Raw genomic sequence first — 46,630 nt, forward strand, 5'->3', positions numbered from 1 at the left:
CGATGATTGGTGGCGCTTCAGGGACTCGAACCCCGGACACGCGGATTATGATTCCGCTGCTCTAACCAGCTGAGCTAAAGCGCCATGAGGGATGCCATTTAAGCCGCAAGCGCCGATGCTGTCAATAGCCTGAGGGGCGACAGGACTCAGGCGGTGGGTCTTTGCTCCCGATGTGGGTGGCAGGTAGGCTCGCAATACTTGTGGACCTATGTGACTCGAAAAGCACAAAGCATCGCTACTCATACAGCGGCAATGGGATGCACCCAAATCGAGCGTCGGCGTTGGCGGCTGCTTCGTCACGGGGATTTCAGGCGAAAAAACGAACTTTTCCCGAGGCAAAAAGGGCCCGGAAAATTTCCGAGCCCTTGTGTGTGTGGTGGAGGCGGCGGGAATCGAACCCGCGTCCACAGGACCTAGACCACCGGATCTACATGCGTAGTCTGTCTTTTGTCTTTGACACCCCAGGGCTCCGACGGACAGGATCCCCAGGGTGCGAGCCCGCTTGTTTTAACGCTAGGTCAGCGGGCAGACCCAGCGCGATTCCGCGTTTGTCGACCCCCCGCAGGCCTTTCGGCCACCGCGTCCGCGGACGAACCCGGGCGGAGGGCTCACTGCTTAAGCAGCGAGGGCGTAATTGCTGTCGTTGGCAATTATAGCGTTGCGACCAGTTTTAAGAGCGAACCGCAGCTCTGCATGCACCGAAGGCTTCGCGACCTGTGTCGAAACCGATCGCCCCCTTTGAAACCCTGGACTCAAAACCATGAGACCCTCAGGTCTGATAAAAGTTTCGAGCTTCCGGACTCTGCATAGTACCCCCGCGGCACCGGAGGTGCAAAGCACGGTGCGGGGCTGCCATCACACCAAGAGCCGCCGGCGTAGCAGAACGATGGCCAAGGCATAGCCGACCACGGCATAGGCCGTCAGCACGGCCAGGTGCAGCGGTATCTGGGTCGGCCAGTGCCCCGTGAGCCAGGGGCGAAGCAGGGCGACGGCGTGGGTCAGGGGCAGGAATTGGGCGATGGTCTGGCCGACCGCGGGCAGGGTTTTGAGCGGATAGAACACCCCACAGAAAAGGAACATGGGGGTCACCACCAAGGTGAAGTAGTACATGAAGAAATCGTAGCTGCGGGACACGGCGGTGACGGCCAGAGCAATGGCGCCAAAAGCGAGCCCCGACAGGAGAATGACCAACAGGGCCCAAGGTACGCCCGCCCAGGTGATGGCCCCGAAGAAACTGGCCACCAGGATGATGGCCACGGCGCTGATGCTGCCCTTCAGAGCACACCAGAGCATCTCCCCTGCCAGGACATCGCTGACCTCCATGGGCGTTGCCAGGATGGCCGCGTAGGTCTTCTGTACGCTCATGCGGGTAAAAGCGGAGTATAGCCCTTCGAAGGTGGCGGTATTCATCACCGAGCTGGCCACGATGCCTGAGGCGATGAAGGTGATGTAGGGCATATCCTCTATCCGGCCGACGAAATGGCCCAGGCCATAGCCCAAGGCCAGCAGATAGAGCAGCGGGTCGCCAAAGTTACCCAGCAGGCTCGGCAGCCACAGCTTGCGCCATACCCGAAAGTTGCGGGCTACCAGAGCCCAGCAGGCCCAGCCGGGGAGGTAGCGGCGCCAGTAGCTCACCCGCGATCCCCCTCGCGCAGATCCCGGCCGGTAAGGCGCAGAAAGACGTCCTCCAGGTTGGCCGTGCGCAGCAAGAGACGCAGGTCGTCCCTTTGCGCGTAATGGCGTTGCACCGCACCCAGATCCTCACCGTAGAGCAACAGGGTATCGCCGACGCGTTCGCCCGCCGCTACCCGACCGCGATACCAGTCCTCTGGGTCCGGCCGTCCGCCATCGAGTCGACGTAGTTCGAGGACCATGGGCGGAATGTGGCGAGCGATGAGTTCCGCCGGTGGCGCCTCGTCCAGAATGCGGCCGTGGTCGATGATGCCGACCCGGTCGGCGAGGCGTTCTGCCTCATCCATATAGTGGGTGGTGAGCAGCAAGGTGACGCCCTGGCGCTTCAATTCGCGTAACTTCTGCCAGATGAGGTGGCGCGCCTGGGGGTCAAGACCGGTACTGGGCTCATCCAAAAGGATCAGGCGCGGCTCGTGGATGAGGGCGCGGGCGATGGTCAGCCGCCGCTTCATGCCACCCGACAGCGCGCCGATGGGTTTCTGGGCGTAGTCCGACAGTAGCATGAATTCGAGGAGTTCTGCCGTGCGCTGGCGGATGCTGGATCTTGGCAAGGAAAAATACCGGCCGTAGACCCAGAGGTTCTCGGCCACACTGAAGTCGGGGTCGAGATTGTCCTCTTGGGGCACCACGCCCAGGATATGCCGCCCGCCGTGGGGCAGGCTCTGCAGCGGCCGACCGGCGATGCGGATCTCGCCGCCGTCCAGTGGGGTGATGCCCTGGATGCCGCGGATGCAGGTGCTCTTGCCGGCACCATTGGGACCCACCAGAACGTAGCACTCGCCGGCGCGAATCCGAAGTCCGAAATTCTGCAGTACCGGCCGTCCGGAGTAGGCCTTGTACAGCCCCTCAGCCTCGAGAAAGTTCGAAGGCACAGTCGCGTCCGCTGCCGTCACCATCGGGATCGGTCTGGAAGCGCTCCAGAAGGGCCGCCTCGATGGTGGTCAGCCGAGCGTGGAAGAAATGGTCGGCGGGCAGGGAGATCCTCTCGGGCTCAACGGACAGGCCGTCCAGCCAGGACCAGACCGCGCCCGGCGGCACCAGCTCGTCCTCTTCCCCCTGGATGACCGTCCACCGACAGGTCGGTTCGGGCAGACCGGTAAAATCGAAGAGGTTGACGGGCGGCGCCACGGTGATGAGCTGCTGTATCCGCGGGTCCTGCGCCGCCCGGTAGGCGACGTAGGCGCCAAAGGAAAAACCCGCCAGCCAGATGGCAAAACCCGGCCGCCGCTGCGCGACCCAGTCGAGGACCGCCAGGCAGTCTTCCGTTTCGCCGCGTCCGTCGTCGTAGCGCCCGGCGCTCTCACCGACACCACGAAAGTTGAAACGTAGGGAGGGGATGCCCAGACGATTGCAGGACCGGCTCAGAAAATGCACCACCTTGTTGTTGAGGGTGCCGCCATAGAGTGGGTGCGGGTGCAGAATCACCGCCACCGCGCGACGGGTTTCCCGCTCGGGGCAGGCAGTCAGGCCCTCGAGGGGCCCCGCCGGCCCGGGTATGAACACCCGCTCGCCAACACATTCGAGCTGGAGCTCCTTACCGTCGTAGAGGTGGCTACGGTCGATGGGCAGCATCAGATACGCAGACGCTCTACGGGCTGACCATCGCGCAGGTGCGACTCGACGATCTCGATGAGGTCATCCTCGTCCACGTAGGTGTACCAGACGCCATCGGGGTAGACGACGGCGGTGGGACCCTCGCTGCAACGGCCAAGACAGCCACTACGGTTGACCCGGACCTGGCCGACACCATGGATACCCAGGGCCTTGGCGTGCCGCTTGGCGGCGTGGAAGGCACGGTCGGCGATACCGCTGTTGTTGCAGGCCTGTTCGCCGGACTCGCGGCGGTTGAGGCAGATGAAGAGATGGCGCTGGTAAAACGCTTCGGACACGGTCTTGACCCCTCTGGACGCTGCACCCATGATAACCCAATCTCCATGTCTCAGGCAGAGGTCCTCGCCATGCTCGCCGATCGGATCATCAGCAACGTCGACAACGCCCTGCGCACCCTGGCCGGACAGAGCCCCGGCAGTGGCCGCGCCAATCCTGCCAAGGACACGCGGGACGCCCTCCTGCGGCCCTGGCAGCGGCGGCGCGCGGGTCGCCTCATGCGCGTCAACCACACCGGCGAGGTCATGGCGCAGGCCCTCTACACCGGACAAGCGGCCGGTACCGGAGATCCGCAGCTACGCAGCGCGCTGCTGCAGGCGCGACGCGAGGAAGAGGATCACCTGCGTTGGTGCGAGGATCGTCTGCGCGAACTGCGCAGTCGCCCCAGCCTGCTCGGTCCGCTCTGGTACGGTGTTGGCTGGGGCATGGGCTTTGCGGCGGCGCGGCGCGGTCGCGGCAGCAACCTCGGTCTCGTGGTGGCCGTGGAACACCTGGTGGAGAAGCACCTGGATGAGCACCTGGCCGTTCTACCACCGGAGGACGAGCGCAGCCGCCATATCCTGGAGCAGATGCGCCAGGACGAGATCGCTCACGCGCACCAGGCCGAAACCCTGGGTGCGCAGGCCCTGCCTGTGTGGAGCGAATCGGCCCTGAAGGCGCTATCGAAGATCATGACCCGCGGCGCGCTGTGGGTCTGAACTCAGCCCGGATGGACATCCCGACCGGGCAAGGCGCGTAACTGGAGCTCGTTGCCGCCCGGCAGATGGATGCGGTAGCGACCGGCGCGCACGGCCTCGGCCATGCTGCCGATGGTCTGTTTGCCCAGGAGATCCACCACCTGGGCCTTGAGCGGCTTCCAGGCGTAGTGTACGGGGCAGGCGGTCTCGTCGGCACAGGCCTTGAGACCGAGCACACAGCCCTGACCGAAGGGCGCACCCTCCACCATCTCCACCACTTCCAGAATGTTCATCTGCTCGGCGCCGGGCCGCAGGACGAAACCGCCGCCACGGCCTTTGTAGGAGTCCAATACCCCGCGCTTGGCCAGAACCTGCAGGATTTTCGCGAGATACTGGCCGGGCACGCGCAGGTAGTCGGAAATATCGCGACTCAGGACCGGTTCACCCGAAGGCTGGGCGGCGAGATAGATGAGTGCCTGCAGAGCGTATTCGCTGGTTTTGCTCAGGAGCATGGGAGTCCTCCCGGAAAGCCGAGATCTGGCCCTAGCACTCCAGGCTCCGAATCTCGAAATCGTGCGTCATTTTCGCCGTTTTTCCCAGCATGATGCTGGCCGAGCAGTATTTCTCGGCGGACAGGCCGATGGCGTGCTCGACCCGGCGCGGATCGAGGTCGCGACCCGTCACGACGTAGTGCAGATGAATGGCCGTGAAGACCTTGGGGTCGCTGTCGGCACGCTCCGCCCGCAGCTGTACCACGCAGTCACGGATATCCTGTCGGGATTTCTGCAGGATCATGACGACGTCGATGCTGGAGCAGCCCCCCAGGCCCATGAGCAGCAGTTCCATGGGCCGCGGCCCAAGATTCTGGCCGCCGATGTCGGCAGCACCATCCATTACCAAGGCATGACCGCTGTCGGCATGGGCCAGGAAACTCATATGACCCGGACCAGACCATCGTACCTCTGCCTTCATGTCCTTGCTCCCTGAAATCCTCTATCCAAACCCTACCATATCACGGTCATCTTTCGGCAAACAGTTCGGCCAGGGCCTTTCCGGGGGCCTCCTCACGCATCAGCGCCTCCCCCACCAGGAAGGCGTGGATGCCGTAGCCGCGCAGAGTCGCCACGTCCTCCGGCGTGCGGATGCCGCTTTCGCTGATCACCAGGCGGTCCGGTGGAATCGCGGGTAGGAGATCGATACTGCGTTGGATGGAGGTAGTGAAACTGCGCAGGTCACGGTTGTTGACGCCCAGCAAGGGGCTGCGCAGGGCCAGAGCGCGCTGTAGCTCCTGGGCGTCGTGCACCTCCACCAGTACCGCCATGCCCAGATCCAGGGCCAGAGCCTCCAGTTCGCGCAGGGTCGCATCGGTGAGGGCGGCGACGATGAGCAGGATGGCATCGGCGCCGATGGCGCGCGCCTCCCAGACCTGGTAGGGGTCGATACAGAAATCCTTACGCAGCGCCGGTAGATCCGCGGCCGAACGCGCTGCCGTGAGGTAGCTGTCGTTACCCTGGAAAAAGCGCTCGTCGGTCAGCACCGAAAGGCAAGCGGCGCCGTGGGCGGCATAGTCGCGGGCGATCTCCACGGGATTGAAATCCGCTCGGATGACGCCGGCCGAGGGTGAGGCCTTCTTGATCTCGGCAATGACCGCCGCCTGTCCGGTCTCCAGACGCCGGCGCAGCGCCCCGACGAAATCCCGCGGCGGCGCGGCCAGTGCCGCGGCCGACTGCAGCTCGGCGAGGCCCAGACGCTGGCGTCGCGCTGCCACTTCCGTCGCCTTGTGTTGGAGAATCTCACGGAGGGTGTCCACCACGGCTCAACTCCTTGCAGTAAAGGAACGCAGACGTTCCCAGCGCTCCCGGGCAGCGCCGGAGACCAGAGCGGCGCGCGCCTGCGCCACGGCCGTAGGGAGATCATCGACCACATCGGCGGCGTAGAGTGCCGCGCCGGCATTGATGGCGACCACATCCTGACGCGCCCCCGGTTTGCCGGACAATACTTCGTGGAAGGCCTCCAGCGCCTCGCGGGTGTCCTGGATCTGGAGCAGTGTGAGCGGCGCCGGCTCGACGCCGAAGTCCGTAGGCTGCAGACGGTAGCGCCGGATGCTGCCATCTTCCCGCACCTCGGCCACCTCCGTGGGTCCGCTGATACTGATCTCGTCCAGGCCATCGTGCCCGTGCACCACGAGCACGTGGCGACCGCCCAGCTCCTTGGCGGCCTCGGCCACCGGCATCAACCAGCCTTCGGCAAAGACGCCCAAAACCTGATGGGGAGCGCCGGCGGGATTGCTCAGGGGTCCCATGAGATTGAAGAGGGAGCGAACACCCAGCTCGCGCCGCGGTCCTACGGCATGGCGCATGGCGCCGTGGTGACTGGGCGCAAAAAGGAAGCCGATGCCCACCGCATCGATGCAGGCGGCCACCTGTGCGGGGCTGAGATCCAGCCGCAGACCGGCTGCCTCCAGCACGTCGGCGCTGCCACTGCGACCGGATACGGCACGGTTGCCGTGCTTGGCCACCCGCGCCCCGGCAGCGGCGGCCACGATGGCGGCCAGGGTTGAGATATTGAAGGTATGGCGAGCGTCGCCACCGGTACCACAGGTGTCGACGAGATGTTCCGTGCCCACCTCCACCCGCAGCATGTGCGCACGCAGGGCGCGGGTGGCGCCGACCAGTTCCTCTACCCGTTCCCCTTTCATGCGCAGCGCCACCAGCAGGGCGCCGATCTGTGCCGGAGTCCAGTCACCGGACATCAGCGCGTCAAAGACACGCTGCGTCTCGGCACGGGACAGATCCTGGCGGGCGATGAGCCGTTCCAGCACCTCACGCGCCTGCATGGACGGCCTCGCGGATCTTGCAGAAGTGGTGCAGCAGTTCCTTACCGTGCTCGCTCAGGATGGACTCTGGATGAAACTGCACCCCCTCCACGGCAAAGCGCCGGTGGCGCAGGCCCATGATGAGGCCATCCTCGGTCCAGGCAGTAATCTCGAGCTCCTCCGGCAGGTCCTCCCGGGCGACGATCAGGGAGTGGTAACGCGTGGCCGTGAAGGGTGTGGGCAGACCGGCAAAGATGCCCTGCTCCGCGTGATGGATGGGCGATGTCTTGCCATGCACCACCTCCGGCGCGCGCACGACCCGTCCACCAAAGGCTTCGCCGATGGCCTGATGACCCAGGCAGACGCCGAGAATGGGCAGGCGTCCGGCAAAATGGCGAATCACCTCGAGGGAGATGCCGGCCTGTGCCGGTGTGCACGGTCCGGGGGAGATGCAGATACGCTCGGGCTGCATGGCCTCGATGTCGGCAAGGCTCAAGGCGTCGTTGCGCACCACCTCGAGGTCGGCACCCAGCTCGCCAAAGTACTGCACCAGGTTGTAGGTGAAGCTGTCGTAGTTGTCGATCATGAGGATCATCGCTGCACCCCCACTTCGGGATCGAGACCGTTCTCGGCAAGCTCCACGGCGCGGAACATGGCGCGGCGTTTGTTCATGGTCTCCTCCCACTCGCTCGCGGGCTGGGAATCGGCGACGATGCCGCCGCCGGCCTGGATGTGCAGCTCACCGTCCTGTACCACCCCGGTGCGGATGGCGATACAGGTATCGAGATTGCCATTGAAGCCCCAGTAGCCCACGGCGCCGGCGTAGACACCTCGGGATACCGGCTCCAGCTCGCGGATGATCTCCATGGCGCGGATCTTGGGTGCGCCAGAGACGGTGCCCGCTGGAAAGGCCGCGCGCAGGGCATCCATGGCATCGAGACCCGGACGCAGGCGGCCCGATACTTCCGAGACGATGTGCATCACGTGGGAGTAGCGCTCGATGCCGAAGGATTCGTCCAGATGCACCGTGCCCACCTCGGCAATCCGCCCGACATCGTTGCGGGCGAGGTCGATGAGCATGAGGTGCTCGGCGCGCTCCTTGGCATCGGCCAGCAGCTCACGCTCCAGGGCGAGATCGCGGTCCAGATCCGCACCGCGCGGGCGGGTGCCGGCGATGGGGCGCACCGTCACCCGACCGTCCTCCACCCGAACCAGGATCTCCGGCGAGGAGCCCACCAACTGCGTCTTGCCAAGATCCAGATAGAAGAGGTAGGGCGAGGGGTTGACGCCGCGCAGGGCACGGTAGAGATCCAGGGGATGAGCCTGCAGCGGGATGCTGAGGCGCTGCGAGGGCACCACCTGCATCACATCCCCCGCGGCAATGTAGTCACGGATCCGCTCGACGGCGGCCATGTACGCCTCGCGGCTGAAACTGGCGCGATAGTCCTCCTCGCGCACCCGTCCCTTGCGCGGCGGCGATGCCGGTGGTGCCGGCGCCCGTTCCCGAAGGGTCGCCGCCAGCTCCTCGACCCGAGCGCGGGCGCGCTCGTAACCATCCGGATGCCCCGGGTCGCCGTGGACAATGATGCGCAGGGTGCCGCGCAGGTTGTCGAAGACCAGCAGCTCTTCCGCCACCAGCAGCTGTATTTCCGGAAGATTCAGGGGATCAGGCAGGCGCGACGCGCGCCGCAGACGCGCTTCCATGAAGCGTACCGTATCGTAGCCGAAGTAGCCCACCAACCCGCCGGCGAAACGGCCAGCCACCTCCTCGCTTTGGGGTACGCGAAAGCGACCCTGATAGGCGCGGATCCAGTCCAGCGGGTCCTCGGGACGGTGGCTTTCGCTCAGCACCCCATCGACAAAGACCTGGACTTCGCCATCCCGCACTTCCAGGCGTTCGCGAGCGGGCAGACCGATGATGGAGTAACGGCCCCACTGCTCACCTCCCTGCACGGATTCGAAGAGGTAGGCGTAGGGCCCGTGGACGACCTTGAGGTAGGCCGACAGGGGCGTGTCGAGGTCTGCCAGGACCTCGCGGGCCAGGGGAATACGGTTGTAGCCTTGTTTGGCCAAGGCACGGAAATGGGCTTCAGAAATCACGGTGCATGCCTCACGATGGGAGATAGGGGAATACTGCCGGTCAGTGGCAGCGCCATCGTCCCATCGCGAAGTACCCTGTGGTTCCCAGGTGCACGTCAGACCTTCCCGAAATCCCGCGCCTGCGGTGCGTGCTCGAGAATATCCAACAACTCGAGGAGGTTGTCCAGCAGGGCGTCGGGCCGCAAGGCGGCCACCGGCTCATCGCCGTTGTAGCCGTAGGTCACACACGCTACGGGCATACCCGCAGCACGCGCCGCCTCGGTATCGTTGCGGGAATCCCCCACCAGCAGTGCCGCCGCGGGCGAAACATCGAAGTAGGCTGCGGCGTGGGTCAGTGGCAGCGGATCGGGCTTCTTGCGCGGCAGGCTGTCGCCCGAGAGCACGAGATCGAAGTGCGGGCGCAGACCCAGGGTGTCCAGCAGCGGCTCGGTAAAGGCGCCCGCCTTGTTGGTGATACACACGACATGCCGCCCCTGGTCCTTGAGCGCCCTCAGGGTCTCGGCAGCGCCCGGGTAGACGCGGCTGTGGTCGGTGAGGTGGGCCGCGTAGTAGGCGCCAAAATCCACCATGGCATCGTCCAGTTCAGCCTCCGTGGGCACCCGGGTGAGGCTCAGGGCGCGCCGCACCAACTCACGCACCCCGTTACCGATGAAACCGCGAATCACCGGCATCGCCGCCGGCTCCCGGCCGAGCTTGCGCAGCACGTGATTGGCAGCGGCGGCAAGATCGGGGGCGGTATCTACCAGGGTACCATCCAGATCCAGAAGTACGACGCGGGCAGGAAAAGCCCTGGATGCCGTCGCCATTCAGGCACTCTGCCCCAGCGCCGCACGGAAGGCGGCGATGGTGGCCCGGTAGTCCGGGGTGTTGTAGATGGCGCTGCCCGCCACGAAGACATCGGCGCCGGCATCGGCCACGCGGCGGACGTTGTCGACCTTCACACCACCGTCCACCTCCAGTTCGATGGCCTTGCCCGTGGCGTCGATGCGCTTTCGGATGGCCTCGATCTTGCGCAGACTATAGTCGATGAAGCTCTGCCCCCCGAAGCCCGGGTTCACACTCATGACCAACACCAGATCGATGCTCTCCAGGACATAGTCCAGCACCGACAGGGGAGTTGCTGGATTGAGGGAGACACCGGCCTTGCAGCCGAGACTCTTGATGAGCTGGATGCTGCGATCCAGGTGGATGGTCGCCTCTGGGTGCACCGTAATGATGTTGGCACCGGCCTTGGCGAACTCGGGAATGATGGCGTCCACAGGCGAGATCATCAGGTGGACATCCAAAGGCTTCTGGGTGTGGGGGCGGATGGCCTGTACCACTACCGGACCGATGGTCAGGTTGGGCACGAAATGATTGTCCATGACATCGACGTGGATGTAGTCCGCGCCGGCCTCGTCCACGGCCCGAACCTCCTCACCGAGACGGGCAAAATCCGCCGAGAGGATGGACGGGGAAATCTTGAAATGGGACATGCTCGCTCTCCCTGGAGACGAGGGGAGGGCACGGCCCTCCCGCGATGGAGACGGTACGCTCGCTCAGACGCCGGTGACGCGCGGGTCCAGCTCGCCCTTGCTGTAGCGCTTGACCATGGTATCCAGGGGGATTGCCTTGATCTTGCTCGCATGGCCGGCGGTGCCGAAAGCCTCGTAGCGCTGCTTGCAGATGTCGCGCATGGCGTCCAGAGAGGCCTGCAGGAACTTGCGCGGGTCAAAGTTCTTGGGATTGGTATACAGACTCTTGCGCACCGCACCCGTTGCTGCCAGACGCAGGTCGGTGTCGATGTTGACCTTGCGCACGCCGTGTTTGATGCCTTCCTGAATCTCCTCCACCGGCACACCGTAGGTCTCACCGATGTCCCCGCCAAACTCGTGGATGGTCTTCAGCCAGTCCTGAGGCACGGAGCTGGAGCCGTGCATGACCAGGTGGGTGTCGGGGATGCGGGCGTGGATCTCCTTGACCCGATCGATGCGCAGGACCTTGCCCGTGGGGGGCTGGGTAAACTTGTAGGCACCGTGGCTGGTGCCGATGGCGATGGCCAGGGCGTCCACCTTGGTCGCCTTGACGAACTGCGCTGCCTCTTCTGGATCCGTGAGCAGCTGGTCGTGGCTCAGGCAGCCCTCGGCACCGACGCCATCCTCCTCACCGGCCATACCCGTTTCCAGCGACCCCAGGCAGCCCAGCTCACCCTCGACGGTGACACCCACGGCGTGCGCCATCTCTACGACCTTGGCCGTGACGGTGACGTTGTAGTCATAGCTGGCAGGCGTCTTGGCGTCTTCCATCAGGGAGCCGTCCATCATCACGCTGGAGAAACCGGAGCGGATGGCCTGGATGCAGACGGCGGGACTGGCGCCGTGATCCTGGTGCAGAACCACGGGGATGTCGGGATATTCTTCGATGGCGGCCAGGATCAGGTGGCGCAGGAAGGGCTCGCCAGCGTACTTGCGCGCTCCCGCCGATGCCTGCAGGATCACTGGCGCGTCCGCCGCTGCCGCCGCCTCCATGATGGCCCGGACCTGCTCCAGATTGTTGACGTTGAAAGCTGGAATGCCATAGCCATGCTCGGCGGCATGATCCAGGAGTTGACGCATGGAAACGAGTGCCATAGTGCTTACCTCGATGCTGTGGTGGATTGGGAAATGAGTCTCATCTGTATGCTACCCAAGGGGCTTGACGGCCCGCAAGCCGTCCGCCCAGACGCCTCGGTCACGCACGCTGAGGCCCGCCAATGCGGACGATCTTCAGGGTGTTCGTGCCACCGGGCGCGCCGATGGGCTCACCGATGGTGATGAGAATGAGATCGCCCTCGCGCACTACCCCGCGTCGCCGCAGCTCATCCTCGGCCGCCCGCATCACTTGCGCAGGATCGTCGTGACGGCTCTGCGGAAAATTCACGGGGTGCACGCCGCGATAGAGGGTGACGCGCCGGCGCGTGTAGACCTGTGGCGTCAGGGCATAGATGGGTACACGCGGCTGGGCACGGGACAACCACAGAGCGGTGGATCCGCTCTCGGTGAAGGCGGCGATAGCGGCGATGGACGCCCTCTGGGTAGCCAGAATCGCCGCCGCCGCGATGGTCTCGTCCACCCGCTGCAGGGCCTGATCGGCTACCGGAAAAGCGGTCCCGCAGGGCATCTGCCGTTCCACCTCGAGACAGGTCCGCGCCATGGCGGCAACGGCCTCCACCGGGTAGGCGCCGCTGGCCGTCTCCGCCGACAGCATGACGGCATCCGTACCATCGAGAACGGCGTTGGCGACATCCGACACCTCCGCCCGGGTGGGGATGGGCTGGTGGATCATGGACTCCATCATCTGCGTCGCCGTGATGGTCACCCGCCCATACTTCTGGGCCAAGGCAATGATGCGCTTCTGTACCGGCGGTACCGCCGCATCCCCAATCTCCACCCCAAGGTCACCGCGAGCCACCATGACCACCTCGGAAACCGCCAGGATCTCCTCGATGGCCGCCACCGCTTCGGCGCGCTCGATCTTGGCCACCAACGCCCCGTGACCACCAGCCTCGCGGAAGAGGCGGCGCGCCTCATCCATGTCCGCCGCGCCGCGAGGAAAGGAAACCGCCAGGTAGTCGGCCTCCAGCTGCGCTGCCGTAAGGATATCGGCGCGGTCCTTGTCCGTCAGGGCCGGCGCCGTGAGCCCGCCACCGGCACGATTGATGCCTTTGCTGTTGGACAGTTCGCCGCCCTGCACCACCCGCGTATGGATCTCCGTCCCTTGGACCTTGTCGACCCAGAGCACGATCATGCCATCGTTGAGCAGCAGGGTGGCGCCGCGCTCGACATCGCTCACCAGTTGGGGATAGGTGATGCCGACCCTGCTCTGGTCCCCCAGGTTACAGGCGCTGTCCAGTATGAAGGAATCGCCTTCGCGCAGCTGGATCTTGCCCTCGGCAAACTTGCCGATGCGGATTTTGGGGCCCTGTAGGTCGGCAAGGACCCCCACCGCCCGCCCGTGGGCCCGGGCCCGCTCCCGCACCAGCTCAGCGCGGCGGACGTGATCCTCCGCCGTGCCGTGGGAAAAGTTGAGACGAACGACATCCACGCCCGCCTCGATCAGACGGTCGATGACCTCGACCTCCGAGCTGGCAGGGCCGAGAGTGGCAACGATCTTGGTTCGACGGATCAAGCATCAGCCTCGCGCGCGCTGTTCGAGCATGGCCACCGCCGGCAGGGTCTTGCCCTCGAGGAACTCGAGGAAAGCGCCTCCACCCGTACTGATGTAGGAGACCTTGTCTTGGATGTGGAACTTGTGGATGGCAGCGATGGTGTCGCCGCCACCGGCGATGGAGAAGGCGCTGCTCTCCGCAACGGCCTGGGCGATGGCCCGGGTACCCCCGGCAAAGGCGTCGAACTCGAACACGCCCACCGGCCCGTTCCAGACGATGGTTCCGGCTTTGCGCAGAATTTCACCCAGGGCCGCAGCACTGTCGGGGCCGATGTCAAGGATCATTTCGTCCTCACCAACGGCATCCACGGGGCAGGTCCGCGCCGCAGCAGTGGCCGAGAACTCCTTGGCCACCACGACGTCCGTCGGCAGGGGCACATCCCCGCCCTTGGCCTTGGCCGCTGCCATGATGGCCTTGGCCTCGTCCACGAGATCCGACTCGCAGAGGGATTTGCCGATGGGGTGGCCGGCGGCCAGCAGGAAGGTGTTGGCGATGCCACCGCCTACCACCAGTTGATCGACCTTTTCCGCCAGGGATTTCAGGATGGTCAGCTTGGTGGAGACCTTGGAGCCGGCGACGATGGCCACCAGCGGCCGCTTGGGATTCTGCAGCGCCTTGCCAAGGGCCTCCAGCTCGTTCACGAGGAGCGGGCCGGCGCAGGCCACGGGGGCGTAGAGACCCACCCCGTGGGTACTGGCCTGGGCGCGGTGCGCCGTGCCGAAGGCGTCCATGACAAAGATGTCGCACAGGGCCGCCATCTGCTTGGCCAGGGTTTCGTCGTCCTTGCCTTCGCCCGCATTGAAGCGGACGTTCTCCAGTACCACGATCTGGCCATCGCCCAGGGTCTTGAGGGCGGCGCCGCCGGCGCCCAGCCAGTCACGCACCAGGGCGACCTCGCGACCCAAAAGCTTGCCAAGGTGCGCGGCGACGGGGGCGAGGCTCGCCTTCTCGTCGTACACGCCTTCTTTCGGCCGCCCCAGGTGCGACATCACCATGACCTTGGCGCCCGCCGCCAGAGCGGCCCGCAGCGTCGGCAGGGCTGCCCGGATGCGGGTATCGTCGGCGATCTGCCCCGTCTCGTCCATGGGCACATTGAGATCTTCCCGAATCAGGACCCGTTTACCCTTGAGGTCCAGATCCGTCATGCGCAGCACGTTCATGAGCGACTCCTCAGCGCTTGACGCCCATCATGGCCAGGGCGGTATCGATCATGCGGTTGGAGAATCCCCACTCATTGTCGTACCAGGAGCAGACCTTCACCAGCTTGCCCTTGACCTTGGTCAGGGAGGACTCGTAGGTGGAGCTGGCCGGGTTGTGGTTGAAGTCGATGGACACCAGGGGCTTGTCGTTGTAACCGAAGACGCCCTTCAGGGCCCCTTCCGAAGCCGCCTTCATGGCCGCGTGGATGTCGGCCACGGACACCTCCCGCTCCACCAGGCAGGTGAGGTCGACGATGGAGACGTTGGTGGTGGGCACGCGGATGGCAAAACCGTCCAGCTTGCCTTCCAGCTCCGGCAACACGAGGCCGATGGCCTTGGCGGCTCCGGTGCTGGTGGGAATCATACTCATGCTCGCCGCACGGGCCCGCCGCAGATCGCTGTGGTAGACATCGATGATGCGCTGGTCGTTGGTCATGGAGTGGATGGTGTTCATGGTGCCGCCGACGATGGGCGTCAGATCGTTGAGGGTCTTCGCCAAGGGCGCCAGGCAGTTGGTGGTGCAGGAGCCATTGGAGACGATCTGGTGCTTGGCGGGGTCCAAGAGATGGTGATTGACGCCGTAGACCACGGTGAGATCCACCGGATCCTTGGCCGGGGCCGAGATCAGAACCTTCTTGGCACCGCCCTGGATGTGCAGCGAGGCCTTCTCACGGGTGGTGAAGATGCCGGTGCACTCCAGCACCACGTCCACCCCGAGGTCCCCCCACGGCAGCTTGCTGGGATCGCGCTCCGCCAGGACCTTTACCCGATCCTTGCCCACCAGCATCTCCTGTCCCTCGACGCTGACGGGGACGGGGAAGCGACCGTGTACCGAGTCGTATTGGGTCAGGTGGGCGTTGGTCTCCGGGCTGCCGAGGTCATTGATGGCGACGATCTCTACCTCGCCCTGTCGATCGGCTTCATAGACCGCCCGCAGGATGTTGCGACCGATCCGCCCGTAACCATTGATACCAATCCGCAATGCCATGTCTCACTCCTTGAAAAGCCTGACAATAGAAACCTGTTCCGAGATGGACGCGCCAGCGCGTCTCACAGCCCCTTGAAGGTGTCGACCACGTGATCGACGGTGAAGCCGAGCTTCTCGAAGATCACCGGTGCCGGCGCCGAGGCTCCGAAGCGGTCGATGCCGATGACGGCACCCTGAAGTCCCACGTACTTGTACCAGAGCGCCGTGGCACCGGCCTCGATGGCCAGCCGGCGGGTCACCTTGCTGGGCAGCACGGACTCGCGATAGCTGGCGTCCTGCGCATCGAAGAGCTCGACGCAGGGCATGGACACCACCCGCACCGCCACACCCTGCTCCGCCAGGCGCGCCTGCGCTGCCAGAGCGAGTTCCACCTCCGAGCCCGTGGCGATGAGGATACCCGCCGGGGCAGCACCCTCCGCGTCCTTGAGCACATACCCACCACGCCGCACAGCGGCGATGCTCGCGTCGCTGTGGGGCAAGGGGGCGAGATTCTGGCGGCTGAGGGCCAGCAGGCTCGGGGTGCGCTCCTGCTTCACCGCCGATTCCCAGGCAATGGCCGTCTCTACGGCATCGGCCGGACGCCATACGTGCAGATTGGGAATGAGGCGCAGGCTGCTGACCTGCTCCACCGGCTGGTGGGTAGGCCCGTCCTCACCCAGACCGATGGAGTCGTGGGTCATGATGTAGATCACGCGGATGCCCATGAGCGCCGACATGCGGATGGCATTGCGGGCATAGTCCGAGAAAATCAGGAAGGTGCCGCCGAAGGGCAGAAGCCCACCGTACAGGGCCACGCCGTTCATGATGGCGGCCATACCGAACTCACGCACGCCGTAGTGGATGTAATTACCCATGAGGCGGTGTTTGCCGATGTCCAGGGCTTCCTTCCAACGGGTGTTGTTGGAAGGCGTGAGATCAGCCGAACCACCGACGAATTCCGGCACGGCCTGGGCAACGGCTTGGATGCACTTGCCCGAAGCCACACGGGTCGCAATCTTGGGCGGGTCCTTGCGGAACTCGGCAATGAGGTGTTCGATGGCGCGATCGAACTCGGGACTGACCTTGCCTGCCCAACGCCGCTCCAACTCGGCGGCCTCTTTGGGGAAGAGCTCGCGGTACTTGGCAAAACGCTCCTTCCACTCGGCCTGGGCCTGCTCGCCCTTGGCGCGCGCATCAAAAGCCCGATAGATGGCCTCGGGAACCTCGAAGGGTGCACCACTCCAGCCCAGATTCTTGCGGGTCAGGGCGATTTCTTCGGCCCCCAGGGGCGCGCCGTGGACATCGTGGGTACCGGCCTTGTTGGGCGAACCGTGGCCAATGACCGTCTTGCAGCAGATGAGGGTGGGCTTGGTGGTCTGCTTGCGCGCCTCCTGGATGGCGCGCTTCACGGCCTCGGGGTCGTGACCATCGACACCGGCGATGACGTGCCAGCCGTAGGCCTTGAAGCGCGCCGGGGTATCGTCGGCGAACCAATCGTCCACGTGTCCATCGATGGAGATATTGTTGTCGTCGTAGAAACAGATGAGCTTGTTGAGCCCCCAGACGCCGGCCAGGGAGCAGGCCTCATGGGAGATACCCTCCATGAGACAGCCGTCGCCCAGAAAGACGTAGGTGTAGTGGTTGATGATCTCGTGATCCGGGCGATTGAAATGCTTGCCCAGAATCTGCTCCGCCAGGGCCATGCCGACCCCGTTGGCGAGACCCTGCCCCAGAGGGCCCGTGGTGGTCTCGACCCCCGGAGTATCACGGTACTCGGGGTGCCCCGGCGTCTTGCTGTGCCACTGGCGGAACTGCTTAAGGTCATCGATGCTGAGCTCGTAGCCCGAAAGATGCAGCAGGGCGTACTGCAGCATGGAACCGTGGCCGTTGGACAGCAGGAAGCGATCGCGGTTAGGCCAATGCGGATCGGCGGGATTGTGCACCAGAAAATCGTTCCAGAGCACCTCGGCGATGTCCGCCATGCCCATGGGCATGCCCGGATGGCCGGACTTGGCCTTCTCGATGGCGTCCATGCTGAGGACACGGATGGCGTTGGCGAGATCGCTGCGCGTGACGGTCATAAAAAGCTCCTTACAAGGGCGGCGACGGGCGCACCGCCGGGGTTGCAGTCAAAGATTCAGGCGTCCACCCGCTGATGCGTGCGCACGCGACGAAGAATGCCGTCGTGGCCGGAGATGACCAGACTCTCGCTCTCGACGAAGTAGTGGGACCGGGATACGCCGTCGAGGATATCGCCAGAGGTGAGGCCGGTGGCCACGAAAAGTACATCGTCGCTGGCTACCAGATCGTTAAGGCCCAACCATTGCCCGGCCTTGAGGCCGGCAGCGGCGATGGCCTCGGCCTCCCCCGGCTTCTGCGGCGCGAGGCAACCGAACATATCTGCCCCCATGGCGCGAGCGGCACAGGCGCTGATGACCCCCTCGGGCGTACCACCGATACCCATCATGGCGTCCACCTTGACACCCAGCGCCGCCATGATGCCGCCGCTCACGTCGCCGTCGGTCTGCAGACGCACGGCGGCGCCGGCTGCCTGGATCTCGCGGATCATCCCCTCGTGCCGCGGCTTCTTGAGGACGAAAATACGCAGCTCGCGCACCTCCTTGCCCAGGGCCCGAGCCAGAGCCGCCAGCTTGTCGGCCATGGGTGCGGCGGGATCGATCTTGCCGCGCGCCGGGGCCGGCACGACCAGCTTATCCATGTAGAAGGCAGGACCGGGCCGGAACATCGCCCCTTTGGGTGCGGCGGCCAGCACGCAGATGGAGCCCGGCATACCGCCGGCCATGAAGGTCGTGCCCTCCACCGGGTCCACCGCTATCTCCACCTCCGGACCACTGCCCGAGCCGACGCTCTCGCCGTTGTAGAGCATGGGCGCTTCGTCCTTCTCGCCCTCGCCGATGACCACCAGACCGCGCATGGGCACCTCGCTCAGGGCGGCGCGCATGGCATCCACCGCCGCCCCATCGCCCTGCTCTTTTTCACCTCGGCCGATCCAGGCGCTTGCGGCGCGGGCCGCGCTCTCGGTGACGGGCAAAAGGGAAAGGGCGAGATTACGGATGGTGGCCATAAATTAGCGATTCCTGGTAGCGCATGGGAGACAATAGGCATTCAGCATAAATCAATGTTCCCTTTTTGGGAACTCGGCGCACGGGGCGGGACGGTCATCACCGAGCCAACGCCGCCAAGCGGCATGCAGGAGTGGGTCCAGGGTTGCCAGTACCGAGCTACAGGCCAGATCCGCCACGGGCAGGGGGGCTCCGACGAGGGTGCTGAGGCTGCCGCCGGTTTCCGTCAGGATCAGCGCCCCCGCCGCCCGATCCCAGAGCTGTTGACCACCGTGGAGGTAGAAATGGTAGCGTCCGGCGGCGAGCCAGCACCACTCCAGGACAGAACTGCCGAAATTCCGCTGGCTGTGAAAGGGGCGCTCGTCGATGAGCCGCAGGGACAATGCCCGAGTCAGACGCTTGTAGTCCACCACCCCCACGGCTTTGTCCAGACTTGGCGCTTCCCGCGGCATCAGGGCCTGACCGTTGAGGGTGGCGCCGTGGCCGGCGCGAGCCGTGAAGAGTTCGTCCCGGATCGGGTCGTAGACCCAGCCGGCAATGGCCTGCCCACCCTGCAATAAGGCGAGGGAGATCCCGAAGATGGGTACACCGGCGGCGAAGTTGCTGGTACCGTCCAGCGGGTCGAGGCACCACAGGGGCACGTCCCGGGCCAGCAGCCGCTCCTGCTGCGGGCGGGTCATCTCCTCACCCAGCAAGGGCAACTCTGGGTAGCGCGATGCCAGCATCGCCTGCAGAAAGTCCTGACTATCGAGATCGGCAGAGGTTACCACGCTGCCATCGGGCTTGCGGCTGCACACCACCTCGTGAAAGCGGGGCAGGATGAAGCGCTCTGCCGCCTGGCGCAGGATTCCGCCGATCCAGGCCATATCGCTTTCGGAACTGGTAAACATCGTTCGCTGGCACCTTCTCTTCGGTCCGCCCATGGCTCATGGTATCGTGCAGCCTCATCGCCCTTCCTTCAAGCCTTTGCGCCGGACATGCCCCGAATCCACCTATACAGCGCCGAGACTCCCAGCGAAGACAGCCACTGGCTGCTCCCGGCAGAGCCCAGTCACCATCTGCTGCGCGTCCTGCGTGCCCGACCGGGACAGGAACTGACGCTTTTCACCGGGGATGGCCGCGACTATCCCGCCGAACTGGTGGGAGCCCAGGGCAAACAGGCACTGCTGGCCGTGGGGCAGGCACGCCAGCGGGACACCGCTTCACCGCTGCACTGCTGCCTGTGGCTTCCCCTGATCCGAGCAGAGCGCTGGGACTGGGCCCTGCAGAAGGCGACGGAGCTGGGCGTCCACGCCATACAACCCGTGGTCTGCCGCCACAGCCTGGTCCCTCTGCGCGAGGCCCAGGCAGCCCGGCGCCAGGAGCGCTGGCGGGAAATCCTGATAGCCGCCTGCGAACAAAGCAGCGCCACCCGCATTCCTCAACTGCTGCCAGCCCGCGCCTTGTCCGAACTGGAGGCGCCCGCCGCGCAACTGGCCGTGGTTTGCGATCCAGGCTATAGCAAGAGACTCGGCAGCATCCTCGCGGCGCGTCCCGGTTGCGCCAGCATCGTGCTGCTCTGCGGCCCCGAAGGAGGCCTGCACCCCGCAGAACTGGAGCGGGCAGAGTCCCTGGGCTTCGTGGGCGCGCAGCTGGGTCCGCGCATCCTGCGCGCCGAGACGGCGGCCATCACCGCCCTGACCCTGGCGCAGGGCTTCTGCGGCGACCTCGGCGGTTGACAGGGGCCCGTCTGCGGGTGACCATCGCCTTTATTTTCGGGAGCTTGCCACCATGGACATACTGCTTGCCAATCCGCGCGGTTTCTGTGCCGGGGTCAATCGCGCCATCCAGATCGTCGAGCGCGCCCTGGAACTGTATGGCGCCCCCATCTATGTGCGCCACGAAGTCGTCCACAACCGCCACGTGGTGGACGATCTGCGCGAGCGAGGCGCGATCTTCGTGGAGGAGCTGGACGAGGTCCCCGACGGCGCTACGGTCATCTTCAGTGCCCATGGCGTCCCCATCTCGGTGCGTCGGCGGGCGCAGGAGCGGGGCCTGACGGTGTTCGACGCCACCTGCCCGCTGGTCACCAAGGTACACATGGAAGTCAAGAAGTACAGCCGCGAGGGCATGGAGATGGTGCTCATCGGCCACGCCGGGCACCCAGAGGTAGAGGGCACCATGGGCCAGGTGGAGGAGGGCATGATGTATCTCGTCTCCAACGTCCGCGACGTCGCCGCGCTGTCCCCCCGCAATCCCGAGCGCCTGGCTTACATCACCCAGACCACCCTCAGCATGGATGACACGGCCGAGGTCATCCAGGCTCTGCGCGAGCGCTTTCCGGCCATAGAAGGGCCCAAGAAGGACGACATCTGCTACGCCACTCAGAACCGTCAGGATGCCGTCAAGCGGCTGGTACCCGACGTCGATATCCTTCTGGTGGTGGGTGCGCCCAACAGCTCCAATTCCAGCCGCCTGGCAGAGCTGGGGGTACGCCTGGGTACCGCCACCCATCTCATCGAGGATGCCAGCCAACTGCGGCGGGACTGGTTTACGGGGGTGGAACGTATCGGCATCAGTGCGGGCGCCTCCGCCCCCGAGAGTCTGGTTCAGGAAATCATCGATACCCTGAAGGAGTGGGGTGCGGGTGTGCCGGTGGAAACCCACGGTGTCGAGGAAAGGGTCACCTTCAGCCTGCCCCTGGCTCTCTCCCAACGCAGCGGCACGGCATCGCGCTAGGGCGGTGACGAGTCCGATCACCGCTCGCCATGGTCTTCCGGTGGAGCTTCGCCCAGCCCCTGCGGCGGGTGCCGCGGAATGCTGTCCACCGGCTCCAGAATCTCCAGATCCTTCCCCGCTTCGCTGGCCTGTAGGTCGCGAAAGCGGCGTGCTGTGACCAGCACACGGCTCTCCAGCGAGCCCGTCGCCTTGTTATAGGCCTGCACAGCCTGCCCGAGGCCTTTGCCGACCCGCGCCCAGTGCTCCGCCAAGGTGGCCAGTCGATCGTAGAGCTCCTTGCCCAGCGCACTGATGGCCTGGGCGTTTTCCGCCAAGGACTCCTGGCGCCAACCGTAGGCCACGGCACGCAGCAAGGCGATGAGGGTGGTGGGCGTGGCGACGATGACCTTCTGCTCCACGCCATACTCGATGAGCCCCGGATCTGCCTGCAGCGCGGCGCTGAACAGATCCTCACCGGGCAGGAACAACACCACGAATTCGGGCGTCGGTACCAGCCGCTCCCAGTAGACCTTCTTGGCCAACTGGCCCATGTGGGTCTTGAGCTCCGCCGCATGTTTCCGAAGCCAGAGCGCCTTGTCTCCCTCTTCCGCGGCCTCCACAGCCTGAAGATAGGCATTGAGGGGGGCCTTGGCGTCCACCGCAATCTGCTTGCCGCCGGGCAGTCGGACGATGAGATCGGGGCGCTGAACCCCACTGTCCCCGGTGCCGGCGAGGCTCTCCTGCTCCACGAAGTCGCAGTGCGAGAGCATCCCCGCCATCTCCACTACCCGGCGCAGCTGCAACTCGCCCCAGCGCCCGCGCGCCGCCGGCTGCCGCAGAGCCTTGACCAGACTGGCGGTCTCCTGATGCAGGCGCGGCAGGTGATCCTGCACCAATGCCCGCAACTGCTCATTGAGACTGCTGTAGGCGTCGATACGAGCCCGCTCCAGCATGTCCAGGCGCTCACCCACCTTGCCCAGAGACTCCTGGATGGGTTGAACCAGCTGCTGCAGACCGGCCTGCCGCTTTTCCCAATCGCCCCGGGCACTTTCCTGAAAGCCCGCCAGTTTCTCCTGAGCCAGGGTCAGGAAGGACTGACTGTTGCGGCGCAGGGCCTCTGCCGACAGGGCTTCGAAAAGCTGCCGGAAATGCTCACGCGCCTCCTCCAGACTGGCAACCCGAGCCTCGGCCTGGCGCCGCTCTTGCAGAAGGCGCTCCTCCAGCTCGGCCAGGCGACGGTCGCGGTGGCCGACATCCTGACGGCTGGCCTCCAGATCCTGCCGGAGCTTTTCCTGCTCCCGTCGCAGCTCTGCCAACTGCCGATTCTCCGCTCGCAGCTCCGCCGCGGCCAGTGCTTCGGCGTGCAGTTCGCGCTCCAACTGCACGATACGCTCCTGCTGTCGGGCATCCTGGGCGCGCTGGCGCTCGAGCTCGGCGTTGAGCTGATCCCTCTGCAGGCGCAGGGCATCCCCATCACGACGCACTTGTCGCCACTGCCAGACGACCACGAGAAGCCCTGCCGTCAGTGCAGCACTCAGGGCGAGCCACCACCAGGAAGCCATGAGCAAGGGATGCGACCTAGGGCGCCGAGCCCGGTACGAACCGCCCGGCGTGCCGATCCCCGGCCACACGGAGCAATCTATTCAACCCGCAGATCCGAGGTGCAGTGGGGGCAGCGCAGGGCTGCCAGGGGGATGCTACTGGCACAGAAGGGGCAGTCCTTGCTGGCCACCGGTGCTGCGGGCTGGGGATAGAGGCGATTGATGAGGCGCACCAGGCTGAAGATGAAAAGGGCGATGATGATGAAGCCCACCACCGCATTGATGAAAAGACCATAGTTCAGGGTGACCGCCCCCGCCTTCTGCGCCGCTGCGAGGGTAGGGTAGGGACCGGGGACGCTGCCCGCGTGCAAGGTGAGATAGAGATTGCTGAAGTCCACCTTGCCCAGCAGCAGACCCAAAGGAGGCATCAGAATGTTGGTCACCAGGGAATTGACCACGGTGGAAAAAGCAGCACCTATGACAAAGGCCACGGCTAGGTCGATGACATTGCCACGCTGCAGAAAGGTCTTGAAATCTTGAACAAATCCAGTCACCGGCTGCTCCTTGTCCGAGTTGCGGCGTTCAGTGGCAGAAACGATTCACCTCGTCCTTGCGTTGATCCATGGTAGCCCGCTGGGAAGCGGCCGTGCAGTCCGCAAGGCTGTTGCCGCAGCTGCTGGCCCAGCTCTGCGTGAGATCGAAGAACTCGCCGGCCTTTCGCGCAGAATTGGCATAGGGGCCCGCGCCGAAAAGGGTTTCCAGTGCCGAAAAATATCGGCTCTCTTCGCCTGCCCATTGCGAGACCGCCGTCCAGCAGGCCGCCTGCTGGTCTGCCTCCATGCGGGCGCAGCCGATGGCGTCGCGGCGGGCGAGTTCCAGAGCCCGGCGCCAAGAAGTACAGAACTGTCCCTCGGCGGCACGGCGCTGAACGGCCGTCGCGGCCAGCTTCTGTTGTGCTTCCTGTGCCGCCCGCGCGGCCGCCTGCGAGCGCGCCTCCGCCGTTCCTGCAACACCCGCCGGAGACGGCGGCATCATGGCATTGCTGGCACAGCCGCCCAGGCCAAGGATAGTCAATCCGGAAAAAAGCCACCTGCGCATCATACCCCACTCCTCCCGCCACCAGCCCCACAGGTTTATAGCACAGCTTGGCGGGGTCTGCTGCGTCAGCTGCCGGGCACGATGGCAGCCTGCGCGGCCCGCCGGGGACCTCGGAGATTTTCCAGGAGCACGTAAAAGGCCGGTGTCACGTACAGGGTCAGGAACTGGGATACGATAATACCGCCCGCCACGGCCACCCCCAGGGGCACGCGCGACTCGGCACCGGCGCCAAAACCGATGGCGATGGGCAGGATCCCCAGAACTGCAGCAAGATTGGTCATCATGATGGGACGAAAACGGGTGATGCAGGCATCGACCATGGCGGTGACGGGATCGTCGCCGGCACGCCGCCGGTGCAAGGCGAAGTCCACCATGATGATGCCGTTTTTCTTGACCAGGCCCACCAGCATGATGATCCCGACGAAACTGAAGAGATCCAGCTCCTTACCGAAGATCCATAGGGCCAGCAGGGCGCCGAAGCCGGCCAGGGGCAGTGCCGTGAGGATCGTCAGGGGATGCAGGAAATCCTCGTAGAGGATGGCAAGGATGGCGTAGATCAGGGCCACCGTCGCCAGCAAAAGCAGCGGCAGGCCGCCGCTGGATTGCTTGAAAGCCGCCGCCGTGCCGCCCGCAGTGCCCTGGACGTCGGCCGGCAGGATCTGTGCCGAAAGCTTCTGGATTCTGGCACTGGCCGAACCGAGCGCTACGCCCGGAGCCAGATTGTAGGACACCGTCACACTCGGGATGCCATTGTAGTGGCTGATGCTCAGGGGACCCACGCCATAGCGGGACTGGGTGACGGAGCTGAGAGGAACCAGGCCGCCAGTACCCGGCAGCAGGATGTTGTCGAGCGCCGAGAGATTCTGCTGAAAACGCCTGGCCAGATCGAGAATGACCTGATACTGGTTGGTAGCGGCGTAGATGGTGCCCACCTGAGTGCCCCCGAAGGCAAAATTCAGGGCCTGCTCGATGACCTGGGGCGTCACCCCCAAGGCCTGGGCGCGCTTTTGCAGAATCTGCACATCCACCTGCGGATTGGCCAGCTGCAGGTCGCTCGTCACCGACTGGAAACCCGGTGTCGCCCGCAGCGCCTCCACAAACTTCGGTACAACAGCGTCGAGACTGCTTTGGTCCTCGCTCTGCAGAACATACTGATAGCTGGACTGCGAGGCTATGGGTCCCATCTGTATGGCCGGCGGCATCATGAAACTCACCTGCACCCCGCGAAAACCCTCGACACTACGCCGTAGCTGCTGGACCACCGTCGCGCCGGCCGGACGCTGGCCCTGGGGCTTCAGACGGATGATGAGACGCCCGGTATTGGCCGAGCCGAAGGCCCCTGCGCCCTGACCGGCACTGGAGAGTACCGACTCCACAGCCGGATTCCTTGCCACCACGGCGGCGATGGCCTGCTGCTGGCGGCCAAGCTCCGTGAAGGAGATGCCTTCGGGATACTGCAGATTGCCCATGACCATGCCGCTGTCGTCGCTGGGGATGAAACCCTTGGGCAGGATCACGAAGAGCCCGATCATGGCGATGAAGGACAGGCCGGCCACGCCGTAGACCCATCCTCGGTGCGCCAAGGTCCAGCGCAGGCTGCGTCCGTAGCGGTCGCGCAGGCGCAGAAACCAGCGCTCAAAGGCGCTGGCCTCGGCGTGCTTGACCCGCAGGTAGCGGGCGCAGAGCATGGGTGTCAAGGTCAATGAGACCAGGCCCGAGAGCAGAATGACCACGGCGATGGTTACCCCGAACTCCCGAAACAGCCGTCCGACGATGCCGCCCATGAGCAGGAAAGGTAGGAAGACCACGGCCAGGGACAGGGTCATGGACAGTACGGTAAAGCCGATCTCAGCGCTACCGCGTAGGGCAGCCGTTTCTGGCTCCTCACCCATTTCCTCGTGGCGGGCGATGTTCTCGAGCATGACCACCGCGTCGTCCACCACGAAACCCACCGCCAAGGTGAGGGCCAGGAGCGTCAGGGTATTGAGGGTGTAGCCCAACAGGGACATCACCGCAAAGGTGCCGAGGATAGAGGTGGGGATGGCCAAGGCTCCGATAAGGGTGGGGCTGCCGCGACGCAGAAAGAGCCACAGCACCCCCGCCACCAGCAACGAAGCGAGCAGCAGGGTGACCTCCGTCTCACGGACGGCCGAGCGGATGTAGTCGGCCTTGTCATAGATTACCTGCATCCGCGCCCCGCCGGGCAGGCTCGCGGCCAGGTCCGGCAGACGCTTCGCGATGGCGCGGGAGATGGCGACGGTATCGGCGTTGGGCTGGCGTACCACGGCCAGAATCAGAGCACGTTGCGGTCCAAGCCAGCTGGCTATCTGATCGTTGTCCACGCCATTGCTGACCGTGGCCACATCCGCCAGGGGGATGACCGTGCCCTCGCTCTGGAGCACCGGCATCTCGCGGAAGGCCTGGGCATCGTGCAGCTGTCCATGAACATGGACGGCGTAGTTGCGCGCGCTCCCCAGCAGAGTCCCCTGGGGCAGATTGACGTTGTGACTGGCGATGGCCTGACTCAGAGTCTGCAGGGAAATGCCGCGGGCTGCCATGGAGAAGGGGTTTGCGTGGATGCGTACGGCATAGTTCTGCTCCCCGAAGACCTGTACCTGGGCAACCCCCGGGATTCCCGACAGGGCCGGAACGATGCGATCCACCGCGTAGCGGTTGAGCGTATAGATGGGCATGTCCGGAGCCGACAGGGCGATGAACTCGATGGGCGCCGCCGAGGGATTGATCTGGCGCACCAGCGGTAGACTGGGCAGACCGGGCGGAAGCAGGTGCGCGGCCTGGGTAACGGCATTCTGGACATTCTGGGTGGCGACATCGATATTCTGGCTGAGGTCAAACTGCAGAATGATCCGGGACGAGCCCTGACTGCTGGTGGAGCTCATGGAGGCGAGCCCGGGAATGGCGGAGAACTGCTTCTCCAGCGGCGTTGCCACACTACTGGCCATGGTCTCCGGGCTGGCCCCCGGCAAGGCCGCCGCCACCACCACCGTCGGAAAATCGACGCTGGGCAGCAGCGCCACTGGCAGACGCAGGAAAGCAAAGACTCCGTAGACCACGAGCCCCAGCGTGAGGACGATGGTCAGCACCCGGCGGCGGATGAAGAGGGCGGAGATATTCACGGTCGTCCCTCGTGGCCCGAGCCGCCGCTGCGGTGACCGTCGGCGCGGTCCGAGGCAGACGCCCCCGGCAGCAGCACCTTGGCGCCGGGGTAGATGCGGGCCGGCACGGGATAGACCACCGCGCTCCGGGCGGGCAGGCCGCGGATCACGGCCAGCGGTCCGTCCTCCCAGAGCAGTTCGACCTTCTGCACCCGTACTGTCCCGCCTGGGGCGAGGTAGACGAAGTTCCCGGACTGGCCCTGCTGCACGGCGCCCGTGGGCAGGGTCTGAGCATCCGGCACCCGCCGCACTGGCAAACGTATCTCCACGTATTGCCCCGGCCAGAGGGCGTCGTTGTCGTTGTCCGCCTCGGCCTGCAGGCGGACGGTAGCCGTCGCCGCCTGGACACCGTTGTCCACCACCCGCAGATGGGCCGTGGCAAGGGACGCACCGGTTTTTTCATCGACGACAGGCAGAGGTAGAGCGTCCCTCTGAGCAGTCCGGGCAGCCGCCAGCAGACCCTGAGGAATCTGGAAATTGATGGCGATGGGGTGGACCTGATTGATGACGGCCAACTGGGTCTGATTGGCCGTGACCACATTGCCCGGCTTGACCAAAGCCATGCCGATGGTACCGGCGATAGGGGCGCGGATGACCGTATAGCCGAGGTTCAATTGCGCCTGCCTCAGCGCTGCCCGGTCGGCCTGCACCGCAGCACGCGCCGCTTGTGCCTGGGATACCGCCTGCTCATAACTCTGGCGCGTGATGAAATCCTTGGCCACCAGGGGTGCGTCCTGTTCCACCAGGCGCCCCTGATAGCGTGCCGTGGCCTCGTCCGCTGCCAGTTTGGCCGCGGCCTGGGCCACACTCGCCTGCGCCTGGGCCGGGTCGATCCGGAACAGCACCTGGCCACGCTCGACCTTGCCACCCTGCACGAAGCTCTGGGTCTGCAGGATACCGCTGGTCTGCGGCACCAGGGTCACGGTCTGTAGAGGCGTTACGGTGGCCAGGAAAGCACGGTACTCTACCGCGTCCTGGGTCTTGACCTGCACCAGTTGGACACTCAGAGGCGGTGGCGCGCCGTGCGGAGCTTTCTGACAGGCGCTGAGCGCAAGGGCGAGAAAGAGGGCCAGCGCGCCCTGCAAGCAAAGACGGGACGAACTCATGGCTGCGCTTCTCCCAAGGGCATGCCGACGGCCTGACTGAGCTGGGCCAAAGCAACGTAACTGGAGACCAGTTTCTGGATGAGGGTGTAGCGGGCCTGCGCCAGCGAGGACTCGGCCAGCAGCACGTCCTGGATGGTGGCCTGCCCCACCCGGTATTGCGCTCGCACCACTTCCAGGGCCTTCTCGGCATTTTCCAGACTGCTGCGCGCACCGGGATAAGAAGCCAGCGCACCCTGGAAGTTGTGATAATCCTGCCAGACCTGTGCCAGCGTGGTGCTCTGGCTCTGGCGTAGCTGGGCGGCAGCCTGGTCGGCCTGAGCCTGGGCCTGCCGGATCTGATAGTGGCGGTTGAAACCCGTGAACAGCGGCACTGTCAACGTGAGGCCAAGACCCCAGGTGTCACCCGGCGCGAAACCATTCTGAAACTGGTAGCCGTAGTTACCGGACACCGCCAGGCTGGGCAGGCCGGCGGCTCGGGTGCTGCGTACATTGGCCTCGGCCACCGCCAGCTGAGCACGGGATTCCTGCAGGGTGGGGTTGGCCTTTTCGGCGGCCTGCATCAGCGTTTCCGCCGCCTCGGCAAGCCCCGGCGGTGGCGGCGCTTCCAGGCGCAGGTCCGCAAGACCGATGGCGGTGGATGGCGCAAGCCCCAGCGCCGCCGCCAGTGCCCCCTGACTCGCGCGCAGGGTCTGCTCCTGCGCCGCCAGGGTGGAACGCGCCTGGGCCAGGGCAGCGCGTGCCTGGTAGAGAGCACCGATGGTGGCCCGCCCGGCACGGTGCAGCAGTTCCGCCGCTTCCAGATTCTTTTCCTGTTCCGCCACGGTCTGACGATCGGCCAGGAGCAGGGCGCGATCGCCCAGTACTTGGTAGTAGGCCTGGGCAACGCTGAAGGCGACGGCCTGGATGCTCTGGTTCTGGGTGAAACCCGCCACCCACTCCTGCGCCCGGGCCGCATCCACCTTGGCCCGACGCAGGCCGAAGTCCCACAGGGTGTAGGACAGGGTCAGGTTGGGACTGACGCTGTTGCGGACCGGCACACTGAAGCCCGCCGTGGATACCGCCTGGCGGCGGCTGATGGGAGTGCTCAGGGTCAGGGTCGGCAGCCAGGCGCTCTCTGCCACTCCCAGCGCCGCGGCCTGCGCACGCAAGCCGTTCCATGCGGCGGCCGTCTGTGGGTTGTGGCCTAGGGCATAGGCCGTGAGCTCTGCCAGTGTCCAGTCACGTCCGGCCCAATCTTCCGCTGCCGGAGCTACCTTGGGCAAGGGCGGCAGCTGCGTCTCCCCCTGCCAAAGCACGCCCGGGGCGGACGGTAACCCGTGCAGCGTGGAGAATGGATCGGTCACGAGGCCACCGCCCATCGCCATTGAGCTCACCGGCACGAGGGTCAGGACGAGACCAAGAGAGGACCATCGACCAGGTTTCACGCTCCATCTCCACACCGGCTATTGCCAGCATTCTCGGGCAAATGCGCCGCCGAAGGAAGCGCTGGATCCGCTTGGAATTGTTGCGGGATGTGAAGTGTTTTTTACAAGCCTTGATAGTTTGGTCCTGGCAGGTATCTGAAGACAGGGCTATCTTGAGAACACGGGAAGGAGTCCCTTCCCCTGATTCAGGAGAATGCCATGAAAATTTTCCAGCCTGCTGTACGCATCCTTGCCACCGGTCTGCTTCTGAGTGCCCCCGTAGCCTTTGCCGCCGATACCGGCATGATGGGCGGTAATAACGTCATGCCTGCGGCCCCCATGGGTGCCGGTCCCATGGCCGGTCACGGTCCCATGCAGGGCATGGGCCCACACATGGGCCCCATGGCCAAGATGGCCAATGCACCCGTCCCCATGCTCTTACCCATCGTCTGGAGGCACGCGGTAGAGCTCAAGCTCACCCCGGCCCAGGACAAGGAACTGCAGAACTGGCGCAAAGAAGCCGAAGAGAAGATGCGCGGACGTTGGCCCGAATGGCGTGCGCACAACCTTGCCCTGCGCAAGGCGCTTCTGGACAATGCGCCGGCGGCCACCCTCAAGCCTCTGGAAGATCAGGTGCTGAAGGACCATGCCGAAATGCTGCAGGAAGGGATCGCCCAGGTGGAGTTCGTCCACAAGCTGCTGACCCCGGAGCAGTGGCAGAGGGTCACCCAGATCTATGCCGACATGGAAAAACGGCAGAAGGACATGGGTCATCCGGGCTGGAAGCGGCCCTGATGGCCAAGGCCCGCGTCCTGCTGGTAGACGACGACCCCAAGCTGCGCAGCATTCTGCTGCGCTACCTGGAGATGCAGGATTTCAGCGTCTGTGGCGTCGCCTCCACGGCGCTGATGGACCGTATGCTGGAGCGGGAGTTCTTTGACCTGCTCCTGTTGGACGTGATGATGCCGGGAGAAGACGGCTTCGAGGCCTGCGCACGTCTGCGCCGGCAAGAGCCGCAGCTGCCCATCATCATGTTGACGGCCCGCGGCGATCTGGACGATCGCGTCCAGGGTCTGTCCCTGGGCGCTGACGACTATCTAGCCAAACCTTTCGAGCCCGAAGAGCTGGTGGCCCGCATGCGCGCCGTCCTGCGCCGCAGTCAGGAGCCGGACATGGCCAGACCAAGCCCCGGCGCCATTCATTTCGGACCGTTCCGTCTCGCCCTCGATACCCGCAGCCTGTGGCGGGGTGACGAACGTATCGCTCTGACCGAAACCGAATTCTCTCTCCTCCACGCCCTCGCCAGTCACCCTTGGCAGACCCTGTCGCGCGATCGGCTGATCCAGATGATCCGCGCCGGCGACGAGGTCCCGGGAGCGCGCGGTGTCGATGTCTTCATCTCGCGTCTGCGCCGACTGATCGAGGACGATCCGTCCGCCCCGTGCTATCTACAGACCGTCTGGGGACGCGGTTACGTCTTCGTCCCCGGCGAGGACCGCGCGACCCCGGTCCGCTGATGCGTCCCCGTTTCTGGAGCGACACGCTCTTTGCCCGGATTTTTCTGCTGGTGGGTGCTCTGCTACTCGCCAGCCAGCTCGCGGTATACTGGTATTTCAACGTCTATCAGGCCGAGCGGCGGGCCCAGTTTCCCGCCCAGAACTGGGCGCAGATCCTCACCCTGAGCGAATCCCTGGGGCCAGCGGCGCGGGCCGAGCTGGCTCCCACCTTGGCCCGTCAAGGCATGGACTGGCGCCCGGCCAGCGCCATGAGCGGCAGCCACAAGCTTCCGGCACCCCTGCAGAGCGCCCTGCAGATCCTGCACGGGCTCGGCTGGCCCGAAGCCGAGATCCGTCTCGACCGTCGCCACGATATCCTCTGGTTACGGGCAAGCCCCACCAGCGCGCACGCCATCGCCATGCCCTTGCCCAGGCCCGCCGGACCATCGCCGCAGTGGTTCAAGCTCAGTGCCATTCTTCTCCTGTCCCTGCTCGGCACCTTCCTCATCGTCCGCCAGTTGACGCGTCCCTTGAGCCGCATCATTGCCGGCGTGGCGGATGCCCGCACCACCGAGACCCTGCCGGAACTGCCCGTGGCCGGGCCCGCCGATGTCCAGCGCCTGGCCGAGAAACTGAATCAGGCTCTGCGCGACGTCCACCAGCTCTGGAAGGAGCGGGAGATGGTCCTGCTGGGGGTGTCCCACGATCTGCGCACTCCCCTGACGCGGATGCGCATGCTCCTGGAATTTTTGCCCCCGAATACCGAAGTACGGGAAGAGCTCATCGCCAATCTGCGGGAGATGGATGAGATCCTGCGCCAGTTCCTGGACTACGCCCGCAGTGGTCAGGAAGAACCGAGTCAGGTGCTGGATCTGCCGCACTGGCTCGAGGATTTTATCGAGCGGCAGGGGCCGGACATCCAGCTGGACCTACCGGACGAGCGACCACTGCAGGCGAGACTGCGGCCCGTGGGCCTCGCGCGCATCCTTCAGAACCTCATCGACAACGCCCGGCGCCACGCTGCCCCGCCATTCCTGCTGCACCTGCGGCGGGAAGGCACGGAACTGGTCTTCGTGCTGCGCGATCACGGCAGTGGCATTCCCGCAGGAGACCTGGAAAATCTGGAGAGACCCTTCGCCGTGGCGGGTCGTGGTGGCGGCACCGGGCTCGGCCTCGCCATCGTTCGCCGACTGGTCCAAGCCCAGAGGGGCGCCCTCCACTTCCGCGATGCCGTGGGCGGCGGTCTGGAAGTGGAGGTACGACTGCCCGAGCGCTGAACTCGCCTCAGTGCTGCGGTGGAGCCTCACGCGGACAAAGTTTGCGCAGATCCCGCACTTCCTGGGGACTGAGGTCGCGCCAGGCGATGTTGCCGCAGCTTCCCGCCAGAGGTCCCTGCAAGGTGCCGGCCTGGGACACCGCCTTACCCACGGGAAAATCCGGTACGGATCGCGTGCTCACCGTAGGACCGACCATCTGCACCGAGGCTGCCGGACTGGTGACTGCGGTCTGCGCGACCCGGGCGCGCTGGTTCTGCCACCAGAAGAAGGCGATGGCCACTACCAGTAGTACGAAAATCACCAGCACCCACCACCTCGCCGACCCGCGGCTATCTTGTCCATCCATCTTGCTCATCCTCCTCACTTTCCTCGCCGGCTCTCAGGAGAGAGCTTCCAGGGCTACGACACCCAGAGCCAGCCACTTGGTGCCCGACGCGAAACGTACCTGGATCCGTCCCTGCCGACCCGAAGCCTCGTAGTCCAGTACCGTTCCCTCGCCGAAGACCGGGTGCCGAATGCGGCTGCCCAAGGGGTATGGCAACTCCCGCTCGGCCCTGCTCTGCCGGGCTGACCCCATGGCCACCGCCGCCACGGGACGAGCGATGCGCGCCCGAGGCCGTAGCTCGCGGATGAGCTCGGCTGGCAGATCCCGCAGAAAACGGGAGGGTAGGCTGGAGCGCTCCGATCCGTGCAGACGCCGGCTCTCGGCGTGGCAGAGTACCAGCCGCCGCATGGCGCGGGTCATGCCCACGTAGCAGAGCCGACGCTCCTCGGCGAGCCCGTCGGCATCCTCCAGCGAGCGCTGGTGTGGGAACAGGCCCTCTTCCAGACCCACCAGAAAAACCACGGGAAACTCGAGGCCCTTGGCGCTGTGCAGACTCATCAGCTGCACGGCGTCCTCCCAGGCATCGCTGGCGCCCTCGCCGGCTTCCAGCGCGGCGTGGGTGAGGAATTCCGACAGGAGGTTGCCCGGATCGGGATTGAGCTCCCGCAAGGCCTCCCGCTCTTCCACAAACTCGTAGGCGCGTGCGGCATTGATGAGTTCGTCCAGATTCTCCAGCCGGCCCTCGCTACGATCGCCGTCGCGTCCGTACCAGTCGCGCAGGCCAGTGACCTCTATGACCCGATGCACCGCGGCATCCAGGGGTTCTCCGGCAATCTGGGCGGCCAGTTTGTCGATGAGGGTCAGGAAGGCGTTCAGCTTGGGCAGGGCCGCCTGTCCTGCCGCCTGCCACAGCGATAGCCCCTGCTCCCGTGCCTGCAGCCGCAGACGCTCGAGGGTGACGTTGCCGATACCGCGGGTGGGCACATTGACCACCCGCTCGAAGGAGGCATCGTCGTGGCGGTTGCGGCACAGGCGCAGATAGGCCAGCACGTCCTTGATCTCCGCCCGTTCAAAAAAACGCAGGCCGCCGTAGACGCGATAGGGCACGCCCTCGCGCACGAGGACCTCCTCGAAGACCCGAGACTGGGCATTGGAACGGTAGAGGATGGCGCAGTCCCGACGCTGGCCTCCCTGCGCTACCCAGTTCTGGATCTGGGCGACGACGAACCGGGCTTCGTCCTCCTCGTTGTAGGCCGCATAGAGCTCCAGGGGCTCGCCGCCGTCCTGCGCCGTCCACAGGGTCTTGCCCAGACGCTCCGGATTCTGGGCGATGACGGCATTGGCAGCCGCGAGGATCGGTGCCGTGGAGCGATAGTTCTGCTCCAGACGCACCAGGGCCGCACCAGGAAAATCCTCGGCAAAACGCAGCAGATTCTCGACCCGGGCGCCGCGCCAGGCATAGATGGACTGATCGTCATCGCCCACCACGAAGAGCCGTCCGTGCGTGGCCAGGCGCCGCAACCAGGTGTATTGCACAGCGTTGGTGTCCTGAAACTCGTCCACGAGCACGTGCGCAAACCGTTCCCGGTAGTGCTCCAGGATGGCGTCCTGTTCCCACAGGCGCAGCGCGTACAAGAGCAGATCGGCAAAATCCAGCAGCCCGCCCCGTTCCTTGATGAGTTCGTAGCGTTGATAGACCTGCACCGGTGTCGACCAGCGGCCCACCTCCCGCGCCGCAACCTCCGCCGGCGTCCATCCCTCGTCCTTCCAGCGGCCGATCTGGGCCGCCAGGGCCCTGGGGGCCCACTGCTTCTCGTCCAGACCCAGTTCGCGCAGGGCGCGGCGCACCAGCCGCTGGCTGTCGTCGCTGTCGAGAACCTGAAAATCCGCGGGCAGACCCAGGGCCTCGGCATGACGGCGCAGCAGGCGGTGGGCGATGCCGTGGAAAGTCCCCATCCACAAGGGGCCAAGGTCCAGCTGCACCAGCGCTGCCAGGCGCTCGCGCATGGACCGGGCCGCCTTGTTGGTGAAGGTCACGGCCAGGATCTCCGCTGGGCGTACGCCCTCTTCCAGGAGGTGGGCGATCCGGCTGATGAGCACCCGGGTCTTGCCGGAACCCGCTCCCGCAAGCACCAGAGCAGGGCCCGGTGGCAGAAGTACGGCCTCGCGCTGTTGGTCGTTGAGTTGCGTCCATTCGCTCACAGCATCCGCCTTGGTCTTGAAATTCGCAGTCCTTGCCCACATTGTGAGGGCAGGAATTGCGCTTTTCCACCATTGGCCTCGAGTCTCATCAGGGGATTGCCTTGGAATATAAAGATTACTATCAGATTCTGGGTGTTGGCCGCGACGCCGATGCCGACGCCATCAAGGCGGCCTACCGCAGGATGGCGCGCCGGTACCATCCGGACGTCAGCAAGGAGGCAAATGCGGAGGATCGCTTCAAGGAGGTCCAGGAGGCCTATGAGGTGCTCAAGGACCCCGAGAAGCGCCGCGCCTACGATCAGCTGGGAAGCAATTGGCGCGCCGGTCAGGAGTTTCGTCCACCGCCGGGATGGGAAAATTTCCACGCGGGCTTCGGCGGCCCCCAGGATGCTGCCGGCATGGGCGGCTTCAGCGACTTCTTCGAAGAACTCTTTGCCCAAAGCCGCGGCGGTCGGCGCGGTGGCGGTTTCCGCGCCCAGGGCGAGGATACCCAGGCCACCCTCGCCATCAGCCTGGAGGATGCCGCCCACGGTGTGCAGCGGGAGATCGCCCTGGAATTGCCGGGGCTCGGTCCGGACGGTCGTTTGCAGCGTCAGACCCGGCGCCTGACGGTCAAGATTCCCAAAGGCATCACCGCCGGTCAGCGTCTGCGCATTGCCGGGCAGGGTCAACCGGGTCTCGGGGGCGGTCCCGCCGGCGACCTGTATCTGCTGGTGGATTTCCTGCCCCACCCGCAGTTCCGTGTGGAGGGCCGGGATCTCTATCACGATCTCAAGGTCACTCCTTGGGAGGCCGTGCTGGGCGCCAGCGTCGAGGTGCCCACCCTGGATGGCCCGGTCCGCACCAAGGTCCCGGCCGGTTCCAACTGCGGTCAGAAGCTGCGCCTCAAGGGCAAGGGTCTACCGGGAAGCGCGGGCAAGGAGGGCGGAGATCTCTATGCCGTCATTCAAATCGTCGTGCCGAAGACCTTGTCGGAGCAGGACCGGGCACTCTGGCAGCAGTTGGCCGAACACACGCACTTCCACCCACGTCGCTGAGCCAGTGTGAGGAGAAGCGCCCATGAGTTCCACTCCCATCCCCGTCCTGCAGGCCGAGATCGTCGACGACGGTCTGTTCTGCTTCGACTTCGGTCAGCTCTGCACCCTGCTGCACTGTGCCCCCAACGAGGCCCTGGCCTGGGTCCATTACGGGGTGATCCAGCCCCAGGGCAGCGGACCACAGCATTGGCGCTTCCGGCGCATCGACCTCTACCGCGCCCGCCTCGGGCAGCGCCTCGCCCGCGATCTCGAGCTGGATATGGCCGGCGCGGCACTAGCCATCGAGCTGCTGGAGCGTCTGCGCTCCTAGACGGGGCCGCCGTCGCTGCTCTGGTGGACCAGCACCCGATCCGGCCCTCCGTTTCGGCACGGTAGAGCGCGCGGTGCGCGCGCCATCGACGGTGGTTTCGGGGCAGATGACGAGAAATCCATCGCCACTGTGGTAGCCCCACTCCTCGTTGATCTCCTTGGAATTGCCGAGGTCCGAGCAGGAGAATCGCCAGGGTCTTTCCGTGGCGTCGTGCAACGGCCCACTCTTGGGCCAGGCGCTCCCCGTCACGTAGGCCGATTGCGCAGCGCCGACAAACACGTCGGAACGTCCCACGAAGCAGTGGAATATCGCCGGATGACAGTCGATCGACGGGAGCTCAGGAGCGGCACCAAGCACTGCCTGCGACTTCCACCTGACCGGCTTTGTGACCCTCGCCCATGGGTATCTCAGGCGGCGTGCTGCTTCGAGCAGCGGCGAAGATCACGGGGCGCGGTCCGGAATCCTGCCAACGATCGCTGAGGCGCACCGAGTCTATACCGCCCCAGCGCAGGCCAAGGGCTGTGCAGGCTTCCTCGGCGCGTTTGCGCCAGACCTGCAAGGCCTGGGTTGCCGCCCGTTTCTCGGCCTGCTCGTGACCCGCAGGACTAGCGACGAACTGCGTCGACACGATCTGCAGACGCGTCTGCAGCTGGGCGAGCAGCGGACCCAGCAGGGATGGTGCCGCTTCCACCATCAGACTCCCTGAGACACGCCAGAGCGAACGTTTGTCCACCTCCACGCGAAAACTCCGGTAGCCCACATTCTGCCAATGCACAGCGGGCTCCTTGGCGAGAATCCGACTGGCCCATTGTAAAGATGCATTGACGCTCGCTGCGGCGCTGACAGGATCGTCCCGATCCGCGCTGGCGCTCAGCTCCGCCCGGAGCAAGGTGGCCGGAACGCTATAGTCCTCGGTGGTCGACAACTCGATATGCGTACGGTCCTGGTCGCCGGCGCCATCCCCCCAGGCAGCGCTGGACAGCAAGAACAGACCGACCACGAGACCACCGAGAACCGCACTGGAACGATAACTGGGCACCATCGTATCCTCTCTGTAGAAAGCTCAGCGCAGCCGGAATCCATCGGGATCCTTGCCTCGCAGACGCCGAGAAAGGACCTGAAAGGAAAGACGGTTGGCGACGACGATGAATACCTTGCGCAGATGACCCGGGGGGCTGCGCAATTCCCGGACCGCATGCCAGGAATGATCGGTCTGCGCAAAAAGAAAGCTGCGGTTGCCCAGCACGGTGGACGCCGCGACCAGTTGCAGATCGTCGTAGGTAGGCGCCGAATGCCGGGGGAAACGTCCGCCATCGTCCAGGACCAGGGTTTGACCGCCCCACTCCTCCTGCCAGTCCGCCGGGGTATTGAGGTAAAAGATATGCGAGCCCAACTTGCGCCGGGCATCGGTGTGGGGCGACACCGACGCCCCAGCCGCTGCGTAGTGCCAGTGCATGCTCAAGAGCACCGGTCTGCGGCGCGGCAATCCCAGCATCTGCCGCCAGAAATCCAGGTAGACTGGACTGCGCAGCTCTCCCAGGAAATTGCGCCAATGGCTGGACAGTCGTCCCTCTGTGGCCGGCACCACCTGCAGGCTGAGGCGCTGGTGCGTCTGCTGACCGTGGGCGCGACGGCGATTCTCCAGTTCCATCTCCTCTGGACTCGGCGACTCTCGGCAGAGCGTCGCAAAGGCCTCTTCCCGCAAGAATCCCTGGATGCTGGCGTAGGGATAAGGCTGCTTCTGCTGAAACGCATCCCTCTGAGCCAACAGCGACTCCATGACCGCGGTATCGATATACTCCATCGTCCATCCGCCTCGCCAGTTCCCAATTCTCAAGGATAACTCAGCACGTCCAGGCGCGAAAACCACGCCCTTGGGCAGCCGGCCCACTTCCCGGTCCGATCAGCGGGTGGCCTACGTGGCAATCCCCACTCGTAGGTCTCCCATCACCCGGTGTCCGCACGATCGACAGAAGCCGAGGTTAAACAGAGCGACGTGTCCTTGACACCTGGCCACCCCTGCCGTGGATCGACTCACTCCGTTTTCTGGATTCGCAAAAGCGCAATCTTCTGCTGATCATATAGTTCGAAGCGCACCAGCAGCACCGAGGCGCGAAGGGGCGGCTTCACAGCCGCGAGCACAGCCTGTACACGGGACTCCGGACATACCAGATAGAGTGGACGATGCTGCGCCAGCGCTGGCAACTCGTCCAAGAACTTCAGGCGCTGAATAGGCATGGCGCCCCGCCCGGCATAGAAGAGAAAATTCGGCTGAAACCATTGCCAGGCCGCCAGACCGTAAGGCGCGCCTTGCTGTATCTCGCGGATCTTCTGTCCCATGGCGCGGGATGGCTTCAGGCTGTTGAATTCTGGGGTGTAGACCAGAACCAGCAGTGCGCTCAGAGATACCGCCCCCACGCCCAGGCTGATCAGAGCCGCGCGAAGCCACCGTTTCCAGAACAAAAAGGTCGCGACGACGGCGGCCGCTGCGTAGGGCAGGCCCACGAGGGCAAGCCTGGGAAGCTCCGGTTCCTGCCTCGGCAGAATCCAGCCGCCATAGACGCTGAGCGCGAGTCCTATGGCAAAGAGTACGAGGCCCGACGCCCAGTAGAGATACGGTGGATGGGTCTCCTGTTCGTGTAGGTACCGATCGAAATATACTGCCAGCAGAACAACCAGAGGTGGATACGATTCCCAGACGTAATTCGGCAATTTCGTCGCCGAAAGACTAAAGAAGACTGCCCAGACAACACCCCAGATCAGCATAAAGCAATTTTTGGCGTGACCCTCTCCCTGAGGAACGCGCTGCTCTCGAATGGCCAGCGTGAGCGCCTGGGGCAGAAAAATCGACCAAGGAAGCATCCCGAGAAAAATGCTCAGGGCATAGTAGAACCAGGGCCCCCGATGTCCCTGCATGCTCGAGTCGAAGCGCCCGATATTCTGCTGCAGCAAAAATACGCGGTCCCAGGACCAATGCGTCTCCAGGCCGACCGCCAGATACCAGGGCAGCGCGATGATCAGGAAGAGAGGAACGCCTATATATAGTCTTCCTTCACGCCACAGAAATCTGAGGTTTCCTTGTGTCAGCAAGAAAAGCACGATGATCAGGCCCGGCAGCAGAAAACCGATGGGCCCCTTGGCCAGGGTGGCAAGTGCCATGGCCGCATATGAAAACAGCAGAAATCGACTGCCTTGCTTTTCTCTCTCGGTATAGCCTATGAGAAAAAAGATAAGCGCCGCGGCAACGGTCAGGATCAGCAGCGGATCGGGTGTGGCACTGCGAAATATCACGGTGCTGTGCAGCAGGGTGACGGTCATCGCCGCTGCAAGCAGGGCAACACGGCGATTGTACAGCCGCTGGATGGACACCCATAGCAACAGGATGAGCAGCGCACCGACGAAGGCCGATCCCACACGCAATCCCAGCGAGTTCCAGCCGAAGACTTTGGTACCGCACCACATCAACCAGTAATTCAATATGGGCTTATCCGGCAGGATATGACCATTGAAGGTGGGCACCAAGAGATTGTGATGAGCGATCATCTCCTTCAGGGATTGAGCGTAGATGGGCTCATCGATGTCCCACAGACTGGTATTGCCCGTAGCCCAAAAAAAATACTGGAAAGAGATGAAGAATACAGCGAAGGAAGTGGTAACGATAGAGAGCTTTTTCATTTTTTTGTGCAAGCATCCGCGCCATCGGTATTGCTCGACCAGATATTGCGCACCAAATAAATTGGACGATGCTTACTCTCTTCGTAGATACGGGAAAGGTATTCCCCAATGATGCCCAAGGCCAGCAACTGCACTCCCCCCAAGAACAAGATCGCCACCATCAGCGAGGGATAGCCCTTGACTGGATTGCCATACACCAGCGTGCCGACGACCAGATAGACCGCATACACAAAAGCGAAAACAGAGACTAAAAGTCCCACGTGGGCGGCCAGCTGCAAGGGTACTTGGCTGAACGAGGTAATACCCTCCACAGCCAGCTTCCACAGGCTCCGATACCCCCACTTGCTCTTGCCGAGCTGGCGAGGCTCGCGGTGATAATACACATGGGTGGTTCGGAAACCGACCCAGGCGAACAAACCCTTCATGAATCGGCGGCGCTCCGGGAGGCGTTTGATGGCCTCCAGAACGGGCCGAGAAAGTAGGCGAAAATCTCCGGTATCTTCAGGAATGTCCACCTCGCTTACGCGGTTGAGGATCCGATAGAAGGCATGGGCGCTGACGCGCTTGGCCCAGGATTCCCCTTCGCGCGACCGCCGCACGGCATTGACCACATCGAAACCTTCGCGCCATTTGGCCAGCAGCTCCGGAATGAGTTCGGGTGGGTCCTGGAGGTCGGCGTCCAACGGGATGGCGCAATCTCCTCGGGCGTGATCCAGTCCTGCCGTCAGCGCCGCTTCCTTGCCGAAATTGCGGGAGAGATCGATCACCACGATGCGGGAATCGTTGCGGTTCAGGGCGAGGAGCTGCTCCAGGGTTTCGTCCCTGCTGCCATCGTTGATACACAGCATCTCCCAGGATTCGCCCGTCCGCTCCATAACGGCACACACGCGCCCGTAGAGAATGGGCAGATTTGCGGCTTCGTCGTGGCAGGGGACGACCAGAGAAACTACCGGACGTTTTGCGGTCACTTCCAGCCTTTGACTTGGTCTAATGGGTGTTCTGATGGTATCACCGAAATCGCAAGCACATCCACACCCATCAAGGGTCGCACCAATAAGGCGGATGCGCTGGCAGGGCCCTTGAACACAGAAGAATCGCGATGGATGGCGGCAAACTATTGCTTGGAGGGCGAAGAATTCGTCGTTTTGCTACCGCTAAAGCGTCGCGAGGAGGCGCCACAGGTGGCCGAACGCCTGCGCCAGAGTATCTCCAAACAGCCCATTCAACTGGCCGATCACCTCGTCCCAGTGACTATCGGTGTCGGGGGCACCCCATACCAAAGCTGTGAGGATCTCTGCGTCGACACCATCCCCCGCGCCGATCGAGCGCTCTATCGTGACAAGCAAGAAGGACGCGATCTGCTGCCTACGGGGAGTTGAGCGTACCCTCGCCTGATTCGCAGCCGCTGGTCTTTGCCGGCATTGCATCGGCGGCCATATCTGGGTCGAGAGCGATGGGGCGGATCGCTCCCGAGCACGTCATTCGGGACGGCCAGATATCCAACCCACCGCTCGGACGGCGCCACCGCGTTCGGGAGGCGCGTCGACCATCGGCTAACCACCGAGGCCCTACAAAGCAGTCGCTGTACGCGGGTAATAGAGTTTGATCATGGCCCCTGTTGGCGCCACCCTGGACGCATGAGCCATTATAATAATGTTTGCTCACCGAATTCCTTGACAGAGGTAATCGGCCGAGCATCTCTTCCTTTTCAGCGCAGGCCAGCCTGGCCACGGCTATCGATCCCACCAGTGACCTTCATCGGCCGGTACGCAGCGAAAGCGAACATTCAAATAACCTACAGATGCGGGCAGGAAGAAGTTGCTGGTCATCACCGTGCCGCAAGACATATCATTTCCGGAATGCGGGGCGCCGGCGCACAAGTGCTGGCGCCACAGTCCTTGCGGGAAGAGATCGCCCGAACCCTGCAGCGGGCCGCTGGCGTCTATGGGCAAACCGACCCACAGACACCCACTAATTCAAACGGAGAATACGCAGCATGACCATTGAGAAAAAAGGCGTTCGAACGAGCACTGTCGGCGAACTGCTTGAGGAACATCTGCAAATCCCGTCCTACCAGCGCCCCTACAGCTGGTGGCCGGAAACGGCGCTGCAGTTGCTGGACGATTTGCGCGATGCCGCACAGCAAAGAGACAAGGTGTCCTATGTGTTGGGTGCGGTGATTCTTCACCACGACGGTAAAATGCTCAACGTTGTCGACGGCCAGCAGCGCTTGCTCACTTTGCGCATCCTGCTCGATCTACTGGAAAACCAGAATGCCTATGAAGACCTCACAAATCCACCTGGCAAGGACACACCGCCCATCGTGAGGGTCATCAAGGACCTGAAACGGGAAATCAAGTGTTCTGCAGAAAACGCACAAGCGGATGCCACTACGCAAAGCGGCGCGAATCAGGCAAACGAGAATAAGAAGTTGGCCGATTTCATCAAGCATAAATGCCAGATGATCCGTATTGAAACTGACGATATAGACGAAGCCTTCCGGGTGTTCGACTCGCAAAACTACCGGGGCAAGCCGCTGGCACCACACGACCTGCTCAAAGCTTACCACCTGCGTGCCATGCGCCACGAAACCGCCGCCATGAAAGTGGCATTGATCGACGCTTGGGAATCGGCTGGCGACGCGGCGCTCGACCATCTGTTCTCCCGCTATCTCTACCGCATCACCCGCTGGTCGCGCGGAGAAAATGCGCCGCAATTCACCGAGCGGGACATCGACCTATTCAAGGGGATAGATCCAAGCCGGGACAGCACGCCCTATGCCCGCTACCACAGCATCGCCCAGACCGCGATGCCTCTGCTGTCGCTCCTGGATGCGAATGACTCCGACGAGACGTCATCTGCCTTCGGGCATGCCAGTTTTCAGCGCGTCCTCGGACATGCCCGTTTCCAGTTGGATGCGCCCGTAGTGGCGGGACGTCTGTTCTTTGAGCGCGTCACCTTCATGCTCGGCGAGGTGAACCGGCTGATCAAGGACATCGCAAACCTGTACGCCGCCGAGTGGCCGACAGAAAGCAAACCGTTTCCGTTCTATCGTGTCTCAGGTGATGGAACGCTCATCGAACAGCCTCCCGGCCGCTATCGCTATGTATCCGAGCTCTATCTAGCGGCGGCGCTGTATTACGTCAATAAGTTTGGGATGGAGAATTTCGAACGCCACCGCGACCTCCTTTTCGCCTGGGCCTACGCGCTGCGCACGGGATTGCTCCGCGTACAATACCGGTCGGTCGACAACCATGCCAGCGAGAACGAACCAACAGTATCTGCCTTCAAGCTAATTCGTAATGCACGATCTGCCAATGAGCTGCGCGGCCTATCCCTCAGAGTTCTTCTGCCCAAAGGGCATTCCGAACACGAAGAACAACTCGCCAATTTTCTGAGACACAAGGGATTTGAAATCAGTGAATCACAGACATGACGAAGCCAACAAGCTTCATCCAGAACTGCTAACCATCGGTGAAGTGTTCGGTGGCACAACGCACTACACGGTGCCGATCTATCAGCGCAACTACGCCTGGCAAATGGAGCAGATCGAGCAGATGCTGAGCGATATTTATGACGCGATGGATGTCCGGAGGGGAGATTACTTTCTTGGCAACATCATCGTCGCCCACCCAGAATCCGGCGTGTACAAAGTGATTGACGGCCAGCAACGGCTCACGTCGCTGTATCTGCTGTTGAGCCAGCTGGGGCACACAGCTCATCGTGGTCTGCTGCAGTACGAAGCGCGCCAGCGCGCCGCAGCGGCCCTAGAGAAGATCGCATCAGAGGATTTCAATGCCCAGGTCGCCCCGGACGCACCACACGGCGAAGATGAAACAACAGGTATTTGGCAGGGCTGGAAGTACATCTCCCAGTATCTCCGGCAGCACTTTAAGGGCGAAGATTCGAAGAGCAAACTCGAGATTTTTAAAAAATATGTTTTAGGGAACGTGACGGTCGTGCGCACGACGCTGCCGGAGGGGATCGATTTCAATCGCTACTTCGAGATCATGAATACCCGTGGCCGGCAGCTCCAGCAGGTCGATATCGTCAAGGCAAGACTGATGGCGCACCTGGTGGACGACGCCGAACGCGACTGCTTTGCCTGGATCTGGAACGCCTGCGCAGACATGGATGCCTATGTGCAGATAGCTCTGAAACACGAGAACAAGGAGTTGCGCACGCAGGTTTTCGGCGATAACTGTTCCTTTGTTAGTGTGACTAGCTTTGATGAATTATTGAAGTGTCTCGAAACTAATCCTGGGCAACACGGCGCGGGCGGAATCAATGAATCGGTTGGGCTCGCCGATGCGATCAAGGCATACGGCCAGAAGAGCGTCGAAAAAACTGAGAAAAACAAGGACACCGTGCACTTCCGCTCGATCATCACTTTCCCTTCATTCCTGTTGCATGTCCTGAAGATCGTTCAGAAGGATGATGCGGACGAGAACGAAGGTCATCTGGACGATAAAATGCTCGTCAAACGCTTTACAAAATTCCTAAACGGTACAGAATTAGACAAGCGGAACAAGGCCAAAGAATTTGCTTTCGAATTGCTTCGATGCCGCAACCTTTTCGACAGTTATGTCATAAAGCGAGAATTCACCGGAACCTCTGACGACGATGGAGACTGGTCACTCAAGATCCTGTTCAAAGATGGGTTCTACAAGAATACGTATTCGACTAAAGAAAAGGAAAATGAAGATGACGACACCGATGCGGCAACCAAAGAATTATTGATGCTTGAATCGATGCTGCGCGTGACCTACACCTCGCCGCGAACGATGCACTGGATCACCCGACTACTGAGGGTGCTGGCTAAAAAGCATCAAGGGTCGAAGACAATCGAGGAGTCGGTATTGGTTTCTGAACTGAGGGGTTATGCGCGGGATAAACTGAAGGATGCTTTCTTCGATGGTGAAGAGCAGCCGCAAGGTTTCAGCATCGAACGTATTGTGTTTACATACCTGGATTACCTTCTCTGGAAGGAAAAACCAAGGCCTGATTTCAGATTCACTTTCCGGAATTCGATCGAGCATTTTTATCCGCAAAACCCTAGGGACGGACAGAGTGGGAATGGTTCAGTTTCTAAAAATCTAATCGATTGCCTGGGCAACCTTGCGCTATTAAGCGTAAGCGACAACTCGCGTTTCAGTAACGATCTTCCGGAAACAAAAGCCACCTACGAGCACATCATCAATCAAAGCCAGAAATTAAAAAAAATGACGGAGATTGCCAAAATTCGATGGGACGATGCTGCGGTGCTCGATCACCATAGAGAAATGGTCTCTCTCCTGAAACGAGATCTTGAACAGAAATACCCCGGAATCCAAAGTCATGAATGCTGACAACGAACGCCGCTTGCGTGAGGCCTTTCCCGCGCTTTATCGGAAGGAGCTACCTTTCGGCTTCGAGTGCGGCGATGGTTGGTTTGGCATCCTCTGGGAGCTGTCCGAGTCGTTGGACGCCGAGTCGAAGGCCACCGGCAACCCGCCGGATTCGGACCGGTATCCCTACGCGGTGCAGGTCAAAAGCAAATTCTGCATGTTGCGCTGGTACGGCGAGAACCTCAACGAAGCGATGGATGCCCTGATCGAAGCAGCGAGCGCCCGGGCGAGTACAAGCTGCGAAACCTGTGGTGCCCCCGGGCGGCTCTGGGTTCGCCGCAGATGGTATCGGGTCTGCTGCGATACGCATGTGCCACCAGGCAGTCAACTCGTCGAAGACGGCAAGTCGGGCTGACGCGCTTCGCCCCTGCCCACGACTCTGCCCGAGACGTGATGACGCACCTCTTCTGTAGCGTCTGATCAAGGTGCTCCGGGCGGTTCCGGTACACCAAGGCGATACGGCGCTGAGCGCCGGCCGACACTGGATTACCCGCCTCTTGCGGCGCCTCCCGGCCCGGCCCACATCGGCTCCCGGGTCGATTTAGCCTGGACATTTTGAAATAGGCGCCATTCCCCGTCTTAACAACAAAGCGGTCTTTTGAATTTCTATGCTGGAGTTTAGGCAAACAGTCTCATCACCGGCCCATTTGGGTGATGGCGTGGCTTGGTATTGCTGAGTCAGAAGTTGGTTAGGCGGCCTGTTTTCGGGGCGGGTCGTCGGTATGGGCCAAAAAAAGGCGGGAGAGGGGCACTGTGCAAAGCCCCCGATTACCTGGACACGATTTTTCACAAATCACGCCGCCTCTGCGATTACCGCATGGGCGGCGCACACCCGCGCCGGCGTGGCATAGTCATGCCGCTTGAGCAGCCAGTGCTCATTAAATCGAAGTGCCGCCATACAGATAACTACTTTGGATCGTATAATACCCTTGAGTTTCCGCTGCTGAATGTCTGCAATCAGTCTCAAGCAGCCGTTTAATGGATCAATAGTGCCCCCCAAGGGAACCTGCTGTCACGAATCGGCAATCCTCGTGCTGCGAGGGTTATGCCTGGGGACCAGGGCCACACGTCGAACCAAGCGACAGGATAGGGTCGTCATGATCAGTCTTGGTGTAGCCCATGCGCAAACTATATTACCCATAATCATACTTTATTGCCTGCGAACAGTCGCCGCCATTTTGCCGCCTATCTCACTCGACCGTGACGGCCTTGGCAAGGTTGCGCGGACGATCGACGTCGGTCCCTTTCACCAGTGCGGCATGATAGGCAAGCAATTGTACCGGTATAGCGTGCA

43 protein-coding genes, 1 tRNA gene and 1 other RNA gene are annotated in these 46,630 nt (G+C 63.5%); 12 read left to right on the plus strand and 33 right to left on the minus strand.

Translation table 11 applies throughout. The features are described from left to right. Positions 1-7: 7 nt before the first annotated feature. The 6 genes from Q0C23_RS06670 to Q0C23_RS06695 form a co-directional block, all read right to left on the minus strand. Positions 8-84 (minus strand) — tRNA-Met (locus tag Q0C23_RS06670). Positions 85-374: 290 nt separating this feature from the next. After that, positions 375-737: a transfer-messenger RNA gene (ssrA, locus tag Q0C23_RS06675) on the minus strand. Positions 738-855: 118 nt separating this feature from the next. After that, a complete protein-coding gene (locus tag Q0C23_RS06680; RefSeq protein WP_291511592.1) occupies positions 856-1,635 on the minus strand; it encodes an ABC transporter permease in 780 nt (259 codons plus the stop codon). Next, complete coding sequence (locus Q0C23_RS06685; RefSeq protein ID WP_291511593.1) at positions 1,632-2,564, minus strand: ATP-binding cassette domain-containing protein; 933 nt, start codon at positions 2,562-2,564, stop codon at positions 1,632-1,634. Before Q0C23_RS06685 ends, Q0C23_RS06680 begins: the two co-directional genes overlap by 4 nt. Beyond that, positions 2,539-3,264 (minus strand): alpha/beta fold hydrolase, encoded by a 726-nt coding sequence (locus Q0C23_RS06690; RefSeq protein ID WP_291511594.1) that lies wholly within the window; start codon positions 3,262-3,264, stop codon positions 2,539-2,541. Before Q0C23_RS06690 ends, Q0C23_RS06685 begins: the two co-directional genes overlap by 26 nt. Continuing rightward, a complete protein-coding gene (locus Q0C23_RS06695; protein ID WP_291511595.1) occupies positions 3,264-3,581 on the minus strand; it encodes a (2Fe-2S) ferredoxin domain-containing protein in 318 nt (105 codons plus the stop codon). The genes Q0C23_RS06690 and Q0C23_RS06695 overlap by 1 nt, the downstream gene beginning before the upstream one ends. Positions 3,582-3,626: 45 nt before the next feature. Between Q0C23_RS06695 and coq7 the strand changes: the two genes are divergently transcribed. After that, positions 3,627-4,277: a 2-polyprenyl-3-methyl-6-methoxy-1,4-benzoquinone monooxygenase gene (coq7, locus tag Q0C23_RS06700; protein WP_291511596.1), complete on the plus strand. Its 651-nt coding sequence runs from the start codon at positions 3,627-3,629 to the stop codon at positions 4,275-4,277. A gap of 2 nt (positions 4,278-4,279) precedes the next feature. Here coq7 and Q0C23_RS06705 read toward each other — a convergent pair whose 3' ends face one another. The 15 genes from Q0C23_RS06705 to Q0C23_RS06775 form a co-directional block, all read right to left on the minus strand. Continuing rightward, positions 4,280-4,768 carry an Rrf2 family transcriptional regulator gene (locus Q0C23_RS06705; RefSeq protein WP_291511597.1) on the minus strand — a complete coding sequence of 163 codons (489 nt, stop codon included), beginning with the start codon at positions 4,766-4,768 and terminating at the stop codon, positions 4,280-4,282. A 31-nt stretch (positions 4,769-4,799) separates the two neighbouring features. After that, complete coding sequence (locus Q0C23_RS06710; protein ID WP_291511598.1) at positions 4,800-5,228, minus strand: OsmC family protein; 429 nt, start codon at positions 5,226-5,228, stop codon at positions 4,800-4,802. Positions 5,229-5,274: 46 nt separating this feature from the next. Further along, entirely contained in the window at positions 5,275-6,069 is a 795-nt protein-coding gene (gene trpC, locus Q0C23_RS06715) for an indole-3-glycerol phosphate synthase TrpC (RefSeq protein WP_291511599.1), read from the minus strand. A gap of 3 nt (positions 6,070-6,072) precedes the next feature. Continuing rightward, positions 6,073-7,092, minus strand: coding sequence for an anthranilate phosphoribosyltransferase (gene trpD / locus Q0C23_RS06720; protein WP_291511600.1), 1,020 nt, complete (start codon positions 7,090-7,092; stop codon positions 6,073-6,075). Next, positions 7,079-7,666 carry an aminodeoxychorismate/anthranilate synthase component II gene (locus Q0C23_RS06725; protein ID WP_291511601.1) on the minus strand — a complete coding sequence of 196 codons (588 nt, stop codon included), beginning with the start codon at positions 7,664-7,666 and terminating at the stop codon, positions 7,079-7,081. Before Q0C23_RS06725 ends, trpD begins: the two co-directional genes overlap by 14 nt. Further along, positions 7,663-9,171, minus strand: coding sequence for an anthranilate synthase component I (gene trpE, locus Q0C23_RS06730; RefSeq protein ID WP_291511602.1), 1,509 nt, complete (start codon positions 9,169-9,171; stop codon positions 7,663-7,665). The genes Q0C23_RS06725 and trpE overlap by 4 nt, the downstream gene beginning before the upstream one ends. A gap of 95 nt (positions 9,172-9,266) precedes the next feature. Then, positions 9,267-9,977 carry a phosphoglycolate phosphatase gene (locus Q0C23_RS06735; RefSeq protein WP_291511603.1) on the minus strand — a complete coding sequence of 237 codons (711 nt, stop codon included), beginning with the start codon at positions 9,975-9,977 and terminating at the stop codon, positions 9,267-9,269. Further along, complete coding sequence (rpe, locus tag Q0C23_RS06740) at positions 9,978-10,646, minus strand: ribulose-phosphate 3-epimerase (protein WP_291511604.1); 669 nt, start codon at positions 10,644-10,646, stop codon at positions 9,978-9,980. 63 nt (positions 10,647-10,709) lie between these two features. Next, positions 10,710-11,780, minus strand: coding sequence for a class II fructose-bisphosphate aldolase (gene fba, locus Q0C23_RS06745; protein ID WP_291511605.1), 1,071 nt, complete (start codon positions 11,778-11,780; stop codon positions 10,710-10,712). Positions 11,781-11,880: 100 nt separating this feature from the next. Then, on the minus strand, positions 11,881-13,317 hold the full coding sequence (gene pyk, locus Q0C23_RS06750) for a pyruvate kinase (protein ID WP_291511606.1): 1,437 nt from the start codon (positions 13,315-13,317) through the stop codon (positions 11,881-11,883). A gap of 3 nt (positions 13,318-13,320) precedes the next feature. Next, on the minus strand, positions 13,321-14,517 hold the full coding sequence (locus Q0C23_RS06755) for a phosphoglycerate kinase (RefSeq protein WP_291511607.1): 1,197 nt from the start codon (positions 14,515-14,517) through the stop codon (positions 13,321-13,323). Positions 14,518-14,527: 10 nt separating this feature from the next. After that, positions 14,528-15,544 carry a type I glyceraldehyde-3-phosphate dehydrogenase gene (gene gap, locus Q0C23_RS06760; RefSeq protein WP_291511608.1) on the minus strand — a complete coding sequence of 339 codons (1,017 nt, stop codon included), beginning with the start codon at positions 15,542-15,544 and terminating at the stop codon, positions 14,528-14,530. A 62-nt stretch (positions 15,545-15,606) separates the two neighbouring features. Then, positions 15,607-17,604 (minus strand): transketolase, encoded by a 1,998-nt coding sequence (gene tkt / locus Q0C23_RS06765; protein WP_291511609.1) that lies wholly within the window; start codon positions 17,602-17,604, stop codon positions 15,607-15,609. 56 nt (positions 17,605-17,660) lie between these two features. Further along, positions 17,661-18,608 (minus strand): class II fructose-bisphosphatase, encoded by a 948-nt coding sequence (gene glpX, locus Q0C23_RS06770; protein WP_291511610.1) that lies wholly within the window; start codon positions 18,606-18,608, stop codon positions 17,661-17,663. Between the two features lie 51 nt (positions 18,609-18,659). Then, positions 18,660-19,496, minus strand: a complete 837-nt coding sequence (locus Q0C23_RS06775) for an inositol monophosphatase family protein (protein WP_291511611.1) — start codon at positions 19,494-19,496, stop codon at positions 18,660-18,662. A gap of 87 nt (positions 19,497-19,583) precedes the next feature. Between Q0C23_RS06775 and Q0C23_RS06780 the strand changes: the two genes are divergently transcribed. Both Q0C23_RS06780 and ispH read left to right on the plus strand, forming a co-directional pair. Next, positions 19,584-20,324, plus strand: coding sequence for a 16S rRNA (uracil(1498)-N(3))-methyltransferase (locus tag Q0C23_RS06780; RefSeq protein ID WP_291511612.1), 741 nt, complete (start codon positions 19,584-19,586; stop codon positions 20,322-20,324). Between the two features lie 52 nt (positions 20,325-20,376). Then, positions 20,377-21,324, plus strand: coding sequence for a 4-hydroxy-3-methylbut-2-enyl diphosphate reductase (ispH, locus tag Q0C23_RS06785; protein WP_291511613.1), 948 nt, complete (start codon positions 20,377-20,379; stop codon positions 21,322-21,324). 17 nt (positions 21,325-21,341) lie between these two features. Here ispH and rmuC read toward each other — a convergent pair whose 3' ends face one another. The 6 genes from rmuC to Q0C23_RS06815 all read right to left on the minus strand — a co-directional run bounded on the left by rmuC (position 21,342) and on the right by Q0C23_RS06815 (position 29,648). After that, a complete protein-coding gene (gene rmuC, locus Q0C23_RS06790; RefSeq protein WP_291511614.1) occupies positions 21,342-22,865 on the minus strand; it encodes a DNA recombination protein RmuC in 1,524 nt (507 codons plus the stop codon). Positions 22,866-22,942: 77 nt separating this feature from the next. Then, positions 22,943-23,398 carry a large conductance mechanosensitive channel protein MscL gene (mscL, locus tag Q0C23_RS06795; protein ID WP_291511615.1) on the minus strand — a complete coding sequence of 152 codons (456 nt, stop codon included), beginning with the start codon at positions 23,396-23,398 and terminating at the stop codon, positions 22,943-22,945. Between the two features lie 28 nt (positions 23,399-23,426). Continuing rightward, complete coding sequence (locus Q0C23_RS06800) at positions 23,427-23,945, minus strand: hypothetical protein (protein WP_291511616.1); 519 nt, start codon at positions 23,943-23,945, stop codon at positions 23,427-23,429. A 62-nt stretch (positions 23,946-24,007) separates the two neighbouring features. Then, positions 24,008-27,079: an efflux RND transporter permease subunit gene (locus Q0C23_RS06805; protein WP_291511617.1), complete on the minus strand. Its 3,072-nt coding sequence runs from the start codon at positions 27,077-27,079 to the stop codon at positions 24,008-24,010. Next, complete coding sequence (locus tag Q0C23_RS06810) at positions 27,076-28,224, minus strand: efflux RND transporter periplasmic adaptor subunit (protein WP_291511618.1); 1,149 nt, start codon at positions 28,222-28,224, stop codon at positions 27,076-27,078. The genes Q0C23_RS06805 and Q0C23_RS06810 overlap by 4 nt, the downstream gene beginning before the upstream one ends. After that, on the minus strand, positions 28,221-29,648 hold the full coding sequence (locus Q0C23_RS06815) for a TolC family protein (protein ID WP_291511619.1): 1,428 nt from the start codon (positions 29,646-29,648) through the stop codon (positions 28,221-28,223). The genes Q0C23_RS06810 and Q0C23_RS06815 overlap by 4 nt, the downstream gene beginning before the upstream one ends. 198 nt (positions 29,649-29,846) lie before the next feature. Here Q0C23_RS06815 and Q0C23_RS06820 point away from each other — a divergent pair, with 198 nt between their 5' ends. From Q0C23_RS06820 to Q0C23_RS06830, 3 genes are read left to right on the plus strand one after another with little or no spacing between them, the layout of a single operon-like run. Continuing rightward, positions 29,847-30,422, plus strand: coding sequence for a Spy/CpxP family protein refolding chaperone (locus Q0C23_RS06820; protein WP_291511620.1), 576 nt, complete (start codon positions 29,847-29,849; stop codon positions 30,420-30,422). Then, positions 30,422-31,144 carry a response regulator gene (locus Q0C23_RS06825; protein ID WP_291511621.1) on the plus strand — a complete coding sequence of 241 codons (723 nt, stop codon included), beginning with the start codon at positions 30,422-30,424 and terminating at the stop codon, positions 31,142-31,144. Before Q0C23_RS06820 ends, Q0C23_RS06825 begins: the two co-directional genes overlap by 1 nt. Next, entirely contained in the window at positions 31,144-32,400 is a 1,257-nt protein-coding gene (locus tag Q0C23_RS06830) for an ATP-binding protein (RefSeq protein ID WP_291511622.1), read from the plus strand. The genes Q0C23_RS06825 and Q0C23_RS06830 overlap by 1 nt, the downstream gene beginning before the upstream one ends. A 7-nt stretch (positions 32,401-32,407) precedes the next feature. Here the strand turns inward: Q0C23_RS06830 and Q0C23_RS06835 are convergent, their stop codons facing one another. Both Q0C23_RS06835 and Q0C23_RS06840 read right to left on the minus strand, forming a co-directional pair. Continuing rightward, positions 32,408-32,755 (minus strand): hypothetical protein, encoded by a 348-nt coding sequence (locus tag Q0C23_RS06835; protein ID WP_291511623.1) that lies wholly within the window; start codon positions 32,753-32,755, stop codon positions 32,408-32,410. 24 nt (positions 32,756-32,779) lie between these two features. After that, entirely contained in the window at positions 32,780-34,927 is a 2,148-nt protein-coding gene (locus Q0C23_RS06840; RefSeq protein ID WP_291511624.1) for a UvrD-helicase domain-containing protein, read from the minus strand. Between the two features lie 101 nt (positions 34,928-35,028). Here Q0C23_RS06840 and Q0C23_RS06845 point away from each other — a divergent pair, with 101 nt between their 5' ends. Continuing rightward, positions 35,029-35,964: a DnaJ C-terminal domain-containing protein gene (locus Q0C23_RS06845; RefSeq protein WP_291511625.1), complete on the plus strand. Its 936-nt coding sequence runs from the start codon at positions 35,029-35,031 to the stop codon at positions 35,962-35,964. A gap of 22 nt (positions 35,965-35,986) precedes the next feature. Next, a complete protein-coding gene (locus Q0C23_RS06850; protein ID WP_291511626.1) occupies positions 35,987-36,274 on the plus strand; it encodes a chaperone modulator CbpM in 288 nt (95 codons plus the stop codon). A gap of 337 nt (positions 36,275-36,611) precedes the next feature. On the opposite strand, the gene Q0C23_RS06855 is transcribed toward Q0C23_RS06850, so the two are convergent. The 4 genes from Q0C23_RS06855 to Q0C23_RS06870 all read right to left on the minus strand — a co-directional run bounded on the left by Q0C23_RS06855 (position 36,612) and on the right by Q0C23_RS06870 (position 40,917). Then, the gene (locus Q0C23_RS06855) at positions 36,612-37,316 is read right to left on the minus strand and encodes an SIMPL domain-containing protein (RefSeq protein ID WP_291511627.1); all 705 of its coding nucleotides are present in this window, start codon (positions 37,314-37,316) and stop codon (positions 36,612-36,614) included. A gap of 21 nt (positions 37,317-37,337) precedes the next feature. Beyond that, positions 37,338-38,078, minus strand: a complete 741-nt coding sequence (locus Q0C23_RS06860) for a 2OG-Fe(II) oxygenase (RefSeq protein ID WP_291511628.1) — start codon at positions 38,076-38,078, stop codon at positions 37,338-37,340. Positions 38,079-38,308: 230 nt separating this feature from the next. Beyond that, the gene (locus Q0C23_RS06865) at positions 38,309-39,949 is read right to left on the minus strand and encodes a glycosyltransferase family 39 protein (RefSeq protein ID WP_291511629.1); all 1,641 of its coding nucleotides are present in this window, start codon (positions 39,947-39,949) and stop codon (positions 38,309-38,311) included. Then, entirely contained in the window at positions 39,946-40,917 is a 972-nt protein-coding gene (locus Q0C23_RS06870) for a glycosyltransferase family 2 protein (protein ID WP_291511630.1), read from the minus strand. The genes Q0C23_RS06865 and Q0C23_RS06870 overlap by 4 nt, the downstream gene beginning before the upstream one ends. Positions 40,918-41,052: 135 nt before the next feature. Here Q0C23_RS06870 and Q0C23_RS06875 point away from each other — a divergent pair, with 135 nt between their 5' ends. The 4 genes from Q0C23_RS06875 to Q0C23_RS06890 all read left to right on the plus strand — a co-directional run bounded on the left by Q0C23_RS06875 (position 41,053) and on the right by Q0C23_RS06890 (position 45,691). After that, positions 41,053-41,328, plus strand: a complete 276-nt coding sequence (locus tag Q0C23_RS06875; RefSeq protein WP_291511631.1) for a diguanylate cyclase — start codon at positions 41,053-41,055, stop codon at positions 41,326-41,328. Positions 41,329-41,945: 617 nt separating this feature from the next. Further along, a complete protein-coding gene (locus Q0C23_RS06880; RefSeq protein WP_291511632.1) occupies positions 41,946-43,385 on the plus strand; it encodes a DUF262 domain-containing protein in 1,440 nt (479 codons plus the stop codon). Next, positions 43,369-45,297, plus strand: a complete 1,929-nt coding sequence (locus Q0C23_RS06885) for a DUF262 domain-containing HNH endonuclease family protein (protein WP_291511633.1) — start codon at positions 43,369-43,371, stop codon at positions 45,295-45,297. Before Q0C23_RS06880 ends, Q0C23_RS06885 begins: the two co-directional genes overlap by 17 nt. Next, positions 45,287-45,691: a hypothetical protein gene (locus Q0C23_RS06890; RefSeq protein ID WP_291511634.1), complete on the plus strand. Its 405-nt coding sequence runs from the start codon at positions 45,287-45,289 to the stop codon at positions 45,689-45,691. The genes Q0C23_RS06885 and Q0C23_RS06890 overlap by 11 nt, the downstream gene beginning before the upstream one ends. The last annotated feature ends 939 nt before the right edge of the window (positions 45,692-46,630 follow it).

It is taken from the genome of Acidithiobacillus sp. (assembly GCF_023256195.1).
GTDB lineage: Bacteria > Pseudomonadota > Gammaproteobacteria > Acidithiobacillales > Acidithiobacillaceae > Acidithiobacillus_A.

What these genes read in the sequence shown, in the direction of transcription:
- Q0C23_RS06875 (WP_291511631.1), top strand. Translation starts at nt 41,053, where the DNA reads ATGGCGGCAAACTATTGCTTGGAGGGCGAAGAATTCGTCGTTTTGCTA.
- Q0C23_RS06755 (WP_291511607.1), bottom strand. Translation starts at nt 14,517, where the DNA reads ATGAACGTGCTGCGCATGACGGATCTGGACCTCAAGGGTAAACGGGTC.
- coq7 (WP_291511596.1), top strand. Translation starts at nt 3,627, where the DNA reads ATGTCTCAGGCAGAGGTCCTCGCCATGCTCGCCGATCGGATCATCAGC.
- Q0C23_RS06800 (WP_291511616.1), bottom strand. Translation starts at nt 23,945, where the DNA reads ATGATGCGCAGGTGGCTTTTTTCCGGATTGACTATCCTTGGCCTGGGC.
- Q0C23_RS06850 (WP_291511626.1), top strand. Translation starts at nt 35,987, where the DNA reads ATGAGTTCCACTCCCATCCCCGTCCTGCAGGCCGAGATCGTCGACGAC.
- tkt (WP_291511609.1), bottom strand. Translation starts at nt 17,604, where the DNA reads ATGACCGTCACGCGCAGCGATCTCGCCAACGCCATCCGTGTCCTCAGC.
- gap (WP_291511608.1), bottom strand. Translation starts at nt 15,544, where the DNA reads ATGGCATTGCGGATTGGTATCAATGGTTACGGGCGGATCGGTCGCAAC.
- Q0C23_RS06860 (WP_291511628.1), bottom strand. Translation starts at nt 38,078, where the DNA reads ATGGAGTATATCGATACCGCGGTCATGGAGTCGCTGTTGGCTCAGAGG.
- Q0C23_RS06710 (WP_291511598.1), bottom strand. Translation starts at nt 5,228, where the DNA reads ATGAAGGCAGAGGTACGATGGTCTGGTCCGGGTCATATGAGTTTCCTG.
- Q0C23_RS06725 (WP_291511601.1), bottom strand. Translation starts at nt 7,666, where the DNA reads ATGATCCTCATGATCGACAACTACGACAGCTTCACCTACAACCTGGTG.
- rpe (WP_291511604.1), bottom strand. Translation starts at nt 10,646, where the DNA reads ATGTCCCATTTCAAGATTTCCCCGTCCATCCTCTCGGCGGATTTTGCC.
- Q0C23_RS06780 (WP_291511612.1), top strand. Translation starts at nt 19,584, where the DNA reads ATGCCCCGAATCCACCTATACAGCGCCGAGACTCCCAGCGAAGACAGC.
- Q0C23_RS06825 (WP_291511621.1), top strand. Translation starts at nt 30,422, where the DNA reads ATGGCCAAGGCCCGCGTCCTGCTGGTAGACGACGACCCCAAGCTGCGC.
- Q0C23_RS06820 (WP_291511620.1), top strand. Translation starts at nt 29,847, where the DNA reads ATGAAAATTTTCCAGCCTGCTGTACGCATCCTTGCCACCGGTCTGCTT.
- Q0C23_RS06830 (WP_291511622.1), top strand. Translation starts at nt 31,144, where the DNA reads ATGCGTCCCCGTTTCTGGAGCGACACGCTCTTTGCCCGGATTTTTCTG.
- Q0C23_RS06810 (WP_291511618.1), bottom strand. Translation starts at nt 28,224, where the DNA reads ATGAGTTCGTCCCGTCTTTGCTTGCAGGGCGCGCTGGCCCTCTTTCTC.
- Q0C23_RS06775 (WP_291511611.1), bottom strand. Translation starts at nt 19,496, where the DNA reads ATGTTTACCAGTTCCGAAAGCGATATGGCCTGGATCGGCGGAATCCTG.
- glpX (WP_291511610.1), bottom strand. Translation starts at nt 18,608, where the DNA reads ATGGCCACCATCCGTAATCTCGCCCTTTCCCTTTTGCCCGTCACCGAG.
- rmuC (WP_291511614.1), bottom strand. Translation starts at nt 22,865, where the DNA reads ATGGCTTCCTGGTGGTGGCTCGCCCTGAGTGCTGCACTGACGGCAGGG.
- Q0C23_RS06735 (WP_291511603.1), bottom strand. Translation starts at nt 9,977, where the DNA reads ATGGCGACGGCATCCAGGGCTTTTCCTGCCCGCGTCGTACTTCTGGAT.
- Q0C23_RS06705 (WP_291511597.1), bottom strand. Translation starts at nt 4,768, where the DNA reads ATGCTCCTGAGCAAAACCAGCGAATACGCTCTGCAGGCACTCATCTAT.
- ispH (WP_291511613.1), top strand. Translation starts at nt 20,377, where the DNA reads ATGGACATACTGCTTGCCAATCCGCGCGGTTTCTGTGCCGGGGTCAAT.
- fba (WP_291511605.1), bottom strand. Translation starts at nt 11,780, where the DNA reads ATGGCACTCGTTTCCATGCGTCAACTCCTGGATCATGCCGCCGAGCAT.
- Q0C23_RS06855 (WP_291511627.1), bottom strand. Translation starts at nt 37,316, where the DNA reads ATGGTGCCCAGTTATCGTTCCAGTGCGGTTCTCGGTGGTCTCGTGGTC.
- Q0C23_RS06865 (WP_291511629.1), bottom strand. Translation starts at nt 39,949, where the DNA reads ATGAAAAAGCTCTCTATCGTTACCACTTCCTTCGCTGTATTCTTCATC.
- trpD (WP_291511600.1), bottom strand. Translation starts at nt 7,092, where the DNA reads ATGCAGGCGCGTGAGGTGCTGGAACGGCTCATCGCCCGCCAGGATCTG.
- Q0C23_RS06835 (WP_291511623.1), bottom strand. Translation starts at nt 32,755, where the DNA reads ATGAGCAAGATGGATGGACAAGATAGCCGCGGGTCGGCGAGGTGGTGG.
- Q0C23_RS06880 (WP_291511632.1), top strand. Translation starts at nt 41,946, where the DNA reads ATGACCATTGAGAAAAAAGGCGTTCGAACGAGCACTGTCGGCGAACTG.
- Q0C23_RS06890 (WP_291511634.1), top strand. Translation starts at nt 45,287, where the DNA reads ATGAATGCTGACAACGAACGCCGCTTGCGTGAGGCCTTTCCCGCGCTT.
- Q0C23_RS06690 (WP_291511594.1), bottom strand. Translation starts at nt 3,264, where the DNA reads ATGCTGCCCATCGACCGTAGCCACCTCTACGACGGTAAGGAGCTCCAG.